This window comes from Pseudomonas sp. UBA5666 (genome assembly GCF_002420785.1).
GTDB lineage: Bacteria > Pseudomonadota > Gammaproteobacteria > Pseudomonadales > Pseudomonadaceae > Aquipseudomonas > Aquipseudomonas fulva.
This window is the reverse complement of the sequence record NZ_DIIQ01000014.1, coordinates 115,343-171,933: the sequence shown is the minus strand read 5'-3', so window position 1 is coordinate 171,933 and position 56,591 is coordinate 115,343. Positions and strand designations below refer to the sequence as shown.

Annotated in this window: 52 protein-coding genes and 1 tRNA gene (2 of these 53 running past the window's edge); 34 read left to right on the top strand and 19 right to left on the bottom strand. The window is 62.5% G+C overall.

Going from position 1 to position 56,591, the window contains the following annotated elements; all coding sequences use genetic code 11:
* Both nicD and nicC read right to left on the bottom strand, forming a co-directional pair.
* Positions 1-153 carry the 5' end (the start) of an N-formylmaleamate deformylase gene (gene nicD, locus B2Y33_RS08675; protein WP_196109969.1) on the bottom strand. The gene continues 654 nt to the left of window position 1, outside the view, so the window shows 153 of its 807 coding nt (coding positions 1-153); its start codon is at positions 151-153; the stop codon falls past the left edge of the window.
* The gene (gene nicC / locus B2Y33_RS08670; RefSeq protein WP_027916157.1) at positions 150-1,298 is read right to left on the bottom strand and encodes a 6-hydroxynicotinate 3-monooxygenase; all 1,149 of its coding nucleotides are present in this window, start codon (positions 1,296-1,298) and stop codon (positions 150-152) included. Before nicC ends, nicD begins: the two co-directional genes overlap by 4 nt.
* A 326-nt stretch (positions 1,299-1,624) precedes the next feature.
* Here nicC and B2Y33_RS08665 point away from each other — a divergent pair, with 326 nt between their 5' ends.
* From B2Y33_RS08665 to B2Y33_RS08650, 4 genes are all read left to right on the top strand, one after another.
* A complete protein-coding gene (locus tag B2Y33_RS08665) occupies positions 1,625-2,677 on the top strand; it encodes a 2,5-dihydroxypyridine 5,6-dioxygenase (protein WP_206405400.1) in 1,053 nt (350 codons plus the stop codon).
* Between the two features lie 69 nt (positions 2,678-2,746).
* Entirely contained in the window at positions 2,747-3,223 is a 477-nt protein-coding gene (locus tag B2Y33_RS08660; protein WP_028686519.1) for a MarR family winged helix-turn-helix transcriptional regulator, read from the top strand.
* Between the two features lie 195 nt (positions 3,224-3,418).
* The gene (locus B2Y33_RS08655; RefSeq protein ID WP_206405401.1) at positions 3,419-3,892 is read left to right on the top strand and encodes a (2Fe-2S)-binding protein; all 474 of its coding nucleotides are present in this window, start codon (positions 3,419-3,421) and stop codon (positions 3,890-3,892) included.
* The gene (locus B2Y33_RS08650; RefSeq protein ID WP_145279816.1) at positions 3,889-7,452 is read left to right on the top strand and encodes a molybdopterin cofactor-binding domain-containing protein; all 3,564 of its coding nucleotides are present in this window, start codon (positions 3,889-3,891) and stop codon (positions 7,450-7,452) included. Before B2Y33_RS08655 ends, B2Y33_RS08650 begins: the two co-directional genes overlap by 4 nt.
* A gap of 2 nt (positions 7,453-7,454) precedes the next feature.
* Here the strand turns inward: B2Y33_RS08650 and B2Y33_RS08645 are convergent, their stop codons facing one another.
* On the bottom strand, positions 7,455-8,093 hold the full coding sequence (locus tag B2Y33_RS08645; RefSeq protein WP_027916162.1) for a TetR family transcriptional regulator: 639 nt from the start codon (positions 8,091-8,093) through the stop codon (positions 7,455-7,457).
* A 212-nt stretch (positions 8,094-8,305) separates the two neighbouring features.
* Positions 8,306-8,393 (bottom strand) — tRNA-Ser (locus tag B2Y33_RS08640).
* Between the two features lie 133 nt (positions 8,394-8,526).
* On the opposite strand from B2Y33_RS08640, the gene B2Y33_RS08635 reads away from it, so the two are divergent.
* From B2Y33_RS08635 to B2Y33_RS08600, 8 genes are all read left to right on the top strand, one after another.
* Complete coding sequence (locus tag B2Y33_RS08635; protein WP_023534840.1) at positions 8,527-9,198, top strand: Bax inhibitor-1/YccA family protein; 672 nt, start codon at positions 8,527-8,529, stop codon at positions 9,196-9,198.
* A 228-nt stretch (positions 9,199-9,426) separates the two neighbouring features.
* Positions 9,427-10,806 carry a nucleobase:cation symporter-2 family protein gene (locus B2Y33_RS08630; RefSeq protein WP_288632842.1) on the top strand — a complete coding sequence of 460 codons (1,380 nt, stop codon included), beginning with the start codon at positions 9,427-9,429 and terminating at the stop codon, positions 10,804-10,806.
* 68 nt (positions 10,807-10,874) lie between these two features.
* Entirely contained in the window at positions 10,875-11,267 is a 393-nt protein-coding gene (gene tusD / locus B2Y33_RS08625) for a sulfurtransferase complex subunit TusD (protein ID WP_027916164.1), read from the top strand.
* Positions 11,268-11,627 (top strand): sulfurtransferase complex subunit TusC, encoded by a 360-nt coding sequence (gene tusC, locus B2Y33_RS08620; protein ID WP_206405403.1) that lies wholly within the window; start codon positions 11,268-11,270, stop codon positions 11,625-11,627. It begins immediately after the preceding gene.
* The gene (tusB, locus tag B2Y33_RS08615; RefSeq protein WP_027916166.1) at positions 11,627-11,923 is read left to right on the top strand and encodes a sulfurtransferase complex subunit TusB; all 297 of its coding nucleotides are present in this window, start codon (positions 11,627-11,629) and stop codon (positions 11,921-11,923) included. Before tusC ends, tusB begins: the two co-directional genes overlap by 1 nt.
* Entirely contained in the window at positions 11,920-12,255 is a 336-nt protein-coding gene (locus tag B2Y33_RS08610; RefSeq protein WP_023534859.1) for a TusE/DsrC/DsvC family sulfur relay protein, read from the top strand. Before tusB ends, B2Y33_RS08610 begins: the two co-directional genes overlap by 4 nt.
* Positions 12,252-13,253: a glycosyl transferase family protein gene (locus B2Y33_RS08605; protein ID WP_049695773.1), complete on the top strand. Its 1,002-nt coding sequence runs from the start codon at positions 12,252-12,254 to the stop codon at positions 13,251-13,253. The genes B2Y33_RS08610 and B2Y33_RS08605 overlap by 4 nt, the downstream gene beginning before the upstream one ends.
* A gap of 94 nt (positions 13,254-13,347) precedes the next feature.
* Positions 13,348-14,310, top strand: coding sequence for a glutathione S-transferase family protein (locus tag B2Y33_RS08600; protein WP_049695772.1), 963 nt, complete (start codon positions 13,348-13,350; stop codon positions 14,308-14,310).
* 27 nt (positions 14,311-14,337) lie between these two features.
* Here B2Y33_RS08600 and B2Y33_RS08595 read toward each other — a convergent pair whose 3' ends face one another.
* Entirely contained in the window at positions 14,338-15,120 is a 783-nt protein-coding gene (locus tag B2Y33_RS08595) for an SDR family NAD(P)-dependent oxidoreductase (protein ID WP_033695162.1), read from the bottom strand.
* Between the two features lie 87 nt (positions 15,121-15,207).
* The gene (locus B2Y33_RS08590; protein WP_080992833.1) at positions 15,208-16,239 is read right to left on the bottom strand and encodes a sigma-54-dependent Fis family transcriptional regulator; all 1,032 of its coding nucleotides are present in this window, start codon (positions 16,237-16,239) and stop codon (positions 15,208-15,210) included.
* A gap of 159 nt (positions 16,240-16,398) precedes the next feature.
* Here B2Y33_RS08590 and B2Y33_RS08585 point away from each other — a divergent pair, with 159 nt between their 5' ends.
* Both B2Y33_RS08585 and B2Y33_RS08580 read left to right on the top strand, forming a co-directional pair.
* A complete protein-coding gene (locus tag B2Y33_RS08585; RefSeq protein WP_288632837.1) occupies positions 16,399-17,322 on the top strand; it encodes a LysR family transcriptional regulator in 924 nt (307 codons plus the stop codon).
* Between the two features lie 358 nt (positions 17,323-17,680).
* On the top strand, positions 17,681-18,469 hold the full coding sequence (locus tag B2Y33_RS08580; RefSeq protein ID WP_206405404.1) for an RHS repeat-associated core domain-containing protein: 789 nt from the start codon (positions 17,681-17,683) through the stop codon (positions 18,467-18,469).
* 252 nt (positions 18,470-18,721) lie between these two features.
* Here the strand turns inward: B2Y33_RS08580 and B2Y33_RS08575 are convergent, their stop codons facing one another.
* Genes B2Y33_RS08575 through B2Y33_RS08565 form a run of 3 tightly spaced genes read right to left on the bottom strand, consistent with a single transcriptional unit; the run spans position 18,722 to position 22,437 of the window.
* On the bottom strand, positions 18,722-19,513 hold the full coding sequence (locus tag B2Y33_RS08575; RefSeq protein ID WP_042139069.1) for an SDR family NAD(P)-dependent oxidoreductase: 792 nt from the start codon (positions 19,511-19,513) through the stop codon (positions 18,722-18,724).
* A 12-nt stretch (positions 19,514-19,525) separates the two neighbouring features.
* Positions 19,526-21,406: a TRAP transporter large permease subunit gene (locus B2Y33_RS08570; RefSeq protein ID WP_241194897.1), complete on the bottom strand. Its 1,881-nt coding sequence runs from the start codon at positions 21,404-21,406 to the stop codon at positions 19,526-19,528.
* Positions 21,406-22,437 carry a TRAP transporter substrate-binding protein gene (locus B2Y33_RS08565; RefSeq protein WP_027916174.1) on the bottom strand — a complete coding sequence of 344 codons (1,032 nt, stop codon included), beginning with the start codon at positions 22,435-22,437 and terminating at the stop codon, positions 21,406-21,408. Before B2Y33_RS08565 ends, B2Y33_RS08570 begins: the two co-directional genes overlap by 1 nt.
* A 388-nt stretch (positions 22,438-22,825) precedes the next feature.
* Between B2Y33_RS08565 and B2Y33_RS08560 the strand changes: the two genes are divergently transcribed.
* The 5 genes from B2Y33_RS08560 to B2Y33_RS08540 all read left to right on the top strand — a co-directional run bounded on the left by B2Y33_RS08560 (position 22,826) and on the right by B2Y33_RS08540 (position 27,906).
* Positions 22,826-23,995 (top strand): acetyl-CoA acetyltransferase, encoded by a 1,170-nt coding sequence (locus B2Y33_RS08560; protein ID WP_049695770.1) that lies wholly within the window; start codon positions 22,826-22,828, stop codon positions 23,993-23,995.
* Positions 23,992-25,572 (top strand): acyl-CoA synthetase, encoded by a 1,581-nt coding sequence (locus B2Y33_RS08555; protein ID WP_206405406.1) that lies wholly within the window; start codon positions 23,992-23,994, stop codon positions 25,570-25,572. Before B2Y33_RS08560 ends, B2Y33_RS08555 begins: the two co-directional genes overlap by 4 nt.
* Positions 25,569-26,120 (top strand): hypothetical protein, encoded by a 552-nt coding sequence (locus B2Y33_RS08550; RefSeq protein ID WP_027916177.1) that lies wholly within the window; start codon positions 25,569-25,571, stop codon positions 26,118-26,120. The genes B2Y33_RS08555 and B2Y33_RS08550 overlap by 4 nt, the downstream gene beginning before the upstream one ends.
* Positions 26,117-26,515 carry a PPC domain-containing DNA-binding protein gene (locus tag B2Y33_RS08545; RefSeq protein ID WP_027916178.1) on the top strand — a complete coding sequence of 133 codons (399 nt, stop codon included), beginning with the start codon at positions 26,117-26,119 and terminating at the stop codon, positions 26,513-26,515. Before B2Y33_RS08550 ends, B2Y33_RS08545 begins: the two co-directional genes overlap by 4 nt.
* 65 nt (positions 26,516-26,580) lie before the next feature.
* Entirely contained in the window at positions 26,581-27,906 is a 1,326-nt protein-coding gene (locus tag B2Y33_RS08540; protein ID WP_110606590.1) for an OprD family porin, read from the top strand.
* 142 nt (positions 27,907-28,048) lie between these two features.
* Here B2Y33_RS08540 and cysG read toward each other — a convergent pair whose 3' ends face one another.
* From cysG to B2Y33_RS08510, 6 genes are all read right to left on the bottom strand, one after another.
* Positions 28,049-29,440 carry a siroheme synthase CysG gene (gene cysG / locus B2Y33_RS08535; protein ID WP_288632833.1) on the bottom strand — a complete coding sequence of 464 codons (1,392 nt, stop codon included), beginning with the start codon at positions 29,438-29,440 and terminating at the stop codon, positions 28,049-28,051.
* Positions 29,441-30,721 (bottom strand): serine--tRNA ligase, encoded by a 1,281-nt coding sequence (gene serS / locus B2Y33_RS08530; protein WP_206405407.1) that lies wholly within the window; start codon positions 30,719-30,721, stop codon positions 29,441-29,443.
* Positions 30,722-30,750: 29 nt separating this feature from the next.
* Positions 30,751-31,125, bottom strand: coding sequence for a fluoride efflux transporter CrcB (crcB, locus tag B2Y33_RS08525; protein ID WP_027916182.1), 375 nt, complete (start codon positions 31,123-31,125; stop codon positions 30,751-30,753).
* Positions 31,122-32,447 (bottom strand): replication-associated recombination protein A, encoded by a 1,326-nt coding sequence (locus B2Y33_RS08520; protein ID WP_027916183.1) that lies wholly within the window; start codon positions 32,445-32,447, stop codon positions 31,122-31,124. Before B2Y33_RS08520 ends, crcB begins: the two co-directional genes overlap by 4 nt.
* 12 nt (positions 32,448-32,459) lie before the next feature.
* Positions 32,460-33,083, bottom strand: a complete 624-nt coding sequence (gene lolA, locus B2Y33_RS08515; protein WP_027916184.1) for an outer membrane lipoprotein chaperone LolA — start codon at positions 33,081-33,083, stop codon at positions 32,460-32,462.
* 62 nt (positions 33,084-33,145) lie between these two features.
* The gene (locus tag B2Y33_RS08510) at positions 33,146-35,701 is read right to left on the bottom strand and encodes a DNA translocase FtsK (RefSeq protein WP_178102866.1); all 2,556 of its coding nucleotides are present in this window, start codon (positions 35,699-35,701) and stop codon (positions 33,146-33,148) included.
* 443 nt (positions 35,702-36,144) lie between these two features.
* Here B2Y33_RS08510 and aat point away from each other — a divergent pair, with 443 nt between their 5' ends.
* The 3 genes from aat to infA all read left to right on the top strand — a co-directional run bounded on the left by aat (position 36,145) and on the right by infA (position 37,909).
* Positions 36,145-36,825, top strand: a complete 681-nt coding sequence (gene aat, locus B2Y33_RS08505) for a leucyl/phenylalanyl-tRNA--protein transferase (RefSeq protein ID WP_027916186.1) — start codon at positions 36,145-36,147, stop codon at positions 36,823-36,825.
* Between the two features lie 56 nt (positions 36,826-36,881).
* Positions 36,882-37,589 (top strand): arginyltransferase, encoded by a 708-nt coding sequence (locus B2Y33_RS08500; protein ID WP_027916187.1) that lies wholly within the window; start codon positions 36,882-36,884, stop codon positions 37,587-37,589.
* A 101-nt stretch (positions 37,590-37,690) separates the two neighbouring features.
* A complete protein-coding gene (gene infA / locus B2Y33_RS08495; RefSeq protein ID WP_002553999.1) occupies positions 37,691-37,909 on the top strand; it encodes a translation initiation factor IF-1 in 219 nt (72 codons plus the stop codon).
* 86 nt (positions 37,910-37,995) lie between these two features.
* Here infA and clpA read toward each other — a convergent pair whose 3' ends face one another.
* Positions 37,996-40,266 (bottom strand): ATP-dependent Clp protease ATP-binding subunit ClpA, encoded by a 2,271-nt coding sequence (clpA, locus tag B2Y33_RS08490; protein WP_023534842.1) that lies wholly within the window; start codon positions 40,264-40,266, stop codon positions 37,996-37,998.
* 30 nt (positions 40,267-40,296) lie between these two features.
* Positions 40,297-40,659, bottom strand: a complete 363-nt coding sequence (clpS, locus tag B2Y33_RS08485) for an ATP-dependent Clp protease adapter ClpS (protein ID WP_023534830.1) — start codon at positions 40,657-40,659, stop codon at positions 40,297-40,299.
* Between the two features lie 229 nt (positions 40,660-40,888).
* Here clpS and cspD point away from each other — a divergent pair, with 229 nt between their 5' ends.
* From cspD to B2Y33_RS08430, 11 genes are all read left to right on the top strand, one after another.
* On the top strand, positions 40,889-41,146 hold the full coding sequence (gene cspD / locus B2Y33_RS08480) for a cold shock domain-containing protein CspD (protein WP_206405428.1): 258 nt from the start codon (positions 40,889-40,891) through the stop codon (positions 41,144-41,146).
* A 462-nt stretch (positions 41,147-41,608) separates the two neighbouring features.
* Positions 41,609-43,834 carry an NADP-dependent isocitrate dehydrogenase gene (locus B2Y33_RS08475; RefSeq protein ID WP_027916189.1) on the top strand — a complete coding sequence of 742 codons (2,226 nt, stop codon included), beginning with the start codon at positions 41,609-41,611 and terminating at the stop codon, positions 43,832-43,834.
* 95 nt (positions 43,835-43,929) lie between these two features.
* Positions 43,930-44,370 carry an NUDIX hydrolase gene (locus tag B2Y33_RS08470; protein ID WP_206405408.1) on the top strand — a complete coding sequence of 147 codons (441 nt, stop codon included), beginning with the start codon at positions 43,930-43,932 and terminating at the stop codon, positions 44,368-44,370.
* Between the two features lie 58 nt (positions 44,371-44,428).
* Complete coding sequence (gene mnmA / locus B2Y33_RS08465) at positions 44,429-45,553, top strand: tRNA 2-thiouridine(34) synthase MnmA (RefSeq protein WP_027916191.1); 1,125 nt, start codon at positions 44,429-44,431, stop codon at positions 45,551-45,553.
* Positions 45,550-46,176: a high frequency lysogenization protein HflD gene (gene hflD, locus B2Y33_RS08460; RefSeq protein WP_027916192.1), complete on the top strand. Its 627-nt coding sequence runs from the start codon at positions 45,550-45,552 to the stop codon at positions 46,174-46,176. Before mnmA ends, hflD begins: the two co-directional genes overlap by 4 nt.
* Before the next feature lie 273 nt (positions 46,177-46,449).
* A complete protein-coding gene (gene purB / locus B2Y33_RS08455) occupies positions 46,450-47,820 on the top strand; it encodes an adenylosuccinate lyase (protein WP_206405409.1) in 1,371 nt (456 codons plus the stop codon).
* Between the two features lie 81 nt (positions 47,821-47,901).
* On the top strand, positions 47,902-49,068 hold the full coding sequence (locus B2Y33_RS08450; protein ID WP_028686537.1) for a cupin domain-containing protein: 1,167 nt from the start codon (positions 47,902-47,904) through the stop codon (positions 49,066-49,068).
* Positions 49,061-49,495 carry a GNAT family N-acetyltransferase gene (locus tag B2Y33_RS08445; protein WP_027916195.1) on the top strand — a complete coding sequence of 145 codons (435 nt, stop codon included), beginning with the start codon at positions 49,061-49,063 and terminating at the stop codon, positions 49,493-49,495. The genes B2Y33_RS08450 and B2Y33_RS08445 overlap by 8 nt, the downstream gene beginning before the upstream one ends.
* Before the next feature lie 298 nt (positions 49,496-49,793).
* A complete protein-coding gene (locus tag B2Y33_RS08440) occupies positions 49,794-51,764 on the top strand; it encodes a DNA topoisomerase III (protein ID WP_125922532.1) in 1,971 nt (656 codons plus the stop codon).
* 81 nt (positions 51,765-51,845) lie between these two features.
* Entirely contained in the window at positions 51,846-53,219 is a 1,374-nt protein-coding gene (locus B2Y33_RS08435) for a glutamine synthetase family protein (protein ID WP_125922519.1), read from the top strand.
* 133 nt (positions 53,220-53,352) lie between these two features.
* Entirely contained in the window at positions 53,353-54,132 is a 780-nt protein-coding gene (locus B2Y33_RS08430) for a TSUP family transporter (RefSeq protein ID WP_027916198.1), read from the top strand.
* Between the two features lie 59 nt (positions 54,133-54,191).
* Here the strand turns inward: B2Y33_RS08430 and nudC are convergent, their stop codons facing one another.
* Together nudC and B2Y33_RS08420 are read right to left on the bottom strand one after the other, a co-directional pair.
* Positions 54,192-55,025: an NAD(+) diphosphatase gene (gene nudC, locus B2Y33_RS08425; protein ID WP_125922520.1), complete on the bottom strand. Its 834-nt coding sequence runs from the start codon at positions 55,023-55,025 to the stop codon at positions 54,192-54,194.
* A 35-nt stretch (positions 55,026-55,060) separates the two neighbouring features.
* Positions 55,061-55,873 (bottom strand): crotonase/enoyl-CoA hydratase family protein, encoded by an 813-nt coding sequence (locus B2Y33_RS08420; RefSeq protein WP_027916200.1) that lies wholly within the window; start codon positions 55,871-55,873, stop codon positions 55,061-55,063.
* Positions 55,874-56,053: 180 nt separating this feature from the next.
* Here B2Y33_RS08420 and B2Y33_RS08415 point away from each other — a divergent pair, with 180 nt between their 5' ends.
* Positions 56,054-56,591: the 5' portion of a lipocalin family protein gene (locus B2Y33_RS08415; protein WP_027916201.1), read on the top strand. It continues 23 nt past the right edge of the window; 538 of the gene's 561 nt are visible here — the first part of the coding sequence; its start codon is at positions 56,054-56,056; its stop codon lies beyond the right edge, outside the window.

The following is a 56,591-nucleotide window of genomic DNA, read 5'->3' as shown; positions in this document are numbered from 1 at the left end:
CTGGCCAAGGCGCTCGGCGACGAACCCCCAGGTAATCGCCGGGCTGGTGATCCCTGGCACCACGATCAGCGCATGGCCCTTACCGCCATAGCGCAGGTAATGCTGGCGGATACCATTGGCGTTCACATGGCCGCCAGTCACGAAGGTAGTCATGCGGCCTCCCCGCTCTTGAGCGGCTGACCGTACAGGTCGTAGCCGTATACCCAGGCTGGATCCTCCTGCGTATAGAGCCAGGTGTTGGCGTTGGATACCGACTGCACCTGGGAGGCTCGCTCTTTACGGTTGGCCTCGTACAGGGCAAAGGCGGTGCGGTGGTCCGACAGACCGGTCTCCTGCAGGCAGCGCGTCAACATGGCCGCATCCTCGATGGCCATGCAGGCGCCCTGCGCCATGTGCGGTTTCATCGGATGACAGGCGTCACCGAGCATCACCAGCCGCCCACGGCTCCACAGCGGCAGCGGGTTGCGATTGCGCAGCGGCCACTTGGTGATCGATTCGGTGGCGTCGATCAGCTTCTGGACGGTGGGGTGATAGCCCTCGAAGGCAGCGCGCATTTCTTCCTGGCTGCTGTCCACGTAGGCGCCCTGGAAGTCCCACGCCTCGTGGGGCACACCGGTCACGAAGTAGTATTCGTCGCGCTTGGCCGTGGTGTAGTAGACCATCATGTGCCGGTCTTCGGACCACCACTTGACGCAGGGCTCGAATGCGTCGGCATGCTGCGCCAGGTTTACCCCACGGATCAGCGCACGGTGCGCCACCCAGCCGCTGTAGTTCGGCGCTTCGGCACCGAGCAATTCTTCGCGGATCTTGGAGTGGATGCCGTCGGCCCCTATGACGATGTCGGCGACCGTGTGGGTGCCATCGGCGAAGTCCAGACGCACCTGATCACCCTCATCGATGATCTTTTCCAGGCGTTTGCCGAAGTGCACGGTACCCGGCTTGATGGCATCGATCTGCAGCGCATGCAAGTCACCCCGGTGGATGGTGATGTAGGCCGCACCGTATTCGCGGCGAGCATGCTCACCCAGTGGGATGCGCGAGAGGTAATCGCCGCTCTGGCCGTCGCGGCTGAACCAGAAGTCCGGGTGCGAACCCATGAGTTCCAGCTTCTGCTCCAGCCCCATGCGCCGAAAGATCTTCATGACGTTGGGGCCGATGTGGATCCCGGCACCCAGGCGGGTGAACGCCGGGGCCTGTTCGTACACCTCGACATCGAAGCCGGCCTGCTGCAGCAACGTTGCTGCTGCCGCCCCACCCAAACCCGCGCCGACGATTGCGATTTTTTGGCTTCCCCGCATGGAGAGTCTCCTGTTGTTCTGATGTGTGGCAAGCGGCATGGCCGCGAGTCATTTACAGCGTATACACTTTAAATGGCTCTTAGGAATAGCCTTGCTAAAATATTTTCAAACAGGTGATCGAACGGCAACATGGCCGTTTGTTACCGCATAACTGGGAGATGAGTTGTTTGGTAACGTCTCAAAGATCACTTGCGTTGATCGAATGAATGCGCTCTCATCGCTCAGGTTATGGCGTACACACTGTTTCTTGTGCGCCAAGATAAAGCGCCAAGCACTGCGATGGTGCACCGCTTGATGCCGCCAGAGGCCACCCAGGAGAACCCACAATGCCGGTGAGCAATGCACAACTGACCCAGATGTTCGAGCACGTACTGAAGCTGTCCCGTGTGGACGACACCCAGAGCGTGGCCGTCCTCAAGAGCCATTACTCCGATCCGCGCACGGTCAACGCCGCGATGGAAGCGGCGCAGCGACTAGGGGCGAAGGTCTACGCCGTGGAACTGCCGGCGTTCAATCACCCGACCGCCATGGGCCGGGACATGACCGCCTACTGCGGGGACACGGCACTTACCGGCAATCTGGCGGCGCAGCGCGCACTGGAAGCCGCCGACCTGATCGTCGACACGATGATGCTTCTGCACTCCCCCGAGCAGGAGCAGATTCTCAAGACCGGCACCCGCATTCTGCTGGCGGTGGAACCAGCCGAAGTGCTGGCGCGCATGCTGCCCAACGAGGACGACAAGCGCCGGGTACTGGCTGCCGAAACCCTGCTCAAGCAGGCGCGCAGCATGCAGGTGCGGTCCAAGGCTGGCAGCGACTTCCATGCCCCGCTCGGCCAGTACCCGGCAGTCACCGAGTACGGCTACGCCGACGAGCCGGGGCGCTGGGACCACTGGCCCAGTGGATTTCTGTTCACCTGGCCAAACGAGGACAGCGCCGAGGGCACGCTGGTCCTGGATGTAGGCGACATCATCCTGCCGTTCAAGAACTATTGCCGCGAGCGCATCACGCTCGAAATCGAAAAGGGCTTCATCACCGGCATTCATGGCGGTTTCGAGGCCGAGTACCTGCGCGACTACCTCAAGTACTTCAACGACCCTGAGGTTTACGGCATCTCGCACATCGGCTGGGGCTTGCAACCGCGCGCCCAGTGGACTGCCATGGGCTTGCACGACCGCAACGACGGGATGTGCATGGATGCCCGCGCGTTTTACGGCAACTTCCTGTTCTCCACAGGCCCGAATACCGAAGTGGGCGGCAAGCGCAAGACCCCTTGCCACCTGGACATCCCGCTGCGCAACTGCGATATCTACCTGGACGATCAGGCCGTGGTCATGGCCGGGGACGTGGTCGCGCCCCAGCAGTCGCTGGCGCGATAACGGTTATACTGGCCGGGCGCTCCGCTATTGGCGGCCGGCCAGCTCCTTTCCACCAGCCCAAAGCCTCTCATGCCGAACACGACTCCCCCCAGCAGCGCCCCACACGACACCGCCCCCTACGACGTTACTGAACAGGTGGGTCACTTGCTGCGCAAGGCTTACCAGCGGCACACGGCGATCTTCCAGCAGCAGGCTTGCGACCCACAGTTGACCTCCATTCAATTCGTCACCCTGTGCGCCCTGCGCGATCATGGCCCCAGCTCTCAGGCCGAGTTGATCAAGGCAACGGCCGTGGACCAGGCGACCATCCGCGGGATCGTCGAGCGTCTGAAAGCACGTGAACTGGTGCAGCTCTCGCCAGACCCGGGAGACCGGCGCAAGGTGATCGTCACGCTCACCGACAGCGGCGCGGCCTTGCTCGATGCGATGATTCCCTGCGCCCGGCAGATCAGTGAACTGAGCATGGGCAGCCTCAATGCCGCTGAGCGCGTCGCCATCTTGTACCTGCTGCGCAAGATGATCGACAGCGACGACGGCGCGGCCTGAGCCGCACCACTGCTGGACACCCCTTCGCGCGCCCTGCCTGAGCCACCGATTCGGTGAGCTCATTTTTCATGCCCTGCTCATCCGAATGCCTGGCCTGCTTCTTGCTCGCTCATTTCATGTAGTGAGTACTTACCGAAATGCACGCACCCTGTGGGTGCTTCGGTAGCGCAAGTCACCTCCAGAGATGAGCCCACCATGCAAACAACCCTCTCCGTGCGGGTCAACGGCCAGTCGTTCGAAGTCGACGCCCTGCCTGAAACGCCCTTGCTGCTGATCCTGCGCAACGACCTGTGCCTGAACGGCCCCAAGTACGGCTGCGGCCTGGGTGAGTGCGGGGCATGTACGGTGATCATCGACGGGGTGGCCGCCCGCTCCTGCATCATCCCCCTGGCCGGAGCCGTCGGCCGGGAGATCACCACCCTTGAAGGGCTGGGCTGCAAGCGTGCGCTGCACCCTGTGCAGCAGGCGTTCATCGACGAGCAGGCAGCCCAATGCGGCTATTGCATGAACGGCATGATCATGACCGCCACGGCCCTGCTCGATCGAATCCCCCAGCCGAGCGACGAACAGATTCGCAACGAACTGTCCGGCAACCTGTGCCGCTGCGGCACTCACGTCGAAATCCTGCGCGCCGTGCGCCGCGCCGCCGACACCCGGAGAAAAGCATGAACCACTCGCAACAGGTGCCCAGCCGTGACCAACTGCTGGCTAAGACTGGGGTGCTGCTGATCGTCGATCAGATCACACCGCCTTCCGGCCCGGTGGCCAAGGGTGTGACGCCCGAGCCCCGGGAGCGCGAACTGGCGCTGTTCATCGCCGTCTGTGACGACGGCAGGGTCTATGCCTTCAATGGTCACGTTGACCTGGGTACCGGTATCCGCACCTCGCTGGCGCAGATCGTCGCCGAAGAGTTGAACCTGCGCATGGACCAGGTGCACATGGTGCTGGGCGACACCGAGCGGGCGCCCAACCAAGGCGCGACCATCGCCAGCGCCACCCTGCAGATTTCAGCCGTGCCGTTGCGCAAGGCTGCGGCGACTGCGCGCCGTCATTTGCTGCAACGGGCGGCACTGCGCCTTGGGTGCGAACCCGAGTCGCTGCGCATCGAAGAAGGCACGGTCCTCACCGACGACGGCACTGCACTGAGTTATGCCGAACTGGTAAAAGGGGAAAACCAGCAACTGCACATTGCCGAGGATGCGCCGCTCAAGCCCATCGAAGACTACACCTTGGTCGGGCGCAGCACTGCCCGCGTGGACATTCCCGGCAAGGCCACGGGTGAACTGACCTACGTTCACGACATGCGCCTGCCCGACATGCTGCACGGGCGAGTGATCCGTCCGCCCTATGCTGGCCATGACAGCGGCGACTTCGTTGGCAACAGCCTGCTGGCCGTCGATGAGTCATCCATCGCCCACGTACCCGGCGTCGTGGCCGTGGTCGTGATCCGCGATTTCGTCGGCGTGGTTGCCGAGCGCGAGGAGCAGGCCATTCGTGCCGCGCAAGACCTGAAAATCAGCTGGAAGCCCTTTACCGGCAAGCTGCCCGACCTGAGCGATGTGGCCCAGGCCATCCGCGACAACCCGAGGGTCCAGCGCACGGTGCTGGACCAGGGCGATGTCGATGCAGGCCTTGCCAATGCCAGCCAGCGCCTGAGCCGTACCTATCTATGGCCGTATCAGCTGCATGCTTCGATTGGCCCATCATGCGCGCTGGCCGACTACACGCCTGGGCAGATCCGCGTGTGGTCTGGCACCCAAAACCCACACCTGCTGCGCGCTGATCTGGCCTGGCTGCTGGCCTGCGGCGAGGAGCGCATCGAAATCATCCGCATGGAGGCTGCCGGTTGCTACGGCCGTAACTGCGCCGACGATGTCTGCGCCGACGCCGTGCTGCTGTCGCGTGCTGTGCTACGCCCCGTGCGGGTACAGCTGACCCGCGAGCAGGAACACGCCTGGGAACCCAAAGGCACTGCACAATTGATGGAGATCGACGGCGGCCTGAACGAAGATGGCAGCGTGGCTGCCTATGACTTCCAGACCAGCTATCCGTCCAACGGCGCGCCGACCCTGGCCCTGCTGCTCACTGGCGCGGTGGAGCCGGTACCGGCCTTGTTCGAAATGGGCGACCGCACGTCGATTCCACCGTATGACTACGAACACATGCGCGTGACCATCAACGACATGACGCCGTTGGTGCGCGCTTCGTGGATGCGCGGTGTGTCGGCCATGCCCAACAGCTTTGCCCACGAATCGTACATCGATGAGCTGGCGTTCGCAGCGGGTGTCGATCCGGTGGAATATCGGCTCAAGCACTTGTCCGACCCGCGTGCCATCGACCTGGTCAAGGCCACCGCCGCCCGCGCCGACTGGCAGCCGCATACCCAGCCCATGCAGAGCCAGGGCGAAGGTGACGTACTGCGCGGGCGCGGCTTTGCCTATGCGCGCTACATCCACAGTAAATTCCCAGGCTTTGGCGCCGCATGGGCGGCGTGGGTGGCTGACGTGGCCGTTGACCGGCGTACCGGTGAAGTCGCCGTCACCCGCGTGGTGATCGGGCATGACGCCGGGATGATGGTCAACCCCGAGGGCGTGCGCCACCAGATCCACGGCAATGTCATTCAGTCCACCAGCCGCGTACTCAAGGAGCAAGTCAGCTTCGAAGCGTCGACCGTGGCCAGCAAGGAATGGGGCGGCTACCCGATCCTGACCTTCCCCGAGCTGCCTGCCATCGACGTGATGATGCTGCCGCGTCAGCACGAAGCACCGATGGGCAGCGGCGAATCCGCTTCGGTACCCAGCGCCGCTGCCATTGCCAACGCCATCTTCGATGCCACCGGCATCCGCTTTCGCGAGCTGCCGATCACGGCCGAACGGGTGCGCGCCGCCCTTGGCGCCAATGACCAGGGGCCTGGGCCCTCGGCCCCGGCGCAGCCTGCAAGCAAACGCTCAAAGTGGTGGTTCGGCGGCCTGGCTGGGGTGTTGGGCGCAGCCCTGGGCATGCTTGCCACCGCCCTGCCCTGGCGCAGTGAAATCGCACCGGTCACCCCGCCCGGTGCTGGCAGCTGGAGCGCCGCGATGCTCGAACGCGGGCGCCAGGTGGCAGCGGCCGGCGACTGCGCCGTGTGCCATACCGTCAGCGGCGGCAAGGTCAATGCCGGCGGGTTGGCCATGCACACGCCCTTCGGCACGCTCCACACCACCAACATCACGCCCGATCCGGAAACCGGCATTGGCCGCTGGTCATTCGCCGCCTTCGAACGGGCCATGCGCGAAGGCATCAGCCGTGACGGCCGTCACCTGTACCCCGCGTTTCCCTACACCTCGTTCCGCGTCATCAACGACGCCGACATGCAAGCGCTGTATGCCTACCTGATGTCGCAGACCCCGGTACGCCAGCAAGCGCCCGCTAACCAGATGCGCTTCCCGTTCAACCAGCGACCGCTGATGGCTGGCTGGAACGCCCTGTTTCTGCAGCGCGGTGAATATCAGGCCGACCCGCAGCGCAGCGATCAGTGGAACCGCGGCGCCTACCTTGTCGACGGTCTCGGTCACTGCACGGCGTGCCATTCGCCGCGCAACCTGATGGGCGCCGAGAAAGCTGGCAGCAGCTACCTGGCCGGCGGGATGGTCGATGGCTGGGAAGCACCGGCCCTCAATGCGTTGGGTAAATCATCCACCCCGTGGACCGAAGACGAGTTGTTCAACTACCTGAGTACCGGATTTTCTGACAAACACGGTGTGGCGGCCGGCCCCATGGGCCCGGTGGTCAGCGAGCTGGCGACGCTGCCGGAAAGCGACGTGCGTGCCATCGCCCACTACCTCGGCTCACTCGATGGCGAACCTCAGTCGCAGGCGACCAAGGCCCCGCAGCCGGCTGAAACGCACGTGTCATTGAGCAATGGCGAACGCGTGTTCAAAGGCGCCTGCATGGCCTGCCACAGCGATGGACAGGGGCCGAAACTGTTCGGCGTCAGCCCGTCGATGGCGGTGAACAGCAACATTCACAGCGACCTGCCAGACAATCTGCTGCGGGTGATACTGCATGGCATTCCTACCCCCGCCACCCGTGACCTGGGCTACATGCCAGGCTTCAAGGACAGCTTGTCGGACCGACAGGTAGCCGATCTTGCGGCGTACCTGCGCCAGCGTTTTGCAGGTGACAAGCCCGCCTGGCAAGGGCTCGCCGCCACGGCCGCGCAGGTTCGCGCCAACCCAGGCAGCCATTGAGGTCAGCGGCGCAGACCGCGCAGGACAAGGTCACTGATGAACGCCAACCAGTCGGCCTTGGCCTTGGGGTCTGCCAGGTCCACGGCCAAGAACGAACTGAGCGTATGGCGGTTGGAGTTATAGAAATAGCAGAGCGAAGCAATCATCAGGTAGGCGTGGGTGATGTCGATGTCGTCGCGAAACAGGCCTTTCGCCTGGCCCGCGTCGATGATCGGCCGCAGCACGCCAACCGCTTCGCCCGACAAGGCCTTGAGGTTTTGCGACTTGCGCGCATGCTCGCCTTGGTGAAGGTTCTCAGTGGCCAGCAGGGTGACGAATTCGGGGTGTTGCACGTAATAATCCCAAATGAATGCCACCAGCGCACGCACCGCCTGTTCAGGGTTGGCCAAGTCCAGCTGCAGCCCGGCTTCGGCCTGGTTGAAGCTGGCATAGATGTGCTCCAGCACACTGATGAACAGCTTTTCCTTATTGCCGAAGTAGTAGTAGATCATTCGGTCGTTGGATTTCGCCAGGCTGGAAATCTGCTCGACGCGCCCACCGGCGAAGCCTTCCCTGCTGAAGACCTGTACGGCAGCCTTGAGGATGTTGTCCCGGGTGCGGTCGGCCTGTTGGGCACGGATACCGGTTTTGCGCGTTTGCATGGAGGTCCCTGTGGAGGTGACGAGGGGAGTCACACTGCCATATTAGATGGGTATTGCGTAGCCTTTGGGCGAGAGGATCGGTGCGAGCGAGGGAGGTGTGACTCAAGTACTGCGATTGGCAACGACGGACACGAGCAGGGCTTGGGCAAAAGGCGGAAATCGTTCGGACACAAAAAAGCCCTGAATTGTCAGGGCTTTTTTGTAGAGAGTAGTGGCGGAAGCGTAGAGATTCGAACTCTAGGATAGTTGCCCATCGACGGTTTTCAAGACCGTTGCCTTAAACCACTCGGCCACGCTTCCAGCTGCTTTGCGGCCGCCATAATACCGGAATGAAACACGCTGTCAAACTCTCTGTGTCGCGGGTTGCAGGAGCTCTGGTAGACTCCTACCATCTTCGACGTTTCATATCACAGGTTCACCAAGGAGTGTCGCCATGCGCGAACAGGATTATGCCGTACACCACGGCCAGCAGGTCGAGCAGCAGGAGATCAGCAAGGTCCTGCGCAACACGTACAGCCTGCTGGCACTTACCCTCGCTTTCAGCGGCCTGATGGCCTTCATCTCACAGCAGATGCGGTTCGCGTACCCGAACGTGTTCGTCGTGCTGATCGGTTTCTATGGCCTGTTCTTCCTCACCGCCAAGCTGCGCGACTCGGTATGGGGCCTGGTCTCCACCTTCGCCCTCACCGGTTTCATGGGCTTCATTCTCGGCCCTATCCTCAACCGCTACCTGGGCATGAGCGGCGGCGCTGAAGTCGTCAGTTCGGCCTTCGCCATGACGGCGCTGGTGTTCGGTGGCCTGTCGGCCTATGTGCTGATCACCCGCAAGGACATGAGCTTCCTCAGCGGCTTCATCACCGCAGGCTTCTTCGTCCTGCTGGGTGCGGTCGTGGCCAGCTTCTTCTTCCAGATCAGCGGCCTGCAACTGGCCATCAGCGCCGGCTTCGTGCTGTTCTCGTCGGTGTGCATCCTGTTCCAGACCAGCGCCATCATCCACGGTGGTGAACGCAACTACATCATGGCGACCATCAGCTTGTACGTTTCGATCTACAACCTGTTCATCAGCCTGCTGCAGCTGTTCGGCATCATGGGTCGTGACGACTGATACAACGACGTGTGTGAAGAAGCCCGCCTACGCGGGCTTTTTTGTCCCTGCCGTTTCTACCGAACATGCACAGTCGCAAAGCGGTGGCTGCGCTCAGACTTATTGACTTAAAAGTCAGGTAAAGAAGGCGATGATCGTCGAACAGGCGGCTAACCGGCATTCCCCTACCGCATTCCCCATTCTGCCCGTAGAATGCGCTCCTTTTTTATAGACGGGCAGCGCTGCGCAATGAGCTCACAGGAACACAGCCCAGGTGCGACAGCGCCTGACAACGAACTGGTACTGGGTCTGGAAGACAAGCCGCGGCTGCTCATCGGCTTGCTGGCAGCGCTGCAACACCTGCTGGCAATCATTGTGCCCATCGTCACCCCTGGCCTGCTGATCTGCCAGGCGTTGGGTGTCTCTGCCCGTGATACCAACCTGATCGTGTCCATGTCCCTGGTCATCTCCGGCATCGCCACCTTCATCCAGTGCAAACGCTTCGGCCCCTTCGGCGCCGGCCTACTGATCGTGCAAGGCACCAGCTTCAACTTCGTCGGCCCGCTGATTGCCGGCGGGGCCTTGATGGTCAAGCAAGGCACGCCTGTAGAAGGCGTCATGGCCGCCATCTTCGGCGTGGTGATTGCAGGCTCTTTCGTCGAGATGGGCGTCTCGCGCATCTTGCCTTTCGTCAAACGGCTGATCACCCCGCTGGTGACCGGTATTGTTGTGCTGATGATTGGCCTGACCCTGATCAAGGTCGGCCTGATCAGCATGGGCGGTGGTTTTGGCGCCAGGGCCAACGGGACCTTTGCCAACGGCGAGAACCTGCTGCTGTCAGGCGTGGTGTTGGCAATCATCGTCATCCTCAACCGCATACCAGTGGTCTGGCTGCGCAGTTGCGCCATCGTCATCGCACTGGCAGCGGGCTATGCCCTGGCCGGCTACCTGGGCCGCCTGGACTTTACCGGCATGCATGAGGCCGCGCTCTTCCAAGTGCCGACACCTTTGCACTTTGGCCTCGGTTTTTCCTGGGCACTGTTCATCCCGATGCTGGTGATCTACCTGGTGACCTCTCTGGAGGCCATCGGTGATGTGACGGCCACCAGCAAGGTCTCGCGCCAGCCCGTGGAAGGTCCAGTGTGGATGCAACGGATCAAAGGCGGCGTGCTGGTCAACGGCGCCAACTCACTGCTGGCTGGCGTGTTCAACACGTTCCCAAGCTCGATCTTCGCCCAGAACAACGGCGTCATTCAGCTGACGGGTATCGCCAGCCGTCACATCGGTGTATGGATTGCGGCGATGTTGATACTGCTCGGCTTGTTCCCCAGCGTTGCCGGGGTGATCCAGGCGGTTCCGGAGCCTGTGCTGGGCGGCGCGGCCATGGTCATGTTCGATGCCGTGGCAGCTTCGGGTATCAATATCCTGGCCAGCACCCGCCTCGATCGCCGCGCCCTGTTGATCATCGCCGTATCGCTGGCCTTGGGCCTGGGCGTGGCACAGGTACCCGAGTTCCTCGCCCATATGCCAGCGGCGATTCGCAATGTGATGGAGTCGGGGGTTGCCACCGGAGGCATCTGTGCTTTGGTCCTGAACTGGTTCTTGCCCGAGGGCAAGGAGAAGGCCTGACGACCACAGGCCTGCAGCAGCCAGGCCTTTTTGTTTATCATGGCGCGATTCCATAGCACGAGTTCGCCATGAAATTCGCTATCGCGGTGTTTTCCCCCGCACAGGCGCCCGCTTCCCGCCGGGCGCTGCGCTTTGCCGAGGCAGCGTTGGCTGCCGGGCACGGCATCACCCGCTTGTTCTTCTACCAGGACGGTGTGCACAGTGCTTCATCCAATGTGGTAGCCCCTCAGGACGAACAGGACATCGCGCAGCAATGGCGCACGTTCCTACAGGCCAACCAGCTGGATGCGGTGGTGTGCATCGCCGCTGCCCTGCGCCGTGGCGTATTGGACGAACGCGAAGCCAGCCGCTATCAGCGCCCTGCCGTGAACCTGCAGCAACCCTATGAACTGTCCGGGCTCGGTCAGCTGCATGAAGCCGCGCAAACGGCCGACCGGCTGATCTGCTTTGGAGGCGATTGAATGGCCAAGTCCATGTTGATCATCAGTCGCCAGGCGCCCTGGAGCGGGCTGTCTGCTCGCGAAGCGCTGGATATCGTCCTGGCCGGCGGCGCCTTCGATCTGCCGCTGGGCATGTTGTTTCTGGACGATGGCGTGTTCCAGCTCGTCTGCGACCAGCACCCCACCGCCCTCGAGCAAAAAAACCTGGCGGCGAACCTGCAGGCATTGCCCATGTTCGGCGTGGACGCGCTGTACGCCTGTGGCCACAGCCTGGCACGGCGCGGCATGGCCCACGCAAGCCTTGGCCTGCCGGTAGAGGTACTCGACGATGCGCAGCTTGCGGCATTGATCGCACAGTTCGACCAAGTGGTGACGCTCTGATGACAACCCTGCATGTAATAGCCCACTCCCCGTTTGGTGACGAACGCCTTCACAGCTGCCTGCGCTTGCTGGGCAGCGAAGACGCCGTACTGCTGTGTGGCGATGCGGTCTACGCCCTGCTCTCGGGCAGCGAGCCTTTGCGTCTGCTGGAGCAGGCCGAGTTGGTCGGTCGCCTCTATGCCCTGGAAGAAGACATGCAAGCCAGGGCCATTTCTTCCTCGCTGGCAACGACGGTCGACTACCCAGGCTTCGTTGCGCTGTCCCTGCACCATGACAAGGTCAACAGCTGGTTATGAACACGCTCGATATCGAAGGCAAGGCCATTGCCCTGGACAAGGACGGCTTTCTGGTCAACCTTGAGGACTGGTCACCGGCCACCGCGCAAGGCTTGGCCACCCGCGAAGGCATCGCCCTGACGCCTGACCACTGGGAAATCCTGTCATTGCTGCGCACGTTCTACCAGGAGTACCAGCTCTCGCCCGCCACGCGCCCGCTGATCAAATACGCAGCGCTCAAGCTGGGCCCGGAAAAGGGCAACAGCGCCCATCTGAATCGCCTGTTCAATGGCACTCCCGCCAAACTTGCCGCCAAGCTGGCGGGCCTGCCCAAGCCGACCAATTGCATATGACCAGCCCTCGCCCACTGACCCTGGAAACCCCCGCTGAACACCCCTTCGCCGAGTACGTACGCATCCTTGGCAAAGGCAAGCGTGGCGCGCGCGGCCTGACACGCGAAGAAGCCCGCGCCGCCATGGCTTTGCTGCTGGAAGGTAAAGTCGAAGACGCGCAGCTGGGCGCCTTCCTCATGCTGCTAAGGCACAAGGAAGAAAGCGCAGAAGAGCTTGCCGGCTTCACCGAAGCGCTGCGCGCGCACCTGCAAGCGCCTGCCATTGCAGTGGACATCGACTGGCCGAGCTATGCCGGCAAGAAGCGCCATTTGCCGTGGTACCTGTTGGCAGCCAAGTGTCTGGCCGGCAATGGGGTGCGTATCCTGATGCACGGTGGCGGCGCGCACACCGCGGGCCGCCTGTACAGCGAGCAACTGCTCGCGCTGTTGCACATTCCCCTGTGCCGCGATTGGCAGGCTGTCAGTGAAGCCCTGGACCATCACCACCTGGCCTTTTTCCCACTGCAGGACTGGGCGCCTCAACTTCAGCGCATGATCGACCTGCGTAACACCTTGGGCCTGCGCTCGCCGATCCATTCCCTCGCACGGGTGCTGAACCCGCTCGGCGCACGCTGTGGCCTGCAGAGCATCTTCCACCCGGGTTACCAGGCCGTACACCGCGAGGCCAGTCGGTTGTTGGGCGATCATGCGGTAGTGATCAAAGGTGACGGTGGCGAAATCGAGATCAACCCGGATGTCATCAGCCATCTCTACGGCACCACTGACGGTAAGGCCTGGGACGAAGAATGGCCTGCGCTGAGCGAGCGTCGGCACGTCAAGCCGGCATCGCTTGAGCCCGAGCACATGCTGGCCTTCTGGCGTGGTGAAGTTGAAGACAGCTATGCCCAAAAAGCGGTGCTGGCCACAATGGCGCTGGCGCTTCGCGGGTTGGGGCAAGACCGCGAGCAGGCGTTTGCCCACGCGCAAGGGTGGTGGGCTGATCGCGATCGATCGATTTAACCGATCATACCGCCCCACTCTTTGCGCTATTGGTTCGAACGTCTTTCTCTAGACTGAGCTCCAACGACAAATCGCTTTTGTTAAGGAGCTCATCATGGGCCTGTTGGTCGACGGTCGCTGGCATGACCAGTGGTATGAAAACGGCAAGGACGGCGCGTTCAAGCGTGAAGACTCGCAGCGGCGCAACCCGCTGCCTGCCGCCGAGTCAGGTCGTTACCACCTGTACGTTTCGCTGGCCTGCCCCTGGGCGCATCGCACCCTGATCATGCGCGCGCTCAAAGGCCTTGAGCCGCTGATCGACGTCTCGGTGGTCAGCTGGCTGATGCAAGGTGACGGCTGGACCTTCGACCGCCAGAACGGCTCATCCGGCGATCACCTCGATGGGCTCAAGTACCTGCACCAGCGCTACACCCAGGACGATCCCCATTACACTGGCCGCGTGACGGTGCCGGTGCTGTGGGACAAGCACGAAAACCGCATCGTCAATAACGAGTCGGCGCAGATCGTGCGGATGTTCAACCATGACTTCAATTCGCTGACCGGCAACCTGCTCGACTTCTACCCGCAGCCGTTGCGAGCGGACATCGACGCCTTGAACGAACGCATTTACCCGGCGATCAACAACGGCGTCTACCGCGCCGGCTTCGCGACGACACAGCAGGCCTACGAAGCGGCCTTCGACGAGGTGTTCAGCGAGTGGGATCACCTCGAAGACGTGCTCAGCCGACATCGCTACCTGGCAGGCGAGTACCTCACCGAGGCCGACGTACGCCTGTTCACCACGGCGGTACGCTTCGATGCCGTTTACCACGGCCATTTCAAGTGCAACCTGCGCCGTCTGAGCGACTACCCCAACCTGACCCACTGGCTGCGGGAGTTGTACCAATGGCCAGGGGTAGCAGACACGGTAAACATGCAGCACATCCAGAACCACTACTACCTCAGCCACACCACCATCAACCCCAACGGGATCGTGCCAAAGGGGCCGCTGTTGGACTTCAGCCTGCCCCACGATCGCGCTCGCTTGCCCGGGAAGGGTATATGGGGTGGGAGCTGAATCAGCCTGTGCCCTGGCCAGATGGCATCAGTCGCGCATGAACCCGCCATCGACGTCCATGATCTCGCCGGTCACGAACCCGGCCTCCCGCGAGGCCAGGAAGCATACGGCGGCGGCGATGTCGCGCGGCGTGCCGGCGCGGCCAAGCGGCATCTGTGCGAGCACTTCGGCCCTGGCCTGAGGCGCTAGCGCGCTGGTCATCTCGGTGTCGGTCAGCGCCGGCGACACGGCATTGACGGTGATGGCATAGGGGCCGGCTTCTCGCGCCAGCCCTTTGGTCAACGCGATCACCGCGCCCTTGGCTGCCGCGTAGCAGCTATTGCCCAGCAAGCCCCCCCCACGCTTGCCTGCCACCGACGCGATATTGATGATGCGCCCACTCTGGCGCGCCATCATGCCCGGCAGCACGGCCTTGGCGCAGAAAAACACGCTGTTCAGGTCAATGGCCATTACCCGGTTCCATTCCGCAGTGGTGACCTCCAGCAAGGGGCCGGTCGAAACGATCCCTGCGTTGTTCACCAGGATGTCGACCCCTCCCAACATAGCTTGCACCTGGCCCACCATAGCCTGCACCTGGGCCTCATCGGCAACATCCGCTCCCACCCCAACAGCCTCGATCCCGACTTCTCGCAACCGAGCCGCAGCCGCCTCGGCCGCCTCGGCATCCAAATCGCACACCCCTACTCGTGCACCGGCCTGGCCCAGTGCCATGGCGATCGCATGGCCAATGCCACGGGCAGCGCCCGTTACCAGGGCCGTGCGGCCGGTCAGGGTGAAATTGAGTGCAGCATGCACAACGGGAGTGCTCATGATCGTCATCCATCGAAAGTGGCCGCAGCCAGGCGCGCCTGCTCATTGGCAGCAGGCGGTCGTCAAAGGTGTTGGAGGGTCAGGGCATCAGGCGGTGCCGCAGGCGCCGAGCGCTAATTGCTCCTTGAGCGGGGGAATGTCCAGCCGGCGCATCACCCGGTACAACGAGGGCCGGCAAATCCCCAGAGCGCGGGCCGCCGCCGACATGTTCCAGTGGCAGCTCTGCAAAGCGTGCAACACGTCACTGCGCTCATCGCCTAACGGGGCCGCCCGGCGGATGGGTGTGATGTTGGCAGGCAACGCAGCCGGGGCCTGGCACTGCTCGAGAACGTCCAGCGGCAGGTCGCTGCGCAGCATACGCGGGCCTTCCATCACTGCGCAGGCGTAGCGCACGACCGCCCGCATCTGGCGCAGATTCCCAGGCCAGGTATGGGCCATCAGCAAACTCCACACCTGCGCCAGTACCTGGCGAGGGTCACAGCCTGGAAGCTCATGGGCCACCATGTTGCACAGCAGCTCACCACGGTCCTGACGCTCGCGCAGCGGCGGTAACTGCACTACGCCTGTGGCGATGCGATAGAACAGGTCCTCGCGGAAACTGCCCTCGGCAACACGCGCCGAGAGGTCCTGGTGCGTCGCGCAGACCAGTGCGAAGTTGACCGGGATGCTGCGCTCGGCACCCAGGGGCGTCACCTCACGTTCGGCAATCACCCGTAGCAGGCGCGTTTGTTGTTCCAGGGGCATGTCGCCGATTTCATCGAGAAACAGCACGCCGCCATCGGCTTGCTGAACCTTGCCTTTCTTGCCGCCCGGCAGAGCACCCGAAAACGCCCCGCGGCTGTAGCCGAACAGCTCGCTTTCGATGAGGGTTTCGGGAATGGATGCGCAATTGAGCGCCACCAATGGCGCCGCGCGGCGCTGACTGTGTGCATGCAGAGCGCGGGCGAGGATTTCCTTGCCGGTACCGGTCTCTCCGCGGATCAGTACGGCGATGCCACGCTCCATCAGCCGCAAGGCCCGGTTGAAGGCCTGGCGCACTCCAGGGTCACTGTCTTGAGCGATGTTGCACGCCTCCACGACGGGTTGGGGCGCACGCACGGCAGGGTTACAAGCGGTCATTAGCGTCACCTTTTTTCTTGTTCTATAGCTTTTGACTATGTCGACGGGCGGGCTTGTGACACCGCCTGGGCCGAATGACGTTGCACGGTTCACATTAGGGAGGCGCAGTTATATTTTCCAATACATAATCATGCATCGACTGATACCTTCGAGAGCATCATGATCGAGCTGAGGCATCTGCAGTATTTCCGCACGCTGGCCGAAACCCTTCACTTCGGCCGCGCGGCCGAGCGCTTGCATATTTCACAGCCACCGTTGTCGCGGCAGATCGCGCTGTTGGAAGAAGAGCTGGGGGTCAAGCTGTTCGACCGTTCACGGCGCAGGGTCGAGCTGACGGAGGCCGGCCAGCGTTTCTACCTCGACACCGGCACGGTGTTCGCCGCCTTCGAGCAAGCCAAGCGCAATGCCCTGGCCGCCGCGCGCGGTGCGGCGGGGGCGCTTTCCGTGGGGTTCATGATGTCCACCGCCTACAGCATCACTCCGGCGATCACCCGCCGTTATGCCGCGCTGTTTCCCCAGGTGAACTTGAAATTGACCGAGACGCTGCCATTGGACCTGGCCCAGGACATCACCAGCGGCAACAAGGATGTAGCGATCATGTACCGGCCTCAGGACTGCACGGGCCTGGAAACCGTCACGTTATACCGCGAGGAAATGACCCTGGTACTGCCGCCCGGCCACCGCCTGGCCGAGCAAACCGTTGTGGAGCCACGTGAGCTTGCCGGTGAAACCTTCATCATCGTGCCACGGCGTATTGCTCCTGCCCTGCATGACATGATCTGCAACTACTGCCTCCAGCATGGGGTCACCCCGAACATCGGCCTTGAGATCAACATGCAGCAGACCATCGTCAACCTGGTGGGCGAAGGCCTGGGGGTGGCTATGGTCCCCCGGTCGATGCGCAACATGCGCCTGGCCAGCACCAGCTTCAGGCCCCTGCGCGAAGCACCGGTCATCGAAGTGGTGGCCGTGTGGACGGCCGACAACCACAACCCCTGCATTGCCACCTTCGTCGAGACGGCCCTGCAAGCCGGGGAACAGGCGACTCGGGAGGATGAGGCGCAACGCGGCGCAGAGCAATGAGTACCTGGTCTGGAAGCCGGTGATTCCTTCACCCTCGATCTCGATCTTTATATTCAAGTGCTAGATGCAGATAATCAGCATCGACAGTTGATCCAAGCCGGATCAAGCATGATGACCCGCGCTGCTATGTACAACTCGAGGCGTGTATCAACGTCATCGATAGTGTGGGATTACAACAGGTAGCGCATGCCTCGGCCTGCTGCGCTTTAACGTGGATCGACAGGATCCCGTAGCAGATCGACTTGAGCTGACATTGCTGCTGGCCGCTACCACCAGTGCCTGGCAAAACTGTCAGTGGCGACTTGCCCGACATGAAGAAGCGCTATGCTCAATTATCCCAAGGGCGGAGCTATGAAACATGACGACCCAATCGTTCAACCAGAACGGCCACTCTCAAATAAAACCGAGAAGAGATCTGAGTTACACCGCTTATGGCATGCACGCTTTCTCTGATCCGGCTTCTCCGATCCTTGCCTGTTGTGGCGAGCGTCAAGATAGCTTGTCTCAACTTTATTTACTTGGGAATGGCCATCGCCCCTACAGTAGTCGATTGATGAGATTTCACACGCCAGACGCTCACAGTCCTTTTTTGCAAGGGGGGGTCAATAGCTACTGCTATTGCGAAGGCGACCCCATCAACTTTTCGGACCCAACCGGAAACATGCGGACTCCATTTAAACCCTATAACGCCTCGACACATCACCAGGGAATTAACCCTACAATCCGCCAGGTCCTTAACCTCCAACGCCGTAAAACCTTGGCTAGAACTCGAGCCAGGCATGCCGGCGCGACCGCTCGGCAAGCCACTCAATTCGCACGAGATTCATTGAGGTACGTGCAGAGATTCAGAGAGGAGGCGATCAGCGCAAACGATTCAGTGCAGCGACAAATTTTTAGTGTCGTTGCCGACTGGAATCAGCAGCAGCGAGTGGAGCAGCTCGCTCGCAGCGAGAGAAGCAGGTCAGAAATGATCCGACAATTTAAGGCAGCTGACAGACTAACCGAAGAACAAAATATCCTACGTCGGACCGAAGGCGAGAACTTTCCTCCGCCCCCAGTCATAGCGCCACAGACGCATCAGGTTAATACAATTCAACCCCAAGCTGCCTGGATTCGGGGAACTGCTGTCAGAGGTGTCAATTCATGAGTTCGACGAAAACATCAGCCATGAGGCTAGCATGGAACAGCTACCTGAAAATTTTGGAAACCTCCGGTGGCCGTATTATTCAAGGTGAGAAAGTCTGCTTTAACGGTCATAAAACCTGATGATCAGCGCACCTCCTGTAGCCGCGGCCTTGTACCGCTCCGCCCGGCGGTAGTAACTGTAGAAAGATGGTGAGCCTCCAGACGCTGCGTCGGACCGCCTCTAAACCCAGCTAACTCCCCACGCAGCCCCCGCTCAAATCTCCAGAATCCCGGACGCCATGAACCCCCCGTCCACCGGGATCACATGCCCACTGATGTAGGACGCATCATCGGACGCAAGAAACGCCACCGCCCCCGCCATCTCCGCCGGTGTGCCATAACGGCGCAAAGGCACCGCACGGGCATAGGATTCGCGTGTCGCCGCAGAATGCAGTGTCTGCGTCAAGGGCGTGTCCACCGGGCCCGGGGCAATGCCGTTTACCGTAATGCCATGTTCGGCCAGTTCGATGGCCATCTGCCGGGTCAGGCCGATCACCGCTGCCTTCGACGTGCCATACGCGGTGCGCCCCATGCTCGCCCGCATGCCGCTGATGGAGGCAACGTTGATGATGCGTCCCCACCCGTGTTCGCGCATCACCTGCGCAGCGTGCTGGCTGCACAGCAGTGTGCCGGTCAGGTTGACGTTCATCAGCCGCTGCCAGCCTTCCAGGTCCGTGTCCAGAAATGACTGGGTGCGAGCGATACCGGCATTGTTGACCAATACATCACAGCGCCCGCAGCGCGCGCGCAGCTCATCGAACAAGGCCGTGATCGACGCTGCATCACCAATGTCGATCACCAGCGCCAAGGCATCGATGCCCTGCTCGCGCAACCCCTCCACCCTGAGCTCGGCAGCCTGCAGGTCGATGTCGGCCACCACCACCGTGTGGCCATCATGCCCCAGGCGTTCAGCGATGGCCGCGCCGATCCCCATGGCCGCACCGGTGACCAGCGCCACGCGGCCCACGGCAGTTGCAGGCAAAGTCTTTTTCGCAAATTGGCTCATGTCAGCGCTCTCTTAAAGGAAACCGATGGAAATCCACGGGAAACAGGCAACGATCACCAGCGCCACCAGCAACGCCCCGAGGTACCCCCAGACGCGGCGAATGACATGATCGGATGACGTGTTGCTGATGGCGCACGCAGCGTAGAAACCCACTCCCAAAGGCGGTGCGAACAAGCCGATGCCCATGGCCAGGATCACGACCATGGCGTAGTGCACCGGGTGGATGCCGAGCATTTCGGCCAGGGGGAACATCAGCGGGCCGAACAGCACGATGGCCGGGATACCCTCCAGCACACTGCCCAAAATCAGGAAGGTGAGGATGGTCACCACCATGAACCCCATCACCCCGCCGGGTATGTCCTCGATCAGTTCTACCAGCGACTGCGAGAAGCCCGATTGGGTCAGCGCCCAGGCCATCGCCGAGGCCATGCCGATGATCAGCAGGATCGCCCCGGACAAGGCCGCCGCTTCCAGCAACATCGGGTACAGCCGGCGCCATTCGATATGGCGCATGAACAGGTGCATCACCAGCCCCACCAGCACCACGTAGGCCACACCGATGGTCGAGACTTCGGTCGCAGTGGCCGCCCCTTCCAGCACCGCCACCCGGATCAGCAACGGCAGCGCCAGAGCCGGCAGGGCAACCAGAAACGTCTTGGCCACGCGGGACAAGGGTGCCCGCGCAATCGCCGGCGCTTCGTCCTTGCGCGAGCGCCACCAGCACACCACCGCAATGGCCAGGGTGGCCACCACCGCAGGCATCAACCCGCCAATGAACAGCGCCGTGATCGACACGCTGCACACCGCACCGATGGTGATCAGCACCAAGCTTGGCGGAATCGTCTCGGTCATCGCCCCTGTGGCCGACAACAGCGCTGCCAACTCTTCAGGCTTGGATCCGCGCCGCTTCATTTCAGGAAACAGCGCTGGGGCCACTGCCGCCATGTCGGCAACCTTCGACCCTGAAATACCCGACACCAGGAACATCGCCCCCAACAGCACGTATTGCAGACCGCCACGCACGTGCCCCAGCAGCGAGGCCATGAAGTCGATGAGCGTGCGGGCCATGCCCGACAACTGCAGCACCACACCCAGCAACACGAACAGCGGCACGGCCAGCAGGACCATGTGCGACATGCCTTCGTCCATGCGACCGACCACGATCGACAGGGGCGCGTGGGTCGCCAGGGCCAGGTAAGCCATGGTCGCCGTGCCGAACGCAAAGGCAATGGGGATGCCGCCGAACACGCAGGCGCCCAGCAGCACCAGGAAGAACACCACCAGGTTGTAGTTGCCCATCGCTGCCAGTACCGGCTGCGCCAGCCACAAAGCGGCGGCTACCGTAGCCACGACTGCCAACCCGGCCATGAACTGGCGCACGGTCGAATAACGGGCCATGCGCGCGACGGCCGCCAGCAGCATCAGCACAGCTCCAACGGGCAGCGCCGCAGCACGCACGCCATCGGGAATGCCCAGCGCCGGGGTGGTGATCCACATCTGTTCGTGGGAATGCTGCATGGCCGGCGAGATGATCATCGCCACGAACAGGCAGACGATCAGTGCCGACAAGGTTTCGCTGAAACCGCGCCAGGCCTGCGGCAGCTTGTTGACCAGCGCCGACATGCGCATGTGCTCGCCGCGGTCCAGCGCCAGTACGGCGCCGAACATCGCCAGCCAGATGAACAACGACGAGGCCAGTTCGTCGGACCAGATCAATGGGCTATGCAGCACGTAGCGGGCAATCACGCCGGCCAGCAGCACGCAGGTCTCGATCACCATCAGGGCAACCGCGATCACGCCCACCAGGCGCATGGCCCACTGGTTGAGGCAGATGAGCACCCGGGCCGGCAGGCGCTGCGAAACGGTGGAGGCCGGTAGCGCTGGCGCGCGCATCACGCCAGCTTCCCGGCGTATTGTTCAAGGATGCTCCAGGCCTGGTCGCCGAACTTGTCGTGCCAATCGGCGTAGTAATTGGCACTGCGCAGCTTGTCGCGAAACGGATCGGCAGGCGCCTCGACCAGTTCCAGGCCTTGTCCTTTCAAGGTATCGCGGGTACTGCCTTCGAGCTTGGCCAGGTCCTGGCGTTGGCCCATCACCGCCGCGTCGATGTGCTTGCGCAGGATCGCCTGCATATCCGCCGGCAGGCGCCCGATCGAGGCACTGTTGCCGAGCATCCAGAAGCCATCCCACACATGGTTGGTCAGCGAGCAATATTTCTGCACTTCGTAAAGTTTGGCCGTCGATACCAGGGTCATGGGGTTTTCCTGCCCTTCGACGATCCGGGTCTGCAAGGCCGAATACACTTCGGCGAAGTTGATGCTGGTCGGCGCAGCTTCCAGAGCGCGGAAGATCGACATGATGATCGGGCTGGGCGGAACACGCAGCTTCATGCCGCGCAAGTCGTCCGGGCTCGCGACCGGTCGGGTGCTGGTGGTGGTAACGCGAAAGCCGTTGTCCCACATGTGGTCGAATGCGAACAGGGTGCCGGTCTTGGCGATCTCAGCACGCACATGCTCACCCAAGGCACCGTCCATTGCGCTCCACACCTGCTGGTAATCCTTGAACGCAAAGCCTACGGCGCTTATCTGCACCGACGGCACCATGGTGCCCAGGATCACGGGCGAGAGGGAAAACAGATCGACCGCCCCGGAGCGCACCTGGGCAAGGGTATCGGTGTCGCTGCCCAGCTGGCTGCTTGGAAATACCTGCACCACCAAGGCGCCGTTGGTCTCCTCCTTGATGGCCTTGGCCATGGCCCGGGCGCGCACGTTCATGGGGTGGCTGATGGGCAGGTTGTTGGCAAACTTGAGTTTGAAGTCGGCAGCCCGGGCACCAGTGCTGTAGAGGCCCAGGCCGGCAGCGGCAACGGCCGCCGATGCCAGGGAGGCCGTCTTGATGAAGGAACGGCGGGTGAAATCGCTCATGAAGCTCTCCTGACCTATTTGTTCTTATTGATCGAGTGGGATACGGCGATGGTGCAGATAACTTTGCAATAGAGGTGCCACACTCAAGCGGATGTACGGTGTAGCGTAGTGGGCATCCGCCATACGCGCTTAACTGCTTGATTTTAAAATGCTAAATAAAATCCACTGACGCGTCTTGCTGTGCCAGTGGGCATCTCGCCACTGCCTGAGTGTGTAACAGGTGTCTCCCTTGGGTGTCGCTTGCCAAGTCAAGGCGACACCTGTAGCACGTGCTCGCTACCCGTCGCCACCGTCGAACGTGCCACGAATGCGCGTGGCAGAGCGCTTGCCGCAGGCCTGGCACCGTTCTTGCCCTCGACCTCGCCAACCCCGAGCGAGGATTACTCTCATGCATTCACCCCTCATCAACGGCTGGTACCACGCCCCCTTCGGCAAGTTTCCCGACATCGACCCCGAGCGCATGATGGCTGACGCGGCCCTCGGCGCCCTGAATCACGCAGGGCTCGATGCACAGCAGATCGATTCGGTACACGTCGGCCACTTCAATGCAGGTTTTCTCTACCAGGACTTCCCGTCCGCCCTGCTCGCCAATCACCTGCCAGCACTGCGTTTCACTCCGGCCGTGCGCGTGGAGAACGCCTGCTCCACCGGTTCAGCGGCGATTCACTCGGCCTTGCACGCCGTGCTGAGCGGACAATCGCGCCATGCCCTGGTAGTGGGCTTCGAGAAGATGAACAGCCTGCCCACGGCCGAGGTGGGGAAGATCCTGCTCAAGTGCTGCTATACGCCCGAAGAAGCCAACATCGAGAACGGCTTTGCCGGGGTGTTCGGCAACATCGCCAGCGCCTATTTCGATCGCTATGGTGATCAGTCCGACGCACTGGCCATGATCGCCGCCAAGAACCACGCCAACGGCGCGCTCAACCCGTATGCGCACATGCGCCGCGACGTGGGCTACGACTTCTGCCGCACACCCTCGGACAAGAACCCCTTCGTGGCGGGGCCCCTCAAGCGCAGTGATTGTTCACTGATCAGCGACGGCGCGGCCGCCCTGGTGATCAGCCGGGGCGATCAACCCACCGGGAGCGGCCAGGCCGTTCGCTTTCGCGCAGCCGTCCAGGTCAACGACTTCCTGCCATTGTCACGGCGCGACCCCACGGTATTCGAAGGCGCTGCACGTGCCTGGCAGCAGGCGCTGAGCCAGGCGCGCCTGACGCTGGACGACCTGTCCCTGGTGGAGACCCATGACTGCTTCACCATCGCCGAACTGCTCGAATACGAGGCCATGGGCCTGGCCGAACGCGGTCAAGGCGCACGGGTAATCGCCGACGGCGTCAGCCGCAAGGACGGCAGGCTCCCGATCAACCCTTCCGGTGGCCTCAAGTCCAAGGGCCATCCCATTGGTGCGACCGGCGTCTCGATGCACGTGATGGCGGCCATGCAGCTCACCGGCCAGGCCGGCGACATGCAACTGCCGCGCGCAGACCGAGCCGGCGTGTTCAACATGGGCGGGGCCGCCGTGACCAACTACGTGAGCATTCTGGAGAGCGTGCGATGAACGGAATCGACAATGTCATGAACCTGGGGGAGTTGCTGGCCCAGGTGGCTAGGCGTTTGCCTGACCTGCCAGGCTTCATTCGCGGCGATCACCAGGTGTCATGGCGCCAACTGCTGCACCGTGTTGACAGCATCGCTGCCGCGCTGCGTGCACGCGGCTTGGGCAAGGGCGACCGCTTGCTGGTGCACTCGCGCAACAACCTGCCGCTGTTCGAAAGTGCCTGGGTGGCCTTTCGCCTGGGTATGGTCTGGGTGCCCACCAATGTGCGCATCACCCCACCCGAAGCCGCCTACCTGGGCAGTTCCAGCGGCGCAGTAGCGATGCTCTACGACGAGGGTTTCGGCCATTATGTGGACGCTGTGCGACAGGCATCACCGGCACTGCAGACCGTGATTGCCATGGCGGCGCCACGCCCGGGTGAACTGGCCTACGCTGCCCTGCTCGATGAAGGCGCCCAGCTTCAGCCAGGGTTTCGCCCTGCCGAGGTGAACTACAACGACCCGCTCTGGTTCTTTTACACCTCGGGCACCACCGGGCACCCCAAGGCAGGGGTACTGACCCACGGGCAAATGGCGTTCGTGGTCAACAACCACTTGGCCGACCTGATGCCCTGCCTGAGCCAGCAGTCACGTTCGCTGGTACTGGCCCCCTTGTCCCACGGGGCCGGTATTCATGCACTGGTCAACGTAGCCCGGGGTGCTGCTTGCGTGCTCCCTGTCGGGGACCGGCTGGACTGCGACGAGGCCTGGCGCCTGGTGCAGCAGCACCGTATCGACAACCTGTTCACGGTACCGACCATCGTCAAGATGCTCACCGAAGACCCGGCCATCCGCCGTTACGATCACAGCAGCCTGCGCTACGTCATCTACGCAGGCGCCCCCATGTACCGCGCGGACCAGTGCCATGCGCTGCGCACATTGGGCAAGGTGCTGGTCCAGTATTACGGCCTTGGCGAGGTCACCGGCAACATCACGGTGCTGCCCGCCGACTGCCATGATGCCGACGATGGCCCCCAGGCCAAGGTCGGTTCCTGCGGCTACCCGCGCACCGGCATGCAGGTGGCCATTCTCGACGACAAAGGCCACGAGCTGCCCACGGGTACGGACGGCGAAATCTGCGTGCGCGGCCCGGCCGTGTTCGCCGGCTATTACAACAACCCTCAGGCCAATGCCGAATGCTTCCGCCATGGCTGGTTCCATACCGGCGATCTGGGGCATGTGGACGCGCACGGTTACCTGTTCATCACCGGGCGCGCCTCGGACATGTACATCTCCGGTGGCTCGAACGTGTATCCACGCGAAGTGGAGGAAGCGTTGCTGACCCATCCTGCCGTCAACGAAGTGGCCGTACTCGGCATGCCAGACGACAAATGGGGCGAATGCGGTTGCGCGGTGATCGTTACCACGGCCGAGGTCAGCGATGAGCAACTGCTCGCGCACCTGGAGCCGCGTCTGGCGCGCTACAAATGGCCCAAGCAGTTCGTGCGCTGGCATGAGATGCCAAAGTCTGGCTACGGCAAGATCGTCAAGAAACACATCCGCACGTTGCTCGAGACTGGCACGGAGCAACCGGCATGAGGCCCCATTTCGAATTGCGCAGCGGGGTGCGCCACTTCAAGCACGCAGGCCCGGCCCGCCTACCCCGGCTGCTCGACTGTGAAGTGGCGTGCAGCCAGGAACTGCGCGTGGAGCTTGCGTCCGGCAGCCAGGTGGCCGAAAGCCTGCTGGCGGTGCTCGAGCGCTGTCGCTACCAGAGCGCGGTCGGCCGCGTGCTGTGGGGCAGCGCGTGCGCCTTGGCCTACCACCGCATGGTGACCACGAGCGACAGCCAACGCCCTTACGACTATGGCAAGCCCGTGGAGCTCACAGGCCCTGTGACGTTCATCAGCGGTGCCTTGACTGTCGGCAGGGATGCCAGCGGTGCCCCGTTGCTGCATTGCCACGCCGGCATGCTCGACAGCCTTGGGCAACAGCACGGTGGGCACCTGGTATTGCAGCGGGTCGTGGTCGGTAGCGAACCCTTGGTGCTGCGGCTATGCCTGTTCGAGCACGTCGCCTACCAGGTGCAGCCTGACACCGAGACCCACTTCAACCTGCTGCACCCTGTGATCAAGGAGGCCTCATGACACCTGCCCTGTCCACGACTACCTCGCAGGTCCAGCAAGGCCGCCTCGGGCGGCTGGTGGTCGCCCGCCTCAAGCCCAACGAAGATGTGATCGACAGCGCCGAAGCCCTCTGCGCCAGCCACGGCATCGCCTGCGCCGTGGTCCGTGGCGGGCTGGGCAGCCTGATCGACGGCGAACTGCGCTACCACGGTGAGCGCGGACATCAAGCCATTCATGTACCCGGGCCCGGTATCGAGATCCTCAGCCTGAGCGGTGAGGTCATCGCCGGCCGAAGCCACCTTCAGGCAGTGCTCGCCGACGCCGATGGCAAGCTCTTTGCCGGCTGCCTGCAACGGGGCCGCAACCTGTCCTTCATCACCGTGGAGCTCACCCTGCAGGAGTGGCTGCCGGACTGATTGCCCACCCTGCAGCACCCTTTGCGCCCGCTACCTGGGCGCCTATCACCCTCAGGAAGAAAACAATGACAAGAACGCCCTACGTGCCCCTGTACCTACTCACCTTGACCACCTTGGCCGTTCCGGCTGCCAAGGCGGCCTTCATCGAGGACGGCAAAGCCAACCTGCACCTGCGCAACTACTACTTCAACAACGATTACCGCGACCGCCCCGGCCCTGCCGGCCAAAGCAAGACGGCCGAATGGGCGCAGGGTTTCATGCTCGACTACAAGTCGGGTTTCACCGACGGCACCGTGGGGTTTGGCGTTGACGCCCTCGGCTTGCTGGGCCTACGCCTGGATGGCGGTGCAGGCAATCATCGAGGCAGTTCGATGATCCCGGATGCCAGCGATGGCAGCGCGGTGGACGAATGGAGTCGCCTGGGCTTGACCGGCAAGGTCCGTTTTTCGCAGACCGAGGCACGCTACGGTACGCTGCAACCGAAACTGCCGATTCTGGTGGCCAACGATGGGCGCTTGCTGCCACAGACCTTCGAAGGCGGGATCGTCACCTCCAAAGAAATCGATGGCCTGACCCTGACCGGGGGTCGCCTGGAGCACACCACCGGCCGTGGCTCGACCAACCGCTCAGGCCTGGCCGTGGCAGGCGGTACACGCGAGAGTAATGCGTTTGTGTTTGCCGGGGCTGATTACCAGCTCACCCCCGCCTTGAAGCTGCAATATTACGGCGCCCAGCTGGAGGATTACTACGTCCAGCATTTTGCGGGGCTCGTGCACACCTGGGCCTTGAGCGACAACCAGTCACTGACCACCGACCTGCGCTACTTCAAGACCGACGCCGATGGACGCAACGACTCGGCCAGCGGGCGCGCGGCGGGGTATCGCGTCACCGGCCTGGGCGACACCGCAGGCAAGATCGACAATGATACCTGGAGTGCCATGTTCACTTACGCCACTGGTGGCCACTCGGTGTTGCTTGGCCATCAGCGGGTCTCGGACAGTGGCAACTTCGTGCAGATCAACCAGGGCAATACGGGCGAAGGCGCAGCGGGCTCGAGCCTGTATCTGTTCACCGACCGGCTGGTGACCAGTTTCACCCGTGCAGGTGAACGCACCACCTTCGGCCAATACAGCTACAACTTTGCGGCATTGGGCATGCCTGGCCTGATTGCCTCGCTCACCTACCTCAAGGGCACGCACATCCGCACCACTGCCGGCGGTGATGAAAAGGAGTGGGAACGTGACATCGCCCTGGACTATGTGGTGCAGGACGGTGCGCTGAAGGGGCTGGGCTTGAGCTGGCGCAATGGCATGCTACGCAGTGGATTGCCCAGCGAGTGGGCACAGGATCAGAACCGGGTGACCGTCAGCTATACCGTGCCATTGTTCTAGGCCACGGTTGTCCGTATTCACGCAGCCTCTGTGGGAGCGGCTTTGCCGGGGCGCTCCCACAGGTGGGGGGGTGGACTCGATCTGCAAGCTTGCGGATGTTAGGGACAACTGCCTCGCTCATCCCCAAAGCGTCCGCAGACTGTCAACCGTGCTGTGCCCCCTCGAACCACGCCAGCTTTTCACGCAGCTGCACCACCTCACCCACGATCACCAAGGTAGGCGCATGCACTTCGTGGCGTGCGACCAGGGCGGGCAAGTCGGCCAGGGTGCCGGTGAACACACGCTGGTTGCGCGTCGTGCCTTGTTGCATCAAGGCGGCCGGGGTGCTCGCTGCCCGCCCATGGCGGATAAGTTCTTCGCAGATAGTCGGCAAGCCGACCAGGCCCATGTAGAACACCAGCGTCTGGGCAGGCGCGACCAGGTCGTCCCAAGGCAAGTTGCTGCTACCGTCCTTCAGGTGCCCAGTGACAAAGCGCACCGACTGGGCATGATCGCGGTGGGTCAGCGGGATGCCGCCGTAAGCGGCACAACCACTGGCAGCGGTGATGCCCGGCACGACTTGAAACGGGATATTGTGCTCGGCCAGCTCCTCGATCTCCTCGCCGCCACGGCCGAAAATGAACGGATCACCACCCTTCAGGCGCAGCACCCGCTTGCCCTGCTGGGCAAGGTCCACCAATAACCGGTTGATCTGGTCCTGGGGAACGGCATGCTCTGCACGACGCTTGCCCACATAAATGCGCTCGGCATCCCGACGGCACATGTCGATGATCGCAGGCGCTACCAGGCGGTCGTACAGCACCACATCGGCCTGCTGCATCAACCGTAGCGCGCGGAAGGTCAGCAAGTCCGGGTCACCCGGGCCGGCACCGACCAGGTAGACTTCGCCGCCCTGCTGCACCGGCGCGCCATCGACCATCGCCTGCAACAACCGCTCGGCCTCTGCGCCCTGCCCGGCCAGTTGGCGTTCGGCAATCGGCCCCTGAAAGACGGTCTCCCAGAAACCCCGGCGCTGGTTCACATCCGGGTACAACGACTTGACGGTGTGTCGGAAACGCGCCGCCAACCCGGCCAATTCACCGTAGGCAGCAGGAATCCAGGCTTCGAGCTTGGCCCGAATCAAGCGTGCCAGGACCGGTGCATCGCCCCCGCTGGACACGGCTATCACCAAAGGCGAGCGGTCGACGATGGCCGGGAAGATGACCGTGCACAGCGCCGGCGCATCGACCACGTTGACCGGCAAACTCAGGGCCTGGGCATCGGCCGAAACCTGGGCATTGAGCCCAGGATCGTCCGTGGCGGCGATCACCAGCCGGCAACCTGTGAGGTCCCCCGGCTGGTAACCGCGCACCAGGACCTGGCCACCGCCTTCGCGCGCCATGCTGGCCAGCTGGCCATCGATTTCCGGGGCCACCACGCGCAGCGCGGCGCCAGCATCGGCCAGCAGACGCGCCTTGCGCAATGCGATCTCGCCACCACCAACCACCAGCACCAAAGCGCCCTGCAGCTTGTGGAACAGCGGCAGGTAGTCCATTTAGCGGATCACCTCAACGCCGCCCATGTAGGGCTTGAGCACTTCGGGTACTCGGATCGAACCGTCGGCTTGCTGGTAGTTTTCCAGCACCGCGACCAGCGTGCGGCCCACGGCCAGACCGGAGCCGTTCAGGGTGTGCACCAGCTCCGGCTTTCCGGTTTCCGGGTTGCGCCAGCGCGCTTGCATGCGGCGGGCCTGGAAGTCGCCGCAGTTGGAGCACGAGCTGATCTCGCGGTATTTGTCCTGGCTGGGCACCCACACTTCCAGGTCAAACGTCTTGACGGCGCTAAAGCCCATGTCACCGGTGCACAGGGCCAACACACGGTACGGCAGCTCGAGCAGTTGCAGCACACGCTCGGCATTGGCCGTCAGGCCTTCGAGCGCTTCCATCGACTTGCCGGGCTCCACCACCTGCACCATCTCGACCTTGTCGAACTGGTGCTGGCGGATCATGCCGCGGGTGTCTCGGCCCGAGGCACCGGCTTCACTGCGGAAGCACGGTGTGTGCGCCACGAACTTGAGCGGCAGTTGCTTGGCGTCGAGAATTTCCCCAGCCACCAGGTTGGTCAGCGACACCTCGGCGGTCGGGATCAGGTAGAAGTCCGCCTCGCCTTCGCGGGTGATCTTGAACAGGTCTTCCTCGAACTTGGGCAGCTGGCCGGTGCCCTGAAGGGCTGGCGCCTGCACCAGATACGGGGTGTAGTGCTCCTCGTAGCCGTGCTCACCGGTGTGCAGGTTGATCATGAACTGCGCCAGTGCGCGGTGCAGGCGTGCAATCGGGCCGCGCAGCACGGCAAAACGCGCGCCAGACAGCTTGGCCGCCGCCTCGAAGTCCAGACCACCGCTGATTTCGCCCAGGGCGACGTGGTCCTTGATTTCAAAATCGAACGCCTTGGGGGTGCCCCAGCGACGCACTTCGACGTTCTCGTCTTCGCTGGCACCGACCGGCACACTGGCATCGGGCAGGTTGGGGATGGTCAGCACGATGCTGTCCAGCTCTGCCTGGATACCGTCGAGCTCGGTTTTGCCGGCGGCCAGCTCATTGGCCATGCGTTCCACATCCGCCATCAGCGGTGCAATGTCTTCGCCCTTGGCTTTGGCCTGGCCGATGGATTTGGAACGGGCATTACGCTCGGCCTGCAGTTGCTCGGTACGGGTCTGTACCGCCTTGCGGCGCTCTTCCAGTGATTCGATGCGCGCGACATCCAGGCTAAAGCCACGGAAGGCCAGGCGATCCGCCACTTCCTGAAGTTGGCCGCGTAACAGTTTGGAATCGAGCATATCGTTCTCTCGTTATGTGTAGGTGTTGGTCAGAATCGAGTGAGGGACAATCCCGCCCAGGTCGCGAGCAGCCCGCCCACGACGCTGATGGCCGAATAACCCAACGCCAGAGGCACCTGCCCGCTTTCCAGCAAGCGTACGGTGTCCAGCGAAAATGAGGAAAACGTGGTCAGGCCGCCCAGAAAACCCACGATCAAACCCGCCCGCAACTCGGCCGGGACCATGGGTTTGTGCAGGAACAGGCCGTACAGCAGGCCGATCAACAAGCAGCCCACCAAGTTGACGGCAAGCGTACCTATATAGAAGTGTCGCGGCCAGTGGGCGACGACCCAATTGCCTGCGGCAAAGCGCAACAGGGTACCGGCGATACCACCGGCACTGACGGCGGCGATCAGCGTAATCATGGTTTTCTCCGCTGTCGCGGACTGCTGCGATCAAGCTCGGCCAGGTGCCGGAGCTTTTCGCCAATCTTGAGCTCGAGCCCGCGCGGCACCGGTTGGTAATACTGGCGCGGCTCCAGCGCCTCCGGAAAGTAGTCTTCACCGGCTGCGTAGGCATCCGGTTCGTCGTGGGCATAGCGGTACTCATCGCCGTAACCCAGCTGCTTCATGAGCTTAGTCGGCGCGTTGCGCAAGTGCAGCGGCACCTCCAGCGAACCGTGCTCCGCCGCTTCGCGCAGGGCGGTCTTGAAGCCCATGTAAACGGCATTGCTCTTCGGAGCGCAAGCGATGTAGGTAATGGCCTGTGCCACTGCCAGTTCACCTTCGGGGCTGCCCAGCCGCTCCTGCACGTCCCATGCTGCCAGGCACAGGCTCAAGGCGCGGGGGTCGGCGTTGCCGATGTCCTCACTGGCCATGCGCACGACCCGGCGCGCAATGTAGAGGGGGTCGCAGCCGCCATCGAGCATGCGTGCAAACCAGTAGAGCGCCGCGTCAGGGTCCGAACCCCGCACGGATTTATGCAGCGCTGATATCTGGTCATAGAACGCCTCCCCGCCCTTGTCGAACCGGCGACGGCTGTCTCCAAGCAGGCTTTGCAGCAGATCAACGTCGATTTCACTGCCGTCTTCGGCCAGGTCAGCGGCATTTTCCAGGAAATTGAGCATGCGTCGCCCGTCACCATCGGCGGCGGCCCTCAGCATGTCGAAGGCCTTGTCGCCAACGCGCAGGTTGCGTTTGCCAAGCCCCCGCTCCTCGGTCAGGGCGCGGTCCACCAGCTTGCGCAGCGCGGGCTCGTCCAGGCTCTTGAGCACGTAGACACGCGCCCGTGACAACAGCGCGTTGTTCAATTCAAAAGACGGGTTTTCGGTGGTAGCACCGATGAACAGCAAGGTGCCGTCTTCCACGAAGGGCAGGAAGGCATCCTGCTGAGACTTGTTGAACCGGTGCACTTCGTCGACGAACAGGATGGTACGGCGCCCGTACTGGCCGGCCTGCTGCTTGGCCACTTCCACCGCCTGGCGGATTTCCTTCACGCCGGCCAGTACCGCCGACACCGTTTCGAAATGCGCGTCGCAAAATTGCGCCAGCAGCCGCGCCAGGGTCGTCTTACCAACCCCCGGCGGGCCCCAGAAGATCATGGAGTGCAGCGCTCCCTGCTCCAGTGCTTCACGCAGCGGTTTACCGCGGGCAAGCAGGTGCTCCTGGCCGACATACTCGTCCAGGTTGGACGGGCGCAGACGGGCGGCCAGGGGCTGGGCGACAGGTTCGCTTCTAAACAGGTCCATGACTGGCTCTGGTTACTCCTTGATGACGTCCGCACCTTTGGGGATGTCGAACTTGAAGGTGCTGTCCGCTACCGTCTGGTTGGCCTTGACCCCATTGAACAGGATGTTGGTGCGCTGGCCAACGCTGTCGATCAGCTGCATGTCATTGATCAGGCCCTTGCGGAACGATACACGCAGCGAGTCGAACAGCGTGTCCTTGGTCTTGGGCTTGAGGGTAAAGTCCATCACATCGCCCTGCTCACGGGAGACGATATCGAAGCTTTGGCTGATCTTCGACACATCACCGGAAAGCAGCAGCGCCGGCGTCTGGTTCAGACGCACGTCGAGTTTCTTGACGGTGGCCTGCTCAAGGTCAGGGTCCCACAGGGTGACGTTCTTACCGTCCGATACCACCACCTGCTCCTGGGGCGCATTGGTGTGCCAGTAGAACAGGCCTGGGCGCTTGACCGTCATCTTGCCGGTGGTTTCCTGCAGGCTGGTGCCGCCTGCATCCAGGGTCAGCTGGGAGAAATTGGCTTCGATGGTCTGCGACTTTTCCAGCAACTGGGTCAGGCGCTGGACATCCTGCTCGCCGGCGAACGCCGAGACCGGGCCCAGGGCAAGGGCCGAAACCAACAGCATGCGAATAGCGCGCATGGGAATCCTCATTAAGCGTTGAAGGGGGCCGGACACCACCGTTGGCGCCCGGCAGGGTGATATCAATCGCGCGGGCCGCCCGGGGCGATCACTTCCCGCGAGCCGTTGCTGTTCATCGGAGTCACCACGCCAGCCATTTCCATGGCTTCGATCATGCGGGCCGCCCGGTTGTAGCCGATCTTTAGCTTGCGTTGTACGGCCGAAATGGACGCGCGGCGGCTCTCGAGCACGAACTGTACGGCTTCGTCGTACAGCGCATCGCTTTCGGAATCGTCGCCATCGCCACCGCCACTGCTACCTTCAAAGCCGCTGCCGGCTTCTTCGACACCGTTGAGGATGTCGTCGTTGTAGTCAGGGGCACCGCGCTGTTTCCACGCCTCGACCACCCGGTGCACTTCGTCATCGGACACGAATGCGCCATGGACCCGAATCGGCAGGCTGGTGCCAGGCGGCATGTACAGCATGTCACCGTGGCCCAGCAGTTGCTCGGCACCGCCCTGGTCGATGATGGTACGCGAGTCGATCTTGCTCGACACCTGGAACGCCATGCGCGTCGGGATGTTGGCCTTGATCAGACCGGTGATCACATCCACCGACGGTCGCTGGGTCGCCAGGATCAAGTGAATACCGGCAGCCCGCGCCTTCTGCGCGATGCGCGCGATCAGTTCCTCGACCTTCTTGCCGACGATCATCATCATGTCGGCGAATTCGTCCACCACTACCACGATGGTCGGCAGCGTCTTCAGGGCAGGCGGCTCATCCTCCATGCTTTCGCGGCGATACAGCGGGTCGTGAATGATTTCGCCGGCTTCCTGGGCATCCTTGACCTTGCGGTTGAAGCCCGCCAGGTTGCGCACGCCCATGGCGGCCATCAATTTGTAGCGCCGCTCCATTTCCGCCACGCTCCAGCGCAGGGCATTGGCCGCGTCCTTCATGTCGGTGACCACGGGGCACAACAAGTGTGGGATGCCTTCGTAGATCGACAGCTCGAGCATTTTCGGGTCGATCATGATCAGGCGCGCGTCTTCGGGGCTGGATTTGAACAGGATCGACAGAATCATCGCGTTCACGCCCACCGACTTACCCGAGCCGGTCGTACCCGCCACCAGCAAGTGCGGCATCTTTGCAAGGTCGGTGATGACCGGCTTGCCGCCGATATCGTGGCCCAGGGCCAGGGTGACCGGCGACTTCTGTTCGTCGTATTGCGGGGTGGCGAGCACTTCGGAGAAACGCACCATCTGGCGGTTTTCGTTGGGAATCTCGATACCCACAGTGGTCTTGCCCGGAATCACCTCGACCACCCGCACGCTGGTCACGGCCAGCGAACGCGCCAGGTCCTTGGCAAGGTTGGCGATACGGCTCACTTTGACACCGGCAGCCGGCTGGATTTCGTACCGGGTGATCACAGGCCCTGGGTGAATGGAATCCACCGCCACTTCGACACCAAACTCCTTGAGCTTGATTTCCAGCAATTGGCCAACGCCCGCCAGGGACTCGGGGGAATACTCGATTTTTTTCTGTTCAGCCGGGTCCAGGATGGAAATCGGCGGCAAGGTGCCTTCCACTGCGCTGTCGATGAATTGCGGCGCCGGGGTTTCTCTGGCAATGCGCTTGACTGGCTCAGGCGCCTTGGCGGCCGACGGTGGCACGATATTGGAGATCAGGGCCGGGGCGGCTACAGGCGCAGGCGCCGAAGGCCGCGCCGCTGCCGGTTCGCGTGTGATCACAGGTTCACGCTGCACCCCTGGGTCACGCGCAACCGGTTCACGCGCGACCGAGTCGCGCATCGTCACAGGCTCACCGCCCAGGGTCGGCTCGCGCGGCTCGGGCTGAGCAGACGCAGGCTCGCGCTTGAACAAGCGCTCGCGCAGAGCAGGCTTGGCCGGCTCACGTGGTTCGGGCGCCACAGGCTTGGCCTTGACGACGGGCTCATCCTCGCGCAGCTGCGCTTCCAGGCGCTTGCGTTCGTTACGCGCCTCCCACCAGCGCGAGGCCGCGCCCTGCACCAGTTCCAGCAGATCCAGCGTGATCTTGCCGGTCATGTCCATGACCTTGAACCACGACAGGTCGGTGAACACCGTCAGCCCGAACAGGAACAGGGCGATGAACATCAGGGTGCTGCCCTGCACGTTCAGGAAGTTGCGAGCCAGATCGCCCAGGCTTTCGCCCAGGGCGCCGCCGGCCGAGAACGGGATGCTTGCCGGCGGATGAAAGTGGATATGGGCCAGCGCAGCCCCGGACAGCACCAGGAATATCAGGCCTATCAATCGCCAGGAGAACAACCAGCCGCTCCAGTCCCAGGGCTGGTGGCGCTGACGGAAAATCTGCCAGGTCTTGATCGCCAGCAGCAATGGGAAGATGTAGGCGAAGTAGCCCAGCACCATGAACAGGATATCGGCGAAATAGGCACCGGCTCGCCCGGCGGCATTCTGCACCTGGTCGACGGTGGCGGTGTGGCTGAAGGCCGGGTCCGAGGTGTCGTAGGTCAGCAGCGCCATCCACAGGTACAGGCACAGGGCGCCGACAGCGATCAGCGCACCCTCCTTGAGGCGATAGTGCAGCTGCTGCCGCCACAGGGGCACGGGCAAGGGAGCTGGGGTTGCGGTGGATTTCTTCAAAACGCGTCTATTCCTGCGCATGGTGCGCGTCCAATAGTGATCGGCCAGGGCCGAAGCCAACGGATCACTACTTTTAACATTACTGCCCGCCAGCCGCCATGGCGGCACGCCGTCTGGGGATCTGGCCGGGGGCGACTTTCCAATAGCTGCAATTTGAGCACGCATTGTCTTCTGTGACAAAGGCTTATGCTGTGTTTTTGCACAGGTGTGACAGCAAATGTGGCTGATGGTGCCGGCCGTAGCTGCAATGTATCCGAAATTGCCTGAATGGCTGCGGGACACTGCCTACAACGGCCCTGTCCAGGCCCGCCATTCAGCGGAAGCAACCCGATTGCTTGTGGAGTGGGCGATCACGTATCGCCCACCTGCGGCCGTGAAGCGATTGACCCCATTTCCCCATCGCGCCATGCTGGCCACTCCCCTCCCCTACCGCATGACCGACCATGTTGACCTGGCTGAAACGCGATTCCTTGACCTTCCCTGCGCTGGACCGCGCCCTGCAAGAGCCCAACGGCCTACTCGCCGCAGGCGGCGACCTGACGCCCGAACGGCTTGTTCAGGCTTACCGCCATGGCTGCTTCCCGTGGTACCAGGATGGCCAGCCGATCCTGTGGTGGTCGCCCGACCCGCGCACCGTGCTGGTGCCTGCCCGATTGCACGTGTCGCGCTCCTTGGCCAAGTGGATGCGCCAAGGCCGCTACCAGGTCAGCTTCGACACCGACTTCGCCGCGGTGATCGCAGCCTGCGCGGCGCCGCGCGATTATACAAACGGCACCTGGATCACCGACCCCATGCGCATGGCCTACTGCGAACTGCACGCGCGCGGCATTGCCCATTCGGTCGAAGTTCGTCAGGACGGTGAACTGGTCGGCGGCCTGTATGGCCTGGCCATGGGGCAGCTGTTTTTCGGGGAATCCATGTTCAGTCGCGCGGACAATGCCTCGAAGGTGGGCTTCGTGACGTTGGTCCGACACCTGGAAGCAGCCGGCTTCGTGCTGATCGACTGCCAGATGCCGACCGATCACCTGCAAAGCCTGGGCGCTCACGCCATCAGTCGCCGCGAATTCGCAGGCTACCTGGCCCGCCACCTCGATCAGCCCAACACCGCCACATGGGTTTGCTAGGCGCGTTTTTCACACCTGGCTTACACTTAGGCAAAGTCTCACCGAAGGGGTTGATCATGACAGAGCTGGCGCGGTTGAAGTTTTATGCCACTCAACCCCACTCCTGCAGTTACCTCCCCGACGAGCAGGCCACCACGTTGTTCCTGGACCCCAGCCAGCCCATGGACGTGAACGTGTACGCCGACCTGTCGGAGATGGGGTTTCGCCGCAGTGGCGATCACCTTTATCGCCCTCATTGCCAGAACTGCAATGCATGCGTGCCTGCGCGCATACCGCCAGCACGGTTTGTGCCCAGCCGGCAGCAGCGTCGGATTCTCAAGCGCAACGCCGATGTGACGGTGACGGCTGCACGCCCTGCCTTCAAGGAAGAGTATTTCGACCTGTACCGGCGCTACATCGAGGCACGTCATGCCGATGGAGACATGTATCCACCCAGCCGTGATCAGTTCTCCACGTTTCTGGTGCGCCAATTGCCGTTCTGCTGGTTCTACGAATTTCGCGCCAGCGGGCGACTGCTGGCAGTCGCCGTCTGCGACTTGCTGCCCAATGGCCTGTCTGCCGTGTACACCTTCTACGAGCCTGATGAGGAGCGCCGCAGCCTGGGCAGGTTTGCCATCCTCTGGCAGATCGGCGAGGCGTTGCGGCTCGATCTGGACGGCGTGTATCTTGGCTACTGGATCAAGAACTGCAAGAAAATGAACTACAAGACGCAGTATCGGCCTATCGAGTTGTTGATAAACCAGCGTTGGGTTGCCCTCAACTGAAAGCATTGGCTTGACACACAGTTTTCGGGCATAATCCACGCCACTTTTTTGCCCGGTGCGGTTATGCGTCGGGCCAACACTGGATCCGAGGGCTCTACTGCATGTCGAAAGAAGACAGCTTCGAAATGGAAGGCACTGTCGTCGACACCCTGCCCAACACCATGTTCCGCGTGGAGTTGGAAAACGGGCACGTCGTAACCGCGCACATCTCTGGAAAGATGCGCAAGAACTACATCCGTATTCTCACTGGCGACAAGGTTCGCGTCGAGCTGACGCCGTATGACCTGAGCAAGGGCCGCATCACGTACCGTGCGCGCTAAGCTCCAGCCATGAAAAAGCCCGGCATCTGCCGGGCTTTTTTGTGCCTGCCTGGGTCAGGAAGGGGCCGCATTGCGGCCCCCGAGGCTTACGCCACTTCGGCAGTGGTCTCGTAGTCGAAGACCAGTTCGCCATCGCGCAGGTCCACGTGCACCACCCCGCCGTGCTCGGCCAATTCGCCGAACAAAATCTCCTCGGCCAGAGGCCGCTTGATCTTGTCCTGAATCAGTCGACCCATCGGCCGCGCACCCATCTGCACGTCGTAGCCCGACACCGCCAGCCAGCCACGTGCCGCGTCGCTGACCTCCAGAAGCACACGCTTGTCCTCAAGTTGCGCCTGCAGTTCGATGAGGAACTTGTCGACGATACTCTTGATGGTCTCGGTGCTCAGACGGCCGAACTGGATGATGGTATCCAGGCGGTTGCGGAACTCCGGCGTGAAGCTCTTGCGGATAACTTCCATGGCATCGGACGCATGGTCCTGGTGGGTAAAGCCGATGGACGCTCGCGCAGCGGTTTCAGCGCCCGCGTTGGTGGTCATGATCAGGATCACGTTGCGGAAGTCGGCCTTGCGCCCGTTGTTGTCGGTCAAGGTCCCGTGGTCCATGACCTGCAACAGCAGGTTGAAGACTTCCGGGTGGGCCTTCTCGATCTCATCGAGCAGCAACACGCAGTGCGGCTGCTTGGTGATGGCTTCGGTCAACAGACCGCCCTGGTCGAACCCGACGTAGCCAGGCGGCGCACCGATCAGGCGCGACACGGTGTGACGCTCCATGTATTCGGACATGTCGAAACGCACCAACTCGACACCCAGCGCCTTGGCCAACTGACGCGCTGCCTCGGTCTTGCCCACGCCGGTAGGGCCGGCGAACAGGAACGAACCGACAGGCTTGTCAGGCGACTTGAGCCCTGCGCGCGACAGCTTGATGGCGGTCGCCAGCGAGTCGATGGCCGCGTCCTGACCGAACACGGTCAGCTTCAGATCCCGCTCCAGGTTACGCAGCAGCTCCTTGTCGGAACTGCTGACATGCTTGGGCGGAATACGGGCGATCTTGGCGACGATGTCCTCGACCTGAGGCACGTCGATTCGCTTAACGCGATTGGCCTCAGGCTGCAGGCGCTGGTAGGCGCCGGCTTCGTCGATGACGTCGATGGCCTTGTCGGGCATGTGCCGGTCATTGATGTAGCGCGAGGCCAGCTCTGCCGCTGCACGCAGCGCCTCGTCGCTGTACTCGATGTTGTGATGGCTTTCGAAGCGCCCTTTGAGGCCGCGCAGGATACCGACGGTGTCCTCCACGGAAGGCTCGCTCACATCGACCTTCTGGAAGCGCCGCGCCAGCGCCCGGTCCTTCTCGAAGATGCCACGAAACTCCTGGAACGTCGTGGAACCGATGCAGCGTATTTCGCCCGACGACAACAATGGCTTGAGCAGGTTGGAGGCATCCATGACACCGCCAGACGCTGCGCCGGCACCAATGATGGTATGGATTTCGTCGATGAACAGGATGGCCTGTGGCCGCTTGCGCAGTTCACCGAGCAGCGCCTTGAAGCGCTTCTCGAAGTCGCCGCGGTATTTGGTACCGGCCAGCAAAGCACCCAGGTCGAGTGAATAGACCACGCTCTGGGCCAGCAGATCGGGCACCTGACCGTCGACGATGCGCTTGGCCAAACCTTCGGCAATGGCTGTTTTACCCACGCCGGCCTCACCTACCAGCAGGGGATTGTTCTTGCGGCGACGGGCGAGGATCTGTGCCACGCGCTCGACTTCCTGCTCGCGCCCAACCAACGGGTCGATACGCCCGGCGCGGGCCAACTCGTTGAGGTTGCTGGCGTAGGCGTCCAATGGATTGCTCGAAGAGGTGGTTTCACCGCCCTCATCGTCCGGCATCTCCTGGTCGCTGTCTGAATGCGGCCCATGGCCGGGCACCTTGGAGATGCCGTGGGCAATGTAATTGACCACATCGATGCGGGCCACGCTCTGCTGCTTGAGCAGGAACACAGCCTGGCTTTCCTGTTCGCTGAAGATCGCCACCAGCACATTGGCACCGGTAACCTCGCGCTTGCCGGAGCTCTGGACATGGAACACGGCACGCTGCAGCACACGCTGGAAGCCCAGGGTCGGCTGAGTCTCGCGGTCTTCGTCGCTGACGGGAATCAAAGGGGTCGTAGAATCGATGAACTCTTGCAGATCATGCTTGAGCTTGTCGAGATTGGCGCCACAGGCGCGCAGAACGGTCGCGGCAGCCTCATTGTCAAGGAGAGCCAGCAGCAGATGCTCGACCGTCATGAACTCATGACGCTTCGAACGGGCCTCCTTGAAGGCAAGATTGAGGGTGACTTCGAGCTCGCGGTTTAACATAGCTTCACCTCATACCCAAGTGGTCGGCGATTAACCGTCCTTCTCGATTTCACAGAGTAGCGGATGCTGGCTTTCCCTGGCGTATTGGTTGACCTGCATGGCCTTCGTTTCGGCGATGTCGCGGGTAAACAATCCGCATACTGCCCGCCCCTCGGTATGGACGGTCAGCATGATCTTGGTCGCCAGCTCGCGGTTCAGATTGAAGAACGTTTCGAGCACTTCGACGACGAAATCCATCGGCGTGTAGTCATCGTTGAACAAAACCACCTTGTACATAGGTGGCGCCTGCAGGATCGGCTTGGCTTCCTGAACCGCCAGACCAGCGCCATCGTCCTCGTTGGATTGAGGGCGATCCTGATTGAATGTTAGTCGAATCTGGCTGTGTGCATGCATGGAAAGAATTTCATCACATCGACAGGATAAGGTTATGGGTTGACCCTGCAGCAAGCGATACGGCCTGGCCGCTGCATGACCTTGACTATCGGCAAAACGGTGTTACAACCAATAGGAACACACCGTGGTCAATAAAGATCCGCGCAACCAGCCCGATTTTTTCGAAGGCTCATTGGCGGATGATGTGGATGATACTCCAGTGATGGAGTCCTTGCAGAGGGACATAGGGATGGCAAACGGTAAAGTCAAGTGGTTCAACAACGCCAAAGGGTATGGGTTCGTGGTCGAGGATGGCAAGAGCGAAGACCTCTTCGCCCACTTTTCCGCTATCCAGATGGACGGCTACAAGACCCTCAAGGCGGGGCAGGCAGTTCATTTCGATGTCATTCAAGGCCCCAAAGGCCTGCACGCTGTCAATATCCGCACCCAAGAGGCTGCCCAGGCGCTGCTACCTGATTCGACACTGGCCGCCACTGTGAGTGCGTGACGCCGGTACGTCCATCCTTGAAGGATCGCACGTGTGTCGACCACCAGCGTGCGGCCTATCTGTACGCATGAAGTTACAACTCTGTTATCAAGACCTCCCTCCGCTTCTGCACGACCCGCGAGGCTGCCGCATGCGACAACCGGTCACATTGTCGCTACGTCTTTGGTCTTATAAATGGGCCGATATCACTCAGTCTTGATGATTAGGCTGATTGGTTTGATATACTGCCCCGCGACCGCAGGGTCACCGGGGCGATCCCTAGGAAAATGCGGACCGTCCCAGGCCATCTCAGGCCACTAAGCCCGGGTTGTTACCGCAGCTCGGCACTTGACGCTCGACTGATGCATCCACCATCACAGCTCGCAGCCTCTCGACTTTCCGCCCATGGCGCTGCCAGGGCGGTGTGCCTACCCGGTGCACCACGAGACTCGAGCACGCTCAGCACACAGAGAGTTAGCCCGCATGCCCACCCGTTCCAAGATCATCTATACCTTCACCGACGAAGCTCCTGCCCTCGCCACCTACTCGCTGCTGCCGATCATCGAAGCCTTCACCGCTTGCGCTGACATTGCCGTCGAAACCCGCGACATCTCCCTGGCAGGCCGTATCCTTGCAGCCTTCCCGGAGCAACTCGGCGCAGAAAAACAGGTAGGCGATCACCTGGCGGAACTGGGCCAACTGGCCACCACCCCTGAAGCCAACATCATCAAGCTGCCGAACATCAGCGCCTCGGTACCGCAGCTCAAGGCCGCGATCAAGGAGCTGCAAGGCAAGGGCTTCAACATCCCGGACTACGCCGACGAACCGGCCACCGCCGAGGAAAAGGAATCGCGCGCCCGCTACGACCGCATCAAGGGTTCGGCCGTGAACCCGGTCCTGCGCGAAGGCAACTCCGACCGCCGCGCACCGCTGTCGGTCAAGAACTACGCACGCAAGCACCCTCACAAGATGGGCGCCTGGGCGGCCGACTCCAAGTCGCACGTGGCTCACATGAGCCAGGGCGACTTCTACGGCAGCGAGAAGGCTGCACTGATCGAGGCTGACGACAGCCTGCGCATCGAGCTGGTCGGCGCCGACGGCACCACCACCGTCCTGAAAGAGAAAACCGCCGTCAAGGCAGCTGAAATCATCGACTGCGCCACCATGAGCCGCAAGGCCCTCAAGGCCTTCGTCGCCGAGCAGATTGCCGACGCCAAGGCATCGGGCGTGCTGATGTCGGTGCACCTCAAAGCGACCATGATGAAGGTTTCCGACCCGATCATGTTCGGCGTCATCGTCGAAGAATTCTATAACGATGTACTAGCCAAGCACGCGGCCGCCCTGGCCGAAGTCGGCTTCAATGCCAACAACGGCATCGGCGACCTGTACGCCCGCATCAAGGACCTGCCCGCCGAGAAGCAAGCCGAAATCGAAGCGGACATCCAGGCCTTGTACGCCGAGCGCCCTGCCCTGGCGATGGTCAACTCAGATAAAGGCATCACCAACCTGCACGTGCCGAGCGATGTGATCGTCGATGCCTCGATGCCGGCCATGATTCGTGATTCGGGCAAGATGTGGAACAGCGCCGGCGAGCTGCAGGACGCCAAGGCGATCATCCCGGACCGCTGCTACGCTGGCATCTACCAGGCCACCATCGAAGACTGCAAGGCCAATGGCGCCTTCGACCCGACCACCATGGGCAGCGTGCCGAACGTTGGCCTGATGGCGCAGAAAGCCGAGGAATACGGCTCCCACGACAAGACTTTCCAGATCAAGACCGATGGCGTCGTGCGCGTTGTCGACACCAAGGGCAACCTGGTGCTGGAACAGAAGGTCGAAGCAGGTGACATCTTCCGCATGTGCCAGGTCAAGGATGCACCCATCCAGGACTGGGTCAAGCTGGCCGTCAACCGCGCCCGCCTGAGCGATACCCCGGCCGTGTTCTGGCTGGACCCGGCTCGCGCCCACGACAGCGCCATGATCGAGAAGGTGCAGACCTACCTCAAGGACCACGACACGTCCGGCCTCGATATCCGCATCATGTCCCCGGTCGAGGCCATCAAGTTCTCCCTGGCTCGCATCCGCGAAGGCAAGGACACCATCTCGGTGACCGGCAACGTGCTGCGCGACTACCTCACCGACCTGTTCCCGATCATGGAACTGGGCACCAGCGCCAAGATGCTGTCGATCGTGCCGCTGATGAATGGCGGTGGCCTGTTCGAAACCGGCGCTGGCGGCTCGGCCCCCAAGCACGTGCAGCAGTTGGTAGAAGAGAACTTCCTGCGCTGGGACTCGCTGGGTGAATTCCTGGCCCTGGCCGCTTCCCTGGAGCACTTGGGCAACACCTACGAGAACCCACGCGCCAAGGTGCTGGCCCAGACGCTGGACCAGGCAACCGGCAAGTTCCTGGACACCAACAAGTCGCCTTCGCGCAAGGTCGGCGGCATCGACAACCGCGGCAGCCATTTCTACCTGACCCTGTATTGGGCACAAGCACTGGCCGCCCAGGACGACGATGCAGCCCTGAAAGCTCGCTTTGCCCCTCTGGCCAAGGCTTTGAGCGACAACGAAGAAAAAATCGTTGCCGAACTCAACGCTGTTCAAGGCAAGCCAGTGGACATTGGTGGCTACTATGCCCCTGACGCCGACCTGACGGCCAAGGTCATGCGCCCAAGCCAGACCCTGAACAGCGCCATCGCCGCCCTGTAAGGCTCGCTTGACGTAACCCACGAACCCCGGCCACGCACCGGGGTTCGTGCTTTCTGGGCCGCACAACGGCCAACTCGCTCACCCTGGAGCACTGCATGACCTGGCACCCTCATATCACCGTCGCCACCGTTGTCGAAGACAACGGCAGGTTTCTGTTCGTCGAAGAGTTCAAGGCCGGGCGACACGTCTTCAACCAACCTGCCGGCCACCTCGAACCCAATGAAACCCTGGCCCAGGCGGCGCTGCGTGAAACCCTGGAAGAAACGGCCTGGGAGGTGGAGCTGACCGGGCTGGTGGGTATTTACCTGTATACGGCGCCGAGCAACGGCGTGACCTACCAGCGCATCTGCTTTGCCGCCCGCCCTGTCCGGCATCGCGTCGACAGCCCCCTGGACAGCGATATCGAGCGCGCCATGTGGCTGACCCGTGACGAGCTGCTCGCCGATCCGGCGCGCTGGCGCAGTGAACTGGTGCCTCGCTGCCTTGACGACTACCTGCAGGGCCCGCTGCACAGCCTTGACCTGCTGCGCGACTGACGCGCCGCTGCGGGTTTGGTAGTATCGGCGTTTTTCCTCTTGATCTACATCGGTAACCATGACCAGCCCAGCACTCAAAGACCCCGCCAAGACCCGCGTCATCGTCGGCATGTCCGGCGGCGTGGACTCTTCCGTCTCCGCCCTTCTGCTCATGGAGCAGGGTTACCAGGTGGAAGGGCTGTTCATGAAGAACTGGGAAGAGGACGACGGCACCGAATACTGCACGGCCCGTGAAGACCTGGCAGATGCCCAAGCGGTTTGCGACCGCATCGGCATCACCCTGCACACCGCCAATTTCGCGGCCGAGTACTGGGACAACGTGTTCGAGCACTTCCTTGAGGAATACAAGGCCGGCCGCACCCCGAACCCCGACATCCTTTGCAACCGCGAGATCAAGTTCAAGGCCTTCCTGGACTATGCCCTGTCCCTGGGCGCCGACCTGATCGCCACCGGTCACTATGTTCGCCGCCGCGACACCGGCGAACTGACCCAGCTGCTCAAAGGCCTGGACCCGAACAAGGACCAGAGCTATTTCCTACATGCCGTGGGCGGCAAGGAAATTGCCCGCACCTTGTTCCCGGTGGGCGAGCTGGAAAAACCCGAGGTGCGCGCCATTGCCGAGAAACACGGCCTGGCCACGGCCAAGAAGAAAGACTCCACCGGCATCTGCTTTATCGGTGAGCGACGTTTCAGCGACTTCCTCAAGCAATACCTGCCGGCCCAACCCGGCGACATCGAAACCACCGACGGTGAAGTGATCGGTCGTCATCATGGCCTCATGTACCACACCATCGGCCAGCGCCAGGGCCTGGGTATCGGCGGCCTGAAGGATGCTGGGGACGAGCCTTGGTACGTGCTGCACAAGGACCTGACGCGCAATGTGCTCGTGGTCGGCCAGGGCAATGAACACCCCTGGTTGTTCTCCCGCGCCCTGCTGGCCTCCGAAATCTTCTGGGTGAACCCGGTCGACCTCGATAGCCCGCGCCAGCTCACTGCCAAGGTTCGCTACCGACAACACGACCAGCAGTGCACCCTGCACCGTACGGCCACCGGTTATCGGGCCGTCTTCGACGAGCCGCAGCGCGCAGTTACCCCTGGCCAGTCGGTGGTGTTCTATGACGGCGAGGTGTGCCTGGGCGGTGGCGTGATCGAAGCAGCCGAGCCGTGGAGCCCACGCTCGTGAACCGCGTGCAGGAACAGTTGATCGCGCTGGGCGGCGTATTCCAGGCAGCCGTGCTGGTGGACCGTATCGCCCGTACCGGGCAGGCCAGCGAAGCTGATATCGGCTGCATGCTGGGCAGCCTGCTGGTGCGTGATCCCAAGGATACGCTGGAGGTCTTCGGTGGCGATGACCTGAACTTGCGCGACGGTTACCGCGCGCTGGTCGGGGCATTGGAGCGCGACCCCAGCAGCCTGCAGCGCGAGCCTTTGCGTTATGCCTTGTCGATGCTGGGCCTGGAACGGCAGCTGAACAAGCGCGGCGACCTGCTCGAGACCATCGGTAACCGCCTGCCGCAGATCCAGTCCCAGGCCGATCACTTCGGCCTGGTGCACGAGAACGTCATCGCGTCGAGCGGCGCGCTGTACCAAGACACCTTGAGCACCTTGCGTCAGCGCATCCAGGTGCACGGCGACATGCGCTTCCTGCAGCAGCCCAACAACGCCTCCAAGATCCGCGCCCTGCTGCTGGCCGGTATCCGCGCTGCACGGCTATGGCGCCAGCTCGGTGGGCACCGCTGGCAGCTGGTGTTCAGCCGACGCAAATTGCTCAACGAGCTGTACGACATGATGCGCACAGCGCCCTGAAACCCAGCCTCACACATTCGGGCGCACAGACGCGAACGCGCCTGGCTGACCACATTCCTTGCAGGAGGGGCCTTGTGCCCCGACGGGCTGCACGGCAGCCCCGACGCGAGCTGACAGAGATCAGTCAATGGCGTTGCTCCGCCACCAGATCGGTGCAGCGCCCGCTCAGCAAACCGAGCAGATTGAAGCAACCTTTGGTCAGCCCCCCGACTCCAGCGCATTTTTAATGTATGATATGCGCCCTCCAAAAGCCTGACTGTCCGAGAACACCCCATGCAGCTTTCTTCGCTCACTGCGGTTTCCCCTGTAGACGGCCGTTACGCCGGCAAAACCCAGGCCTTGCGCCCCATCTTCAGCGAATTCGGCCTGATCCGTTTCCGCGCCCTGGTCGAAGTGCGCTGGTTGCAGCGCCTGGCCGCCCACCCGCAGATCAGCGAAGTGCCGGCGTTCTCCGCCGAAGCCAACGCGCTGCTGGACAACCTGGCCACCGATTTCAAGCTCGAGCACGCCGAGCGCGTCAAAGAAATCGAGCGCACCACCAACCACGACGTCAAGGCGATCGAATACCTCCTCAAGGAGCAGGCCGCCCAGCTGCCTGAGCTGGCCAAGGTCAGCGAATTCATCCACTTCGCCTGCACCAGCGAGGACATCAACAACCTGTCCCACGCCCTGATGCTGCGCGCCGGTCGTGACGAGGTGCTGTTGCCGCTGATGCGTCAGATCGCCGACGCCATTCGCGCCCTGGCCCACGCCCATGCCGATGTGCCGATGCTCTCGCGCACCCATGGTCAGCCTGCCTCCCCGACTACCCTCGGCAAGGAGCTGGCCAACGTCGTGTACCGTCTGGAACGCCAGATCGCCCAAGTCGCTGCCGTGCCGCTGCTGGGCAAGATCAACGGCGCCGTGGGCAACTACAACGCCCACCTGTCGGCCTATTCGCAGATCGATTGGGAGCAGAACGCCCGCGCCTTCATCGAAGACGAGCTGGGCTTGCAGTTCAACCCCTACACGACTCAGATCGAGCCGCACGACTACATTGCCGAGCTGTTCGACGCCATAGCGCGCTTCAACACCATCCTCATCGATTTCGATCGGGACGTGTGGGGCTACATTTCGCTGGGCTACTTCAAGCAGAAGACCGTTGCCGGCGAAATCGGCTCCTCGACCATGCCGCACAAGGTCAACCCCATCGACTTCGAAAACTCCGAAGGCAACCTGGGCATCGCCAACGCCCTGTTCCAGCACCTGGCCAGCAAGCTGCCGGTTTCGCGCTGGCAGCGTGACCTGACCGACTCCACCGTGCTGCGCAACCTGGGCGTGGGCTTTGCCCACAGCGTCATCGCGTATGAAGCCAGCCTCAAAGGCATCGGCAAGCTCGAAGTGAACCACGCCCGTATCGCGGCCGATCTGAATGCCTGCTGGGAAGTGCTGGCCGAGCCGATCCAGACCGTGATGCGTCGATTCAACATCGAGAACCCCTACGAGAAGCTCAAGGAGCTGACCCGCGGCAAGGGCATCACCCCGGATGCTCTGCTGAGCTTCATCGATGGGCTGGACATGCCCGCCGAGGCCAAGGCCGAACTCAAGCAACTCACGCCCGCTACCTACATCGGTAACGCGGCTGCGCAGGCAAAACGCGTCTAACGCGCGCTCTGCGCCCAACGCCCGGCCTGGCCGGGCGTTTTTATTCCCGTCTGAAAATTACGTTTTTTCAATAGGTTGAAGATGAATCCTGATACTCCACTGCAGCTGCTGGGCGGCATTACAGCCCGTGAATTCATGCGCGACTACTGGCAGAAAAAGCCGCTGCTGGTGCGCCAGGCATTCCCCGATTTCATCAGCCCCATCGATCCGGACGAGCTGGCTGGTCTGGCGCTGGAAGAGGAAGTCGAGTCCCGTATCGTGCTCGAGCACGGCGCACACCCGTGGGAAATGCGCCGCGGTCCGTTCAACGAGGACACGTTTGCCGAGCTGCCGGAAAAAGACTGGACGTTGCTGGTACAAGCCGTCGACCAGTTCGTGCCGGAAGTGGCAGAGTTGCTGGAAAACTTCCGCTTCCTGCCCAGCTGGCGTATCGACGACGTCATGATCAGCTTCGCTACCCCAGGCGGTAGCGTGGGCCCGCACTTCGACAACTACGACGTGTTCCTGCTGCAAGGCCAAGGGCAGCGTAACTGGAAGATCGGGCAGATGTGCGACAGCGACAGCGCCCTGCTCGAGCACAGCGACCTGCGCATCCTGGCCGATTTCGAGCAAAGTGACGAGTGGACCCTGGAGCCTGGCGACATGCTTTACCTGCCGCCGCGCCTGGCTCACTATGGCGTTGCCGTGGACGACTGCCTCACCTACTCGGTCGGTTTCCGCGCACCGAGCGCCGCCGAAGTGCTCACTCACTTCACCGACTTCCTCGGCCAGTTCCTGCCGGACGAAGAGCGCTACAGCGACGCCGATGCACAGCCAGTCAGCGACCCTCATCAGATCCAGCATGATGCCCTGGACCGCCTCAAGGCGCTGCTGGACAAGCACATGGGTGACAAGGACCTGCTGTTGACCTGGTTCGGCCAGTTCATGACCGAGCCGCGTTACCCCGAGCAGATCGTTGGCGAGGAGTTGTCCGAGCAGGAGTTGCTCAATGCCTTGCAGCAGGGCGCCATCCTGATCCGCAACCCGAGCGCCCGCATGGCCTGGTCCGAGTTCGACAGCGACCTGCTGCTCTTTGCCAGCGGCCGTAGCTGCCCGCTGCCTGGAAAGCTGCGCGACCTGCTCAAGCTGGTGTGCGCTGCCGACGCCCTGCACAGCGAGAACCTCGGCCAGTGGCTGCAGGATGAAGATGCATTGATGCTGATCCAGCAGTTGGTCAAGCAAGGTAGCCTGGGTTTTGCCGATGAATAAGATTCGGGTGCGCCTGGCCGATTGGGTCAAGGACAACGCCGACATTCGCCGCATCCGTGAGGCAGTGTTCGTCGCCGAGCAGCACATACCGGTCGAACTGGAATTCGACTCCGAAGACCAGGATGCCTTGCACTTCCTGGCACTGGAGGGCGACTACCCGATCGGCACCGCACGCTTGCTCGCCGATGGCACCATCGGCCGAATCTCGGTGCTCAAGGACTGGCGCGGCCTGAAAGTGGGCGACGCACTGGTCAATGCCGTCATCGCCGAAGCGCAGGCCCGTGACCTTAAGCCTCAACGCCTCAGCGCGCAGGTGCACGCCACACCGTTCTACGAGCGGCTGGGTTTCAAAGTGGTCAGCGAAGAGTTCCTCGAGGCCGGCATCCCTCACGTAGACATGGTGCGCGAGTCGCACTTGCCTTCTTGAAGCGTGCCAGGCCTGTTCGCATCTGACCCCGGCATGCCGGCGCGACCGCCGCTCTTGTCCCCACAGGAGCGGTTCAAGCTCACGCGCGTACACGTCCCCGTCAGGCGCCGGCTTGCCGGCGACAGGCTGACCGTTAGCCGTATTCAATCGCGCTGCTAACGTACCGATCCTGTGCCGGCTCACATCACCGGCACATCCGGATACGCCTCGCACTGTACATCCATCCACATAAAACTTGCCTACTTCGTTGCGCACCCGCATCCTAGCGCTCATCTCCATCGATGAAGCGTCAATGGTCATGCGGCTGTTTCTGTGTGAAAAACCCTCCCAGGCAAAAGACATCGCCAAAGTGCTCGGCGCCAATCGCAAAGGCGATGGCTGTTGGCAAGGCACCGACGTGTGCGTGACCTGGTGCATTGGCCACCTGCTGGAAACGGCCCCACCCGACAGCTATGACGAGCGCTACAAGCGCTGGAACCTGGCCGACCTGCCGATTATCCCGCAACAATGGAAAATGCTGGTCAAACCCAAGACCGCCAGCCAGTACAAGGCGGTCAAGCGCCTGCTGGGAGAGGCCCGCGAGCTGATCATCGCGACCGATGCCGACCGCGAAGGCGAAATGATTGCTCGCGAGTTGGTCGAACACTGTCGCTACCGTGGCCCGGTGCAACGCCTGTGGTTGTCCGCGCTCGATGATGCGTCGATTCGCAAGGCCCTGGCCCGCCTGCTGCCGGGGCATGAGACCTTCAACCTTTATCACTCGGCGCTGGGCCGTTCACGAGCCGACTGGCTGATCGGGATGAACATGAGCCGACTGTTCACCCTGCTCGGTCGTCAATCCGGCTACCAGGGCGTACTACCAGTGGGTCGCGTGCAAACGCCGACCCTGCGCCTGGTGGTAGATCGAGACCGCAGCATCGCACAGTTCGTGCCCGTGCCCTTCTGGGCCATCGACGTGCGTCTAAGTCATGCCAACCAGGCGTTCATGGCCCAGTGGCGGGCGCCGGAGGACGTCTGCGACGACCAGGGTCGGTGCCTTAACCAGGCGTTGGCGCAGCAAGCGGCCGCTGCCATCGAGCAGGCCGGCGTTGCCCAGGCCGTGAAAGTCGCAACGGAACGGGTGCGCGAAGCCGCGCCCCTGCCCTTTGACCTCGGTACTCTGCAAGAGCTGTGCTCGAAGAAGTTCGGCCTCGGCGCCCAGGAAACCCTGGATATCGCCCAGGCGCTGTACGAGACTCACAAGCTGATTACCTACCCGCGCAGCGACTGCGGTTACCTGCCGATGAGCCAGCATGGGGAAGCGCCCGCCATTCTTGCGGCGCTACAGCGGGCTGATGCCAGCCTGGCGCCCTTGCAACCTCATCTGCAACCCCAGCGCCGTTCACGCGCCTGGAACGATGCCAAGGTCAGTGCCCACCATGGCATCATACCGACGGTCGCCGCCAGCGACCCAGGGCGCCTGCCGGCCAAGCACAAGTCTGTGTATACCCTGATCCGCGCGCGCTACCTGGCGCAGTTTCTACCTCACCATGAGTACGACCGCACCCAGGCCGACTTCGACTGCGCAGGCCATGCCTTGCGCGCCGTGGGCAAGCAGATCGTCGAGCCGGGCTGGCGTCGCGCCCTGCCGGAGGCCTTGACGCCGGCCAAGGGTCGCGAAGCCGCCCCGCCCCAGGTACTCCCGGTGTTGCGCGAAGGCCAAGCGTGCTCGGTCCAGGATGTCCAGCTCAAAGACCTGTGGACCCAACCCCCCAAGCCCTTTACCGAAGGCGACCTGATCAAGGCCATGAAGAACGTGGCCAAGCTGGTGGACGACCCTCGGCTCAAACAAAAGCTCAAGGAAACCACTGGGATCGGTACCGAAGCCACCCGTGCCAGCATCATCCAGGGCCTGCTGGACCGGGGCTACCTGGTCAAGAACGGCAAGGCCCTGGCAGCAACGCCTGCTGCCTTCAGCCTGATAGACGCTGTCCCCCGTGCTATCGCCGACCCCGGCACCACTGCCATCTGGGAGCAAGCACTGGACATGGTGCAAAGCGGCGACATGAGTCTGGAGGAATTCGTGGCCCGGCAATCGGCCTGGATGGGCAAGCTGGTAGAACGTTGCAGCGGTCTGCGCATGACCATTACCGGCCCGGCGGCGGGCGCTGCCCCGCCTTGGAAGAAAAAGCGCAGAAGCGGCGGCAAGGTCCGGTCAAGTTCAGGCAAGGCAGCAGGTGCCAAAGGTGGCGCAGGTAAAGCCAGGCAACCGAGGAAGAAGTCCACCTGAGCCTGTGGATGCAGGCTACAGCGGGCGGATTGGGCGGCCTCTGCTACATTTCCCTGGATCTATTCGCCTGTGGAGTTGCCCATGAGCCCGGACTTGGAACGCACGCCTGCCCAAACGAGCTTCCCGGACGTACTCGCTGAGGTTCGCGCCTTTCGTGCCCAGTATCCCGGCGTGCGCCATGTCGACCTTATCAGCCTCGACATCCCAGGCCACTTTTACGGCAAGCGCTACCCGATCGACATGCTTGAGAAGGTCGCCGCCGGCAGCCCGCTCAAACTGCCCCAGAACGCAGTGCTCCTTGGCACCCAGGGTGGCCTGTTCCAGATCGGCGACTACTGCTTCAACGACGGCGACCCTGACGCCCTGCGCCGGCTGGTGCCCGGCACGTTGAAGCCCGTCACATGGGAAGCGCACCCCTTGGGGCAGATGCTGATCAGCAGCGACGCAACGCCAGCCCCCATCGCGTTCGAACCCCGAGAGGTGCTGGCGCGGGTTCTGCAACGCCTGGCACGCCGCGGCATTCATCCAGTCGTGGCGTTCGAGCTGGAGTTCTACCTGTTCGACCGCGCGCTCACAGCGGGCCTGCCACAGTTTCCCCGCGATCCTCTGAGCGCCGATGAAGACGACCAGCCCAACTTGCACATCGAGCGCTTGAGCCGCTTCGCAGAGGTACTGCATGACATGGTTGCCACAGCCAATGTGCAAGGCGTGGATGCTAACGTCATCACCGCCGAGCTGGGGCCAGGCCAGTTCGAGATCAACTTCGGACACTGCAACGATGGGCTGCAAGCGGCAGACTGGGCGGCGTTGTTCAGCCGTAGTACGCGCGGTGTCGCACGCAAGCACGGCCACCGCGCCTCGTTCATGAGCAAACCTTACTTGCATGCGCCCGGCAGCGGCATGCATGTGCATGTCAGCCTGTATGACGAGGGGGGCAACAACCTGCTGGCCGCCGATGGCCAGCGTCCGCTGCGCCAGGCGGTAGCCGGATGCCTGTCTCTGCTGCCTCAGTGCATGCCGATCTTCGCCGCCAACCACAATGCCTTCCGCCGTTATGGCGCCATGGTCAACGCCGCCAGCCGGGCCAGCTGGGGATACGAAGACCGCGATGCCTGTATTCGCATTCCAGAATCCGATGCCCGCAACCTGCGCATCGAACATCGCCTGGCCGGCGCCGATGCCAACCCCTACCTGGTGCTGGCCGCCATCCTGTGCGGTCTGGAACAGGGCCTCGACGCCGCGCAGGACCCTATCGCACCGTTGAACGAAAACCGCTCCAGCGGCATCGACTTTCCCAAGGACATGCTCAGCGCAGTAACGGCCATGCAGCACGCGCCTGCGGTTATCGAAGGCTTGGGGGCCGAATTCGTCAGGGTGTATTGCGAGAACAAGCGCCAGGACCACTTGGCGTTTATGCAGGAGATCAATGCTCGGGAGTACCGCTGGTTTTTGTGATCACAGCCAGGTGACGCTGGCGCGGGTCCCTTGATCGATACCCGCGTTGGCACTTGCGCGGTCGGGGTATTAACATGTCCGGCTTATCACGCGGCGTTTTGTCGCATACCGTCTCATTGCCTGCCAGATTCCCATGCCCTTCGAACTTACCGTAGAACCCTTGACCCTGCTCATCCTGGCAGGGGTCGCTTTCGTCGCCGGTTTCATCGATGCCATCGCTGGCGGCGGCGGCCTGCTGACCACCCCCGCCCTGCTGACAGCCGGCATGCCGCCTCACCTGGTACTGGGCACCAACAAGCTCAGCTCCACGTTCGGCTCGGCCACGGCCAGCCTCACCTACTACAGGCGCAAGCTCTTTCACCCGGCTCAGTGGCGTCGGGCCCTGTTTGGCACCTTGGCCGGGGCCCTGCTAGGGGCGGTCGTTGCGCACTACATGCCTGCCGAGTGGCTGAACAAGATGCTGCCGGTGATCGTGTTCGCCTGCGGCCTGTACCTGTTGTTCGGCGGCACGCCAAAGGCGCCACTGGACGCCGATGCCCCGATTCGCAAGAAGTGGCAGCTGCCGCAAGGCCTGACCTTGGGTTTCTATGACGGCGTGGCTGGGCCGGGTACAGGTGCTTTCTGGACGGTCAGCACCCTGCTGCTTTACCCCATCGACCTTGTCCGCGCCAGTGGCGTGGCCCGCAGCATGAACTTCGTCAGCAACATCGCAGCCCTGACGGTGTTCGTGATTTCCGGGCAGGTGGATTACATCGTCGGCCTGTGCATGGGCCTGTCGGTCATGGTCGGCGCCTTCTTTGGCGCCCGGACGGCGATCAGCGGCGGTAGCAAGTTCATCCGTCCCGTATTCATCACCGTGGTGCTGGCCCTGACCGTGCGCCTGGCCTGGCAGCACTGGTTTGGCCAGGCGTGATCAGCCAGGAACTGCACGCGTAAGGGACTGGGGTCTCGACCTGGAGCGAGCCTGATCGGTCACTGCCCGGGGAACGCAGGGTCGGCACGGCCCAATCGGCGGGCTACGTACAGGTCGATCAGGTAACGGGCAATCGACCGTCCAGCCGGCAGCGGCGGTAGATCGTGCACATTGAACCAGCGGGCATCCTCGATTTCATCCGGCTGCATGACGATGGCGCCCCCGGCGTATTCGGCATGAAAGCCCAGCATCATCGAGTGCGGGAAGGGCCAGCACTGGCTACCCACGTACTGGATGTTCTTGACCTCCAGCGCCACTTCTTCGCGCACTTCGCGCACCAGGCAGTCTTCGGCCGACTCGCCGGGTTCGGCGAAACCCGCCAGGGTGCTGTACACGCCTGCCACGAAGCGCGGCGAGCGCGCCAGCAGGATCTCGTCGCCTCGTGTGATCAACACGATCATGCTGGGCGAGATGCGCGGGTAGCTGCGCAGGTCGCAGGCCCTGCAGTGCATGGCCCGCTCCCCGCGAATTTGCGTCATGGGCTGACCGCAACTGCCACAGAACCGGTGCTCGCGCGCCCAGGTGCCGATCTGCGCGGCGTAACCCAGGATCGTGTATGTCTCGGCATCCCCTTCGAGCATGAACGTGCGCAGGCCCCGCCAGCTGCAACCGGGTACCTGGCCGGCACTGGCCAGCTCAAGCAGAAATACCGGCTGGCCATCGAAGTGACCGATGCCGTGCTCGCACAGCACATCCAGCCCCTGGCCCTTGAGCCAGTCGCGCGGGAACAACGCGCCCTCTTCCCCGACCAGAAAGCCCTCCGGGCTGTGGGCCACGGCCAAGCCGGCGGGCGTTTGCGGGTCGAGTACTGCGGTCGTCCAGCGTGCTGACATAAGGGCATTCCTGTAAGGTGCGCCCGTCGACTCTGTCAGTCGGCGAACGACGGTTTGTGTTTGTTCATGTGCGCGGCCATGGCCAGGCGCATGTCTTCGGACTGCAACATCGCCGCGTTCCAGGTGGCGATGTACTCGAGGCCGTCGTCGATGCGGTGATCGCGCATGTAGCTCAGCATGTGCTTGGTACCGGCCACGGCGATCGGTGATTTGGCTGCGATGTCCCGGGCAATGGCGAACACACCCTCGAGCAAGGCGGCTTGATCATCGTAGACCCGGTTCACCAGGCCGATGCGCAGCGCCTCCTCGGCCTCGACGGTACGTCCGGTGTAGGCCAGTTCTCGCATGATGCCGTCGTTGATGATGCGTGGCAAACGCTGCAATGTGCCGACGTCCGCGGCCATGCCCATGTCGATTTCCTTGATGGAGAACTGCGCGTCACCGCTGCAATAGCGCATGTCGCAGGCTGACAGCAGGTCGATGGCTCCGCCGATGCAGTAGCCCTGTACTGCCGCCAGCACTGGCTTGCGGCAGCGGTCGACGGCGTTGAACGAGGCTTGCAGGGCAAGGATGGTCTTGCGCAGCGTGCGGGCGTTGCGCGCAGGGTCCTTGCCCATCTGCCCAGCGACCGACGCCAGCATGGCCAGGTCGATGCCGGCCGAAAAGTGCTTGCCAGCACCGCTGATGACCACGGCCCGGACCGCGTCGGTGTCGTCCACCCACTGGAAGATCTCGATGATTTCCTCCCAGAACGCGGCATTCATGGCGTTGAGTTTTTCCGGGCGGTTGATTTGAACGTGGGCAATGTTTTCGTTCAGCTCTACCTTGAACGCGCTGTATTGGGTCACGGGCGACACTCCTGTGGGCTCTGGCAATGACAGCGATGGTAGCGCAGCCCGGTTGCCGTGCGTCTGCCAAAAGCGGGACTGCGGGAATAGGCGGACGGCTCAGGCCAAGCAACGCGCGTACAACTTTTGCCCGAGGCTGGCATCGAACCTGTGTAAGCACTCACTCTCAGGAGAAACACAATGGCGATACGCAAGGCATTGATGCTTTCCTGCATGGCCCTTGCCCTGGTTGGCTGCGCCGGCAACGATCACCCTGCCCCACCACGCACGCAGCAGGTCGACCTGCAACGCTATCAGGGCACCTGGTACGAGCTGGCACGGCTGCCGATGTTCTTCCAGCGCAACTGTGTGCAGTCCGAAGCTCACTATGCCCTGCGCACCGATGGCCGCATCGATGTAACCAACCGCTGCATGGAGAAGGACGGGCAGTGGAACGAAGCCAAGGGCATCGCCGAAGCTCAGCAGCCGGGCAGCACCGACAAGCTCTGGGTACGCTTCGACAACTGGTTCAGCCGCCTGGCGCCTGACCTGACCAAGGGCGAGTACTGGGTGCTCTACCACGACAAGGACTACCGCGTAGCGCTGGTCGGCCATCCTAACCGCGAGTACCTGTGGCTGCTGTCCCGCACCCCGGCCATTCCAGACAAGACCCGTGACCAGCTGCTGGACATCGCGCGCGAGCAAGGCTATGACACCAGCAAACTGGTCTGGCGCCAGG

Bases quoted from the DNA above. Each gene is read 5' to 3' on its own strand.
- B2Y33_RS08585 (WP_288632837.1), top strand. From the start codon at position 16,399: ATGATCGAGCTGAGGCATCTGCAGTATTTCCGCACGCTGGCCGAAACC.
- cspD (WP_206405428.1), top strand. From the start codon at position 40,889: ATGGCAAACGGTAAAGTCAAGTGGTTCAACAACGCCAAAGGGTATGGG.
- lolA (WP_027916184.1), bottom strand. From the start codon at position 33,083: ATGCGCGCTATTCGCATGCTGTTGGTTTCGGCCCTTGCCCTGGGCCCG.
- B2Y33_RS08580 (WP_206405404.1), top strand. From the start codon at position 17,681: ATGACGACCCAATCGTTCAACCAGAACGGCCACTCTCAAATAAAACCG.
- B2Y33_RS08450 (WP_028686537.1), top strand. From the start codon at position 47,902: ATGAATCCTGATACTCCACTGCAGCTGCTGGGCGGCATTACAGCCCGT.
- B2Y33_RS08655 (WP_206405401.1), top strand. From the start codon at position 3,419: ATGCAAACAACCCTCTCCGTGCGGGTCAACGGCCAGTCGTTCGAAGTC.
- B2Y33_RS08635 (WP_023534840.1), top strand. From the start codon at position 8,527: ATGCGCGAACAGGATTATGCCGTACACCACGGCCAGCAGGTCGAGCAG.
- B2Y33_RS08445 (WP_027916195.1), top strand. From the start codon at position 49,061: ATGAATAAGATTCGGGTGCGCCTGGCCGATTGGGTCAAGGACAACGCC.
- B2Y33_RS08590 (WP_080992833.1), bottom strand. From the start codon at position 16,239: ATGACCGCTTGTAACCCTGCCGTGCGTGCGCCCCAACCCGTCGTGGAG.
- B2Y33_RS08435 (WP_125922519.1), top strand. From the start codon at position 51,846: ATGAGCCCGGACTTGGAACGCACGCCTGCCCAAACGAGCTTCCCGGAC.
- B2Y33_RS08540 (WP_110606590.1), top strand. From the start codon at position 26,581: ATGACAAGAACGCCCTACGTGCCCCTGTACCTACTCACCTTGACCACC.
- B2Y33_RS08605 (WP_049695773.1), top strand. From the start codon at position 12,252: ATGACCAGCCCTCGCCCACTGACCCTGGAAACCCCCGCTGAACACCCC.
- tusC (WP_206405403.1), top strand. From the start codon at position 11,268: ATGGCCAAGTCCATGTTGATCATCAGTCGCCAGGCGCCCTGGAGCGGG.
- purB (WP_206405409.1), top strand. From the start codon at position 46,450: ATGCAGCTTTCTTCGCTCACTGCGGTTTCCCCTGTAGACGGCCGTTAC.
- B2Y33_RS08575 (WP_042139069.1), bottom strand. From the start codon at position 19,513: ATGAGCCAATTTGCGAAAAAGACTTTGCCTGCAACTGCCGTGGGCCGC.
- B2Y33_RS08550 (WP_027916177.1), top strand. From the start codon at position 25,569: ATGAGGCCCCATTTCGAATTGCGCAGCGGGGTGCGCCACTTCAAGCAC.
- B2Y33_RS08600 (WP_049695772.1), top strand. From the start codon at position 13,348: ATGGGCCTGTTGGTCGACGGTCGCTGGCATGACCAGTGGTATGAAAAC.
- B2Y33_RS08650 (WP_145279816.1), top strand. From the start codon at position 3,889: ATGAACCACTCGCAACAGGTGCCCAGCCGTGACCAACTGCTGGCTAAG.
- B2Y33_RS08430 (WP_027916198.1), top strand. From the start codon at position 53,353: ATGCCCTTCGAACTTACCGTAGAACCCTTGACCCTGCTCATCCTGGCA.
- B2Y33_RS08520 (WP_027916183.1), bottom strand. From the start codon at position 32,447: ATGGACCTGTTTAGAAGCGAACCTGTCGCCCAGCCCCTGGCCGCCCGT.
- B2Y33_RS08610 (WP_023534859.1), top strand. From the start codon at position 11,920: ATGAACACGCTCGATATCGAAGGCAAGGCCATTGCCCTGGACAAGGAC.
- B2Y33_RS08565 (WP_027916174.1), bottom strand. From the start codon at position 22,437: ATGAGCGATTTCACCCGCCGTTCCTTCATCAAGACGGCCTCCCTGGCA.
- tusB (WP_027916166.1), top strand. From the start codon at position 11,627: ATGACAACCCTGCATGTAATAGCCCACTCCCCGTTTGGTGACGAACGC.
- aat (WP_027916186.1), top strand. From the start codon at position 36,145: ATGTTGACCTGGCTGAAACGCGATTCCTTGACCTTCCCTGCGCTGGAC.
- nicC (WP_027916157.1), bottom strand. From the start codon at position 1,298: ATGCGGGGAAGCCAAAAAATCGCAATCGTCGGCGCGGGTTTGGGTGGG.
- B2Y33_RS08560 (WP_049695770.1), top strand. From the start codon at position 22,826: ATGCATTCACCCCTCATCAACGGCTGGTACCACGCCCCCTTCGGCAAG.
- crcB (WP_027916182.1), bottom strand. From the start codon at position 31,125: ATGATTACGCTGATCGCCGCCGTCAGTGCCGGTGGTATCGCCGGTACC.
- serS (WP_206405407.1), bottom strand. From the start codon at position 30,721: ATGCTCGATTCCAAACTGTTACGCGGCCAACTTCAGGAAGTGGCGGAT.
- B2Y33_RS08570 (WP_241194897.1), bottom strand. From the start codon at position 21,406: ATGCGCGCGCCAGCGCTACCGGCCTCCACCGTTTCGCAGCGCCTGCCG.
- B2Y33_RS08630 (WP_288632842.1), top strand. From the start codon at position 9,427: ATGAGCTCACAGGAACACAGCCCAGGTGCGACAGCGCCTGACAACGAA.
- nudC (WP_125922520.1), bottom strand. From the start codon at position 55,025: ATGTCAGCACGCTGGACGACCGCAGTACTCGACCCGCAAACGCCCGCC.
- tusD (WP_027916164.1), top strand. From the start codon at position 10,875: ATGAAATTCGCTATCGCGGTGTTTTCCCCCGCACAGGCGCCCGCTTCC.
- B2Y33_RS08440 (WP_125922532.1), top strand. From the start codon at position 49,794: ATGCGGCTGTTTCTGTGTGAAAAACCCTCCCAGGCAAAAGACATCGCC.
- infA (WP_002553999.1), top strand. From the start codon at position 37,691: ATGTCGAAAGAAGACAGCTTCGAAATGGAAGGCACTGTCGTCGACACC.
- B2Y33_RS08660 (WP_028686519.1), top strand. From the start codon at position 2,747: ATGCCGAACACGACTCCCCCCAGCAGCGCCCCACACGACACCGCCCCC.
- B2Y33_RS08665 (WP_206405400.1), top strand. From the start codon at position 1,625: ATGCCGGTGAGCAATGCACAACTGACCCAGATGTTCGAGCACGTACTG.
- clpS (WP_023534830.1), bottom strand. From the start codon at position 40,659: ATGCATGCACACAGCCAGATTCGACTAACATTCAATCAGGATCGCCCT.
- B2Y33_RS08475 (WP_027916189.1), top strand. From the start codon at position 41,609: ATGCCCACCCGTTCCAAGATCATCTATACCTTCACCGACGAAGCTCCT.
- cysG (WP_288632833.1), bottom strand. From the start codon at position 29,440: ATGGACTACCTGCCGCTGTTCCACAAGCTGCAGGGCGCTTTGGTGCTG.
- B2Y33_RS08645 (WP_027916162.1), bottom strand. From the start codon at position 8,093: ATGCAAACGCGCAAAACCGGTATCCGTGCCCAACAGGCCGACCGCACC.
- B2Y33_RS08500 (WP_027916187.1), top strand. From the start codon at position 36,882: ATGACAGAGCTGGCGCGGTTGAAGTTTTATGCCACTCAACCCCACTCC.
- B2Y33_RS08470 (WP_206405408.1), top strand. From the start codon at position 43,930: ATGACCTGGCACCCTCATATCACCGTCGCCACCGTTGTCGAAGACAAC.
- B2Y33_RS08595 (WP_033695162.1), bottom strand. From the start codon at position 15,120: ATGAGCACTCCCGTTGTGCATGCTGCACTCAATTTCACCCTGACCGGC.
- B2Y33_RS08555 (WP_206405406.1), top strand. From the start codon at position 23,992: ATGAACGGAATCGACAATGTCATGAACCTGGGGGAGTTGCTGGCCCAG.
- mnmA (WP_027916191.1), top strand. From the start codon at position 44,429: ATGACCAGCCCAGCACTCAAAGACCCCGCCAAGACCCGCGTCATCGTC.
- B2Y33_RS08545 (WP_027916178.1), top strand. From the start codon at position 26,117: ATGACACCTGCCCTGTCCACGACTACCTCGCAGGTCCAGCAAGGCCGC.
- clpA (WP_023534842.1), bottom strand. From the start codon at position 40,266: ATGTTAAACCGCGAGCTCGAAGTCACCCTCAATCTTGCCTTCAAGGAG.